This window comes from Frankia nepalensis (assembly GCF_016786325.1).
Classification (GTDB): Bacteria; Actinomycetota; Actinomycetes; order Frankiales; family Frankiaceae; genus Pseudofrankia; species Pseudofrankia nepalensis.
Map to the genome: position 1 here is coordinate 57,208 of NZ_JADWYU010000137.1, position 42,328 is coordinate 99,535.

General features: G+C 73.1%; 25 protein-coding genes (1 of these 25 cut by a window edge). 15 read left to right on the forward strand and 10 right to left on the reverse strand.

Going from position 1 to position 42,328, the window contains the following annotated elements; all coding sequences use genetic code 11:
• From I6A81_RS19500 to I6A81_RS19515, 4 genes are all read left to right on the forward strand, one after another.
• On the forward strand, nucleotides 1–483 hold the 3' portion of the coding sequence (locus I6A81_RS19500) for an NAD-dependent epimerase/dehydratase family protein (RefSeq protein ID WP_307874756.1). Its footprint begins 453 nt before the window's first position; 483 of the gene's 936 nt are visible here — the last part of the coding sequence; its start codon lies beyond the left edge, outside the window; the stop codon is at nucleotides 481–483.
• 700 nt (nucleotides 484–1,183) lie between these two features.
• A complete protein-coding gene (locus tag I6A81_RS19505) occupies nucleotides 1,184–1,987 on the forward strand; it encodes an NAD(P)-dependent oxidoreductase (RefSeq protein WP_238430247.1) in 804 nt (267 codons plus the stop codon).
• A gap of 70 nt (nucleotides 1,988–2,057) precedes the next feature.
• A complete protein-coding gene (locus I6A81_RS19510; RefSeq protein WP_203005837.1) occupies nucleotides 2,058–3,233 on the forward strand; it encodes a hypothetical protein in 1,176 nt (391 codons plus the stop codon).
• Complete coding sequence (locus I6A81_RS19515; protein WP_203005836.1) at nucleotides 3,217–3,819, forward strand: aromatic ring-hydroxylating oxygenase subunit alpha; 603 nt, start codon at nucleotides 3,217–3,219, stop codon at nucleotides 3,817–3,819. The genes I6A81_RS19510 and I6A81_RS19515 overlap by 17 nt, the downstream gene beginning before the upstream one ends.
• On the opposite strand, the gene I6A81_RS19520 is transcribed toward I6A81_RS19515, so the two are convergent.
• The 3 genes from I6A81_RS19520 to I6A81_RS19530 form a co-directional block, all read right to left on the reverse strand.
• Nucleotides 3,773–13,108 (reverse strand): DNRLRE domain-containing protein, encoded by a 9,336-nt coding sequence (locus tag I6A81_RS19520; protein ID WP_307874757.1) that lies wholly within the window; start codon nucleotides 13,106–13,108, stop codon nucleotides 3,773–3,775. The two genes, I6A81_RS19515 and I6A81_RS19520, sit on opposite strands and share 47 nt — an antisense overlap.
• 923 nt (nucleotides 13,109–14,031) lie before the next feature.
• Nucleotides 14,032–14,256: a hypothetical protein gene (locus I6A81_RS19525; RefSeq protein ID WP_203005835.1), complete on the reverse strand. Its 225-nt coding sequence runs from the start codon at nucleotides 14,254–14,256 to the stop codon at nucleotides 14,032–14,034.
• Between the two features lie 118 nt (nucleotides 14,257–14,374).
• Nucleotides 14,375–15,040, reverse strand: coding sequence for a TetR/AcrR family transcriptional regulator (locus I6A81_RS19530; RefSeq protein ID WP_307874758.1), 666 nt, complete (start codon nucleotides 15,038–15,040; stop codon nucleotides 14,375–14,377).
• Nucleotides 15,041–15,209: 169 nt separating this feature from the next.
• Here I6A81_RS19530 and I6A81_RS19535 point away from each other — a divergent pair, with 169 nt between their 5' ends.
• The 3 genes from I6A81_RS19535 to I6A81_RS19545 all read left to right on the forward strand — a co-directional run bounded on the left by I6A81_RS19535 (nucleotide 15,210) and on the right by I6A81_RS19545 (nucleotide 20,754).
• Nucleotides 15,210–17,243 carry a PKD domain-containing protein gene (locus tag I6A81_RS19535; protein WP_307874759.1) on the forward strand — a complete coding sequence of 678 codons (2,034 nt, stop codon included), beginning with the start codon at nucleotides 15,210–15,212 and terminating at the stop codon, nucleotides 17,241–17,243.
• Nucleotides 17,244–17,535: 292 nt separating this feature from the next.
• Nucleotides 17,536–19,707 carry a beta-glucosidase gene (locus I6A81_RS19540; protein WP_203010256.1) on the forward strand — a complete coding sequence of 724 codons (2,172 nt, stop codon included), beginning with the start codon at nucleotides 17,536–17,538 and terminating at the stop codon, nucleotides 19,705–19,707.
• 429 nt (nucleotides 19,708–20,136) lie between these two features.
• A complete protein-coding gene (locus I6A81_RS19545; RefSeq protein ID WP_203007659.1) occupies nucleotides 20,137–20,754 on the forward strand; it encodes a hypothetical protein in 618 nt (205 codons plus the stop codon).
• 116 nt (nucleotides 20,755–20,870) lie between these two features.
• Here the strand turns inward: I6A81_RS19545 and I6A81_RS19550 are convergent, their stop codons facing one another.
• Nucleotides 20,871–21,365: a GNAT family N-acetyltransferase gene (locus I6A81_RS19550; protein WP_307874760.1), complete on the reverse strand. Its 495-nt coding sequence runs from the start codon at nucleotides 21,363–21,365 to the stop codon at nucleotides 20,871–20,873.
• Nucleotides 21,362–22,237, reverse strand: coding sequence for a PIG-L deacetylase family protein (locus I6A81_RS19555; protein WP_203007660.1), 876 nt, complete (start codon nucleotides 22,235–22,237; stop codon nucleotides 21,362–21,364). Before I6A81_RS19555 ends, I6A81_RS19550 begins: the two co-directional genes overlap by 4 nt.
• Before the next feature lie 106 nt (nucleotides 22,238–22,343).
• Between I6A81_RS19555 and I6A81_RS19560 the strand changes: the two genes are divergently transcribed.
• A complete protein-coding gene (locus I6A81_RS19560) occupies nucleotides 22,344–23,558 on the forward strand; it encodes an acyl-CoA dehydrogenase family protein (RefSeq protein WP_203007661.1) in 1,215 nt (404 codons plus the stop codon).
• 124 nt (nucleotides 23,559–23,682) lie between these two features.
• Nucleotides 23,683–25,716 (forward strand): serine/threonine-protein kinase, encoded by a 2,034-nt coding sequence (locus I6A81_RS19565; protein ID WP_307874761.1) that lies wholly within the window; start codon nucleotides 23,683–23,685, stop codon nucleotides 25,714–25,716.
• A 74-nt stretch (nucleotides 25,717–25,790) separates the two neighbouring features.
• On the opposite strand, the gene I6A81_RS19570 is transcribed toward I6A81_RS19565, so the two are convergent.
• The 3 genes from I6A81_RS19570 to I6A81_RS19580 all read right to left on the reverse strand — a co-directional run bounded on the left by I6A81_RS19570 (nucleotide 25,791) and on the right by I6A81_RS19580 (nucleotide 29,429).
• Nucleotides 25,791–26,915: a serine hydrolase domain-containing protein gene (locus I6A81_RS19570; RefSeq protein ID WP_407661334.1), complete on the reverse strand. Its 1,125-nt coding sequence runs from the start codon at nucleotides 26,913–26,915 to the stop codon at nucleotides 25,791–25,793.
• Between the two features lie 206 nt (nucleotides 26,916–27,121).
• Nucleotides 27,122–28,045, reverse strand: coding sequence for a hypothetical protein (locus I6A81_RS19575; protein ID WP_238429313.1), 924 nt, complete (start codon nucleotides 28,043–28,045; stop codon nucleotides 27,122–27,124).
• 358 nt (nucleotides 28,046–28,403) lie between these two features.
• On the reverse strand, nucleotides 28,404–29,429 hold the full coding sequence (locus tag I6A81_RS19580; RefSeq protein ID WP_307874762.1) for a helix-turn-helix domain-containing protein: 1,026 nt from the start codon (nucleotides 29,427–29,429) through the stop codon (nucleotides 28,404–28,406).
• A 687-nt stretch (nucleotides 29,430–30,116) separates the two neighbouring features.
• On the opposite strand from I6A81_RS19580, the gene I6A81_RS19585 reads away from it, so the two are divergent.
• Nucleotides 30,117–31,667 carry a fibronectin type III domain-containing protein gene (locus tag I6A81_RS19585; RefSeq protein WP_203003695.1) on the forward strand — a complete coding sequence of 517 codons (1,551 nt, stop codon included), beginning with the start codon at nucleotides 30,117–30,119 and terminating at the stop codon, nucleotides 31,665–31,667.
• Nucleotides 31,668–31,897: 230 nt separating this feature from the next.
• On the opposite strand, the gene I6A81_RS19590 is transcribed toward I6A81_RS19585, so the two are convergent.
• Nucleotides 31,898–33,562, reverse strand: coding sequence for an MFS transporter (locus I6A81_RS19590; RefSeq protein ID WP_307874763.1), 1,665 nt, complete (start codon nucleotides 33,560–33,562; stop codon nucleotides 31,898–31,900).
• A 308-nt stretch (nucleotides 33,563–33,870) separates the two neighbouring features.
• Between I6A81_RS19590 and thrS the strand changes: the two genes are divergently transcribed.
• The 5 genes from thrS (at nucleotide 33,871) to I6A81_RS19615 (ending at nucleotide 39,834) form a co-directional block, all read left to right on the forward strand.
• Nucleotides 33,871–35,103: a threonine--tRNA ligase gene (thrS, locus tag I6A81_RS19595; protein WP_407661335.1), complete on the forward strand. Its 1,233-nt coding sequence runs from the start codon at nucleotides 33,871–33,873 to the stop codon at nucleotides 35,101–35,103.
• Between the two features lie 230 nt (nucleotides 35,104–35,333).
• Nucleotides 35,334–36,287, forward strand: a complete 954-nt coding sequence (locus tag I6A81_RS19600; RefSeq protein WP_203003692.1) for an SPFH domain-containing protein — start codon at nucleotides 35,334–35,336, stop codon at nucleotides 36,285–36,287.
• A 223-nt stretch (nucleotides 36,288–36,510) separates the two neighbouring features.
• On the forward strand, nucleotides 36,511–37,347 hold the full coding sequence (locus tag I6A81_RS19605; protein WP_203003691.1) for a hypothetical protein: 837 nt from the start codon (nucleotides 36,511–36,513) through the stop codon (nucleotides 37,345–37,347).
• A gap of 322 nt (nucleotides 37,348–37,669) precedes the next feature.
• Nucleotides 37,670–38,896, forward strand: a complete 1,227-nt coding sequence (locus I6A81_RS19610) for an MFS transporter (RefSeq protein WP_307874765.1) — start codon at nucleotides 37,670–37,672, stop codon at nucleotides 38,894–38,896.
• A gap of 614 nt (nucleotides 38,897–39,510) precedes the next feature.
• Nucleotides 39,511–39,834, forward strand: a complete 324-nt coding sequence (locus I6A81_RS19615) for a hypothetical protein (RefSeq protein ID WP_203003689.1) — start codon at nucleotides 39,511–39,513, stop codon at nucleotides 39,832–39,834.
• A gap of 167 nt (nucleotides 39,835–40,001) precedes the next feature.
• Here I6A81_RS19615 and I6A81_RS19620 read toward each other — a convergent pair whose 3' ends face one another.
• On the reverse strand, nucleotides 40,002–41,933 hold the full coding sequence (locus I6A81_RS19620; protein ID WP_407661336.1) for a DNA polymerase: 1,932 nt from the start codon (nucleotides 41,931–41,933) through the stop codon (nucleotides 40,002–40,004).
• Nucleotides 41,934–42,328 lie beyond the last annotated feature (395 nt).

Here is a 42,328-nt window from a genome sequence, read left to right on the forward strand (position 1 = left end):
GCCGTCCGAGCGAGCGACTTCTTCGGTGCCGGCGTCCGGGACTCGGCCTACGGCGAACGTTTCTTCGGCCCACTCGTGTCCGGTGGGAAAGCCCAGGTCCTGGGATCGCCGCGGGCTCGGCACGCGATCACCTACGTGCCCGACCTCGCCGCGGCGGCAGTACGCGTCGCCGAGGATCCCGCGGCCTGGGGGCGGGCCTGGCACGCGCCGACCGCTCCGGGGATCACCCAGCTCGCCCTCGTCGAGGCCGCCGCCCGCGCCGCTGGCGTACCGCCCGCCTTCGTCGCGGTGAAGCCGTGGCAGCTTCGCCTCGTCGGCGCCTTCAACTCCGGCGCCCGGGAAACGGTGGAGATGCTCTACGAGTTCGACCACGACTTCGTCGTCGACTCGTCGGCCTTCGAGACCCGCTTCGGCCAGCCGCCGACGCCGCTGGACCGCGCGCTCGCCGAGACAGTCGCCTGGTACCGCCAGGCGGGGGCCTGACACCAGGACCTGCCTGCCCGGCAGTCCCGTCAGGCCCGTCGACCGCCGCCCCGCGCGACCGACATGGCCGGCGTCTCCCGGCCGGCGCCGCGGTTCTCGTTGATCAGTTCGAGCCGGATCTGATCCACGGCCCCGGCGGTACCGCCCGCGTCGGCGAGGCGCCGCGGAGTCCGGCCATCCGGGATCTCACGGGAGCGGGTCGGCGTCGGCGCCGGCGCCGTCCCGGGCGGTCGGCTGGCCGGGCGAGGCAGGTGTGGCCCCGTCGGCGGGCGTGAACATCTTGAACTCGGGCACGCGCCCCTCCGGCTCGGGCACGGGTTTCTCGGGCACGGCGGCGGCCGCTGAACGCGGCCCCCCGGACCAGACCAGTGGGCCCCGCACCCAACGCCCGCCGCGAACCGTGGTCGATGGCCCAGTCCATGGACATGCCCATCCGCCACACTCCCGCGAGGCGTTGGCAATGTGTGGCTGGCCAGCACGTCCATAGGACTGCTGGTGAGCCACGGTTCGACGCTCGGGTGTCCGTGAGCCGGCGGCGGGTCGTGGTCTGCGACCCGTTCTGCGACCCCGGCGTCGTGCGGGCCGTCCTGGAGCCGCTGGGGGCCGAGGTGCAGGCCGAGGAGCGGCTGCCGCGGGGCCCAGCGTCGTCGGGCTGCTCGTCGGGCCGGAGACCGCGGTCTGTGAGGAGGACCTGGCCGCGCTGCCGGACCTGCGGATCGTCGCGGTCACCTCCACCGGCGTCGACCATGTGCCGCTGGCGGCGGCGCGGTGGCGCGGAATCTGGGTGACCAGCAGCGCCGGGTACTGCACCGAGGAGGTCGCCGACCACACGCTCGCGCTCGCCGTCGGGCTGCTGCGCGCCGTCACCGCGCTGGACCGGCGGGTGCGGGCCGGGCACTGGGACGTCGGGGCGCTGCGCCCCCGCCGGGTCGCGGGGACCCGTTGGGGGCTGGTCGGCTTCGGGCGGATCGCCCGGGCGGTCGCGGCGCGGGCCCACGCGCTCGCCATGGTGACGGCCAGCTGGGATCCGTCGGTCCCCGACGGCCTGTTCGCCGGCGCCGGCACGCGGCGGGCCGCCGACCTGGCCGGGCTGCTCGCCGGCTCGGACGTCGTCAGCGTCCACCTGCCGCTGACCGCGGCGACCCGCGGTCTGCTCGGCGTGGCGGAGCTCGCGACGATGCCGGCCGGGTCGTACCTGGTCAACGTCGCCCGCGGCGAGCTGGTCGACGTCGCGGCCCTCGACGCGGCGCTGCGCTCGGGGCGGCTCGCCGGCGCGGCGCTCGACGTGCTGCCCGTCGAACCGCCACCGCCGGGCGACCCGGCGCTGTCGCTGCCGCGGACCGTCCTCACACCGCACGCCGCGTGGTACTCCGAGCGGGCGCTGGCGCTCGCCTACGAGTGGGCGGCGGCCACCATCGCCGACGTGCTGGCCGGGCGACGGCCCGAGCGGGTCGTCGTCGAGCCCGCCGCCACGGCGGCGGGCCAACTACCGGGGATGACGTGAGCCGGGATGGACATGAGAACTGACACGAACGGGGCCGGCGCGGCTGGCGGTGTTCCAGTCGCTGTGGGCGATGGAGGACCTGCCGCACCGGGCGGCGCGGGCCTGGACGCTCGCCGAGCGGGTCGAACAGGTCGCGGCGGGCGGGTTCGACGGCCTCGCGGTCGACCTGGGCGCGCGGCAGGCGCCGGTGGCCGGCGAGCTCGCGCCGCTGCTCGACGGGCCGGGGCGTGGGCTGCGCCGGGCCGTGTTCGCGTTCGTCGACGGCGACGGGGCGCTGGAGCGGGCGCTGCGGTACGCGACGGCGATCGGGGCGCCGACGATGGTCGTCTGCGCGCGGGTGTTCTCCCGCGACCTGGGCCTGCTCGCCGAGACGGTGGAACGCTGGCACGCGCGGGCGGCGGCGGCCGGGGTGGCGATGCAGCTGGAGACGCACCGCGACACGATGACGAACGACCTGCGCGCGACCGTCGACCTGCTCGACCTGCTCGACCTGCTCGACCTGCTCGACCTGCTCGACCTGCTCGACCTGCTCGACCCGCTCGACGAGCGGGTCGAGCTCGCGATCGACCTGTCGCACCACGTCTGCGGCTGCGAGCTGCCCGACGAGCCGACCGCCGAGGTCGAGGCGCTCGTCGACGCGTTGCTGGCCCGGGCCGGGTCGCTGCAGGGCCGGGTCGCCACCCGCGGGCAGGTGCAGGTACCGCTGGGCTTCCCGGTTCACGAGCGCTGGGTGGCCCGGTTCCGCGACTGGTGGACCAGGGGGTTCGCCCAGATCCTGGCCCGGCCGGCACCGCCGGCGGCGGACGGGCCACGCGAGGTCATGTTCTGCTGCGAGCTGGGGACCCACCCGTACGCGATCACCGGGGCGGACGGGGAGCAGCTGTCCGACCGGTGGGCCGAGGCCCTGCAACTGGCGGACTGGGCCCGCGAGAGCTTCGCCGCCGCCGGTAGCCCCCTGCTCACCTTGTTCACGGGAGGACGTCATGACCGCCGAGCCGACCCTCGCCGCCGCGACGGCCACCGAGGCGACCGCGCCCGGATCGGCGCCCGACGGGCCGCTTCCCGTGGCCGAGGGCGGGGGCGGGCGGATGTCCCCCGGCCCGCTGGACCACTGGCCGGTGGGGCGCAGCATCCTGCCTGCCAGGGCGTACGTCACGCCGGAGGCGTTCCGGCACGAGCAGGAGGCCGTCTTCGCAAGCGGCTGGGTGTGGGGTGGTTTCGAGCACTATGTGCCGGACGCCGGTGACGTCCACCCGATGATGGTCGCGGGCCGGCCGCTGGTGATGGTCCGCGGCGAGGACGGGCAGGTGCGCGTCTTCCACAACGTCTGCCGGCACCGCGGGATGCGGCTAGTTGACGCGCCGGCGCGCGGCCGGCGCCGGGTGCAGTGCGCCTACCACTGCTGGTCCTACGAGCTGGACGGCGCGCTCGCCGTCACGCCCTACCTGGACCGGGGGCGCGGGAACACCCCGCCGGCGGACCTCGCCGCCGAGCTCGGCCTGCTGCCAGTCGCGAGCGCGACCTGGGCCGGCATGGTGCTCGTGCACCTGGGCCCCGACCCCGAACCGGTCGACGACCTGCTCGCACCGCTGCGGGCCCGCTGGGAGCACCTCGACTTCTCCCGGCTGCGTCTCGCCGAGGAGCGCGGCTTCGACGTCGAGGCGAACTGGAAGCTGGTCGTCGAAAACTTCCTCGACTTCTACCACCTGCCGTTCGTCCACCCGCAGGTCGGCGTGGTAAGCGCCGCCCTCGACCCTGGCAGCCGACGAACACGACGGGCCCGCATCACCCGTTCGGCGATTCAAGGTCGAGTTTGGGATTCTTGGCGTTGACCTGACCCGCAATGTACTCAGACAGCATCTCGTCGTTGGCGACGAACAGAATCGGACCGAGCGTGGTTGCCCACAGGTTGTTCTTCAGGTCGGCCTGGCTGTCCCTCGCCACCCCCGGGATGGAGAAGTCATTTTCCATTTCATGGAAGATCCCGAACTCGAACGCCCATCTGGGGCCATAGCGGTCGGCCATCATCGCCATCCAGTACGCATGACGGAAAGCGTTCTTCTCACCATTCTCCCAGTCATTGGCTATCGCCTGCCGGTCCGCCTCAGCGAATGCCTGGTCCATCAGCGGGCGAGCCCTGATGCATTTGTATGCATTCACCGGTCCACTTAGGCAGAAATCCCGCTGGATCGGGCCGAGACTGTCTGGAGTGGCGTTGCGATCGACCGTTGCCTCGTCGACGCTATAGACGCGCTCAGGGGTCTTGATACCGTCTCGCCGGGGCGCGGGAGGGGGGGCAACGGCGTTTGCCTGCTTGGAAGCCCGGACGACGTCCGTGCCGCCGCCTCCGCGAATGGCTGGGGCCACGCTCATGGTGGAACCGGTTGGCTTGGTCGGCGGTCTAGGCTGCGGACTGCTGGACGCGCTCTTGGTCTGAACCACCACAGGTTTGGCCGGAGCGGACCCCGAGGACTTGGCTGGGGCTTTCGCCGCGGGCTTCGGCATCGGCTTCGGCGCGGACGCCTGCTTCACCGGCGCCTTCGCCGCAGGCTTCGGCATCGGCTTCGGCGCGGACGCCTGCTTCACCGGCGCCTTCGCCGCAGGCTTCGGCACCGACTTCGGCGGGGGTGTCGGCTTGGCCTTGGCCGCGGCCTGGAAGGCCAGGGCCGCGTTCACCCCCGCCCAGAAGGCCGCGTCCTGCACTGGGCCCGAAGACGCCTTCTTGGTCGACGCCGGCGTCGGCCTGGACTCCTTCTTGGCAGGCGCTGGTGCCGGCTTGGCCTCCTTCTTGGGCTTGGGTCCAGGGGCTTTGTCAACGTAGAAGCCGGTGGGGTCGTTGTAGGCCAGCGGGTTGCCGGCGGCGTAGGTGTAACGGTTGTTGGCGGCGGTGCCGGTGATGGGGAGGGTGGCGGTGTCGCGGCTGGTGAAGGTGCCGGTGCCGGGGGTGTACCAGCGGGCCTGGGCGTTGACCTTGCTGGTGGCGGGGTCGGTCCAGCTGCCCTGGTAGCCGATGTGGAGGTCGGGGTTGCCTGCAACGACGGGTTCGCCGAAGGGGGTGAACGAGCGGCTGTCGGTGAGGGTGCCGGCGGTGGTGAAGGCGGCGACGAGGTCGCCGTGGGTGTCGGTGAGGGTGGCCCAGTTGCCGGCGGGGCTGCCGATGGCGACGAGGTCGCCGTCGGGGTCGCGGGAGAACGACGAGGAGTAGTCGGTGGCGGGTTCCTTCTCCAGGCCGGGGTAGACGAAGGGGACGCCGTTGCGGGTGGCGAGGCGGTCGAGGCCGTCGTAGGTGTAGGTCTGCAGGGTGCCGCCGGTGTTGTCGCCGAGGAGGCGGTCGAAGGCGTCGAAGCTGGTGGTGGTGACGGTGGCGCCGGCGGTCTTGGTGGCCAGGGTGCCGCGGGCGGTGTAGGTGTAGGTCGCGGTGCCGTCGGACGTGAGCCGGCTGCGGGCGTCGTAGGTGGAGGTGACGCTGTTTTTCGAGGTGCGGTTGCCGGCGGCGTCCCAGCCGTAGGTCGTCGTCACCGACGCCTGGTCGGTCCAGGATGTAAGCCGGTCGGCCCAGTCGTAGGTGTAGGTCTGGGTGCCGGCTCCGGCGACGCCGGCTGGGCCGATGGTGGTGGCGGTGCGGTTGTCGTTGTTGTCGTAGGTATAGGTCTGGGTGCGCAGAACAGTGGAGCTGGGGCCGGTGAGGGTGTCGCTGGTGGTGCGACCGAGGTCGTCGTAGCCGAAGGTCCGCGTCGCGCCGGCGTAGGTCACCGAGGTGATCTGGCCGGCATCGTCGTAACCGAGGGTGCGGGTCCCGCCGGTGACGGTGCCGGTAACGGTGGCCAGTTCACTGCGGGGGGTGTAGGTGAAGGTGGTCGAGCTGCCCGGGTCGGTACGCCCGGTCATCCGGCCGGTGGAGTCGTAGGTGAAGCTGCTCGCCCCACCGGCACCGGACGCGCCGGTGACCAGACCACGGTCGTTGTACGTGAACGACTGCGTCCCACCCGGATGGTCGATGCTCGTGAGCTGGCCGACCAGGTCATGGGTCAGAGTCCGCGACGCCGACGGAGTGCCGACGCCGCTGCCGTTCTCGGTGGTGAGCCGGCCGAGGGCGTCGTAGGTCGCGGTCCGGGTGACCCCGCCGGGCGCGAGGACGGTGACCGGCTGGCCGGCGGCGTCGTAGGTGGTGGTCCAGGTCCGGTCGGCCAGATTCGGGAACGCCGGCGTCGACGGCTCGATGACCTTCTCGACCAGGCCCAGCGAGTTGTAGGTCGTGACGGTCGGGTTGCCGCGACCGTCGGTGACCCGGGTGACGTTCCCCGCCAGGTCGTAACCGACCGACGTCGTGATCGTCGTCGAGCCGTTCACGGGAACTGTGACGGACCGCAGCTGGTTCAGGGCATCGACAGTGGACGTTGTGGTGTGGCCGTTCGGGTCCGTCTCGGAGATGGCGTTGCCCGCCGAGTCGTAGCCAGCCGAGGTGGAGCGGAGCAGGACGTCGGTGGGTGAGTACTCGCCGACGACGGTGGGCCGGCCTGCGCGGTCGTAGGTGGTGCGGGTCTCCCGGCCCAGCGGGTCGGTGACCGACGTGGTCCGGCCCGCGAGGTCGTAGGTGTAGGTGGTCGTCTTGCCGAGCTCGTCGTGCACGGCGATCGGGTCGCCGGCGCCGTTGTAGTCCGTCGTCTTCGCCGCGCCCGCGGCGAAGTTGCCGGGCGTCAGCACCGAGGTCACGTCGCCGGCGTCATTGTGGCTGGTGAAGGTCGTGAAGATCTGGGCCAGCCACTGCTCGGTGACGGTCGTCGCCCATACCCGGTCGAGGTCGTCGTAGGCGTAGAACGTCCACCCGTCTTCCTGGTCGACCTCGGTGACCAGGTTGCCGGCGTCGTCGTAGATCATCCGGGTGACGCCGGCCGCCGGGGCGCCGGTGAGCTGGGGGTCGGTGATGGCGACCGGCCGGTCGAGCTTGTCGTAGACCGTGGTCGTGGTCTTGCCACGAGTGTCGGTGTGACTGATCGGGTCGCCGTCGTCGTTGTAGAGCCACGACTCCGTCGGCACGATCGCGCTGCCGCCACCGGGCGGGGTGTACGACGGGTGGGTCTTCTGCGTGACACGGCCGAGGTGGTCGTAGCTGGTGACCGTGACGTTGTTACGGGCGTCACGCACATGGGTCGGCTCGCCGAACGTGTTGTAGCCGACCTCCTCCGACGGCCGGTCCGTGACCGCCGAAGCACCGTTCTCCTCCACCAGCACCGGCGGGGAAACCTTCTGGACCAGGTTGCCATGCGCGTCGGTGACCTGATCGGTCACATACGCCGGGTTCGGCGCGCCGCCGGAGACGTAGCCACGAGGATCGACCGAACTCGTCACGGCACCACGCTGGTCGTAGGTGACCGCGTCGGTGTACCGCTCCACCCCGTCGCCGAACACGGTGATCGATGTCGGCCGGGAGGCGTCGTCGAAGGTGTACTCGATCCGTTCGGTCGTCGCCGTGCCAGCGGCCGACAGCTGAGTAGCGGTGACGTTGTCGCCATTGTCGTAGGTGACATCGGTCCGGCGGGCCAAACCCTGGGGGTCGACGATTGTGGCAGTGCTGCGGCCGGCGGCGTCGAATTCCGTCGAGGTCTTGCGCAGCCCACCGCCGGTGACCGTGGTGATCTCGTTGCCGGCACCGTCGTAGGAGTGCTCGGCCAGGATGATGTCGTAGGCGCCGGCCTCGGACAGGATCCCATAGGCTGGGAGCGGCGGCCGGTAGCCGTCGAGAACCTCCCGGAACAGCAGGCCGTCGAGCCAGTACTCGTAACGGACCGTGCGCCCCTCCGCATCGGTCACCGAGGCAAGCCGGCCGGCCGGATCGTACGCCCGCGACTCCAGCACGACGTCACGCGGCGACGTGCCGGCGACCGGGTCGTCGACGAAGTCCTCCAGCGTCGTCGTCGCCAGTTGGTTGTGCGCCGTGTAGGTGTAGGACGTGACCGTGTCGACCGGGTCCGTCGTCGTCGCGACGTTGCCGTTTGGGTCATACGTCGTCGCATACGTCGCCCACGGGAACGAACCCGCGCCGTCGGTGCGGTAGATCTCCCGGTCCGCGTCGTCATAGACATAGACCGTCGTGCGAGCCGTATCACCACCGGTCGCGTCCGAGACGGTGACCTCGGTCAGGTTTCCATTGTCGTCGTAGGTGTTCGTCGTCACCGGGGTGTGCACCACCGACGTGACCAGGTTCGTCATGCCGGGCTCGGTGACCTGCGCGACCTGCCCCAGCTTCGTATATGTGTAGCTGGTGGTCAGGCCCGCGGGGAAGGTGTCGGAGATCTCCTTCGACGTCAGCTGACGACCCAGCTCGTCATAGGTGTACTCCTGGACCAGGCCGGATGGGCCCTGGTACCGGCGCAGGTCACCCTTGGCGTCGTAGCCGTAGGTCGTGATCTTGCCCCGCAGGTCGGTGTAGGAGATCGGCAGTTCGCGTGGGATCGTCCCGCCCCCGGCCGCCGCCGCCTCGCTACCGGTGGAGAAGACCCACGACTCGGTGCGGCCATAGGGATGGCCTGGCGTCGCTGGCGTCGTCCGGGATACCAGATCCCCGAACGCGTTGTAGGTGTGCACCGTCGCATAGGTGTTGTCCGACGACGACGCCGACCGGCCATCACGATAGACAGTGATCAGGTCGTTGCGTGGGTCGCCCGGCGGACCGAGGTAGTAGCTGTAGTACTCGGTGTTGACGAACAGGCCGCCGTAGTAGGCGCGGGCCTGCGACCGGGAAAGCACGTTGCCGCGGGTGTCGGTCTCTGTCTGGACGATGTTGCCGTTCTCGTCGATGACCTGCCTCAGGAAGCCGCGGTCGTTGTAGACGAACTGCCGGTTCCCGACACTGTCCCGCTGCGAGATCAGCTGGCCGTCGTGGTATTCGTGCTCGGTCTCGTGGTCACGCGGGTCGGTCACCCGGATGATCGTGTTCGGGCTGGTCGTCAGCACCTCGTACTCGGTGCGGCTACCCGCCCCGTCCTCGCGCCACGCCACAGTGCCATCGAGGTTGTAGCCGATGACCGTGTCTACGTTGCCCTCGGGCAGGGTGATCTTCCCGAGCTTGCCGTTGAATGCGTACGCGTATTCCGTCGGGCTGGTCGACTGCGGGCCGGTGACCGACGTCAGCTTGTCCCCGTCATAGCCATAGGTCCACGTCAACGGGCCGGAATGGGCCGCCACGTTCTGCGTGGACACGCTGGTGACGTGGGTGCCAGTCCAGGTCAGCGACAGCGTCCGCAACGTCGTCAGGTTCACCATGGACGTGAGCTGCGCGTTGCTGTTGTAGTTCAGTTCCTGCTGCAGGCCGACGGGGTCGGTGATCTTCGCCAGCCGGCCGTCGGACCGGAATGTGTGCGCGGTGCCCGTTTTGTCGGTGAGTGTGGTCGCGGCGGTCGCGGTGAAGTCGTCGATCCGCCCCGACCCGGTCGCCTCCGCGAACGGGCCTACCCGGCTCCCGTAGAACACCGCTGGATCGTTCGCCGACAGAATCTGGGAACCATTACGCAGCACCGAGATCGCCGGCCCGTTCGTGACCACCGTCAACGTGTCGGTGGCGGTGCAGCACAGCCCGCCGCTCGAGGTCGCGATCACCGTCTCGACCCCGCCGACGGTCCTGACCAGCTGCCACGTGCCCGACGACGGCTGCGCCACCACCCGCCAGTAGTTGCTGGCATCCGCAAACCGGAACGCCAGCCCCAGACCGGCCTGCGCCACCGGCATCTTGAACGAGAACGTCCCATCCGCCGCCGCCGACACCGTCGCCATGTTCCGGTTCCCCGACGCCGTGGCCAGATACGCCGCGTTACCGGAAATACCCCAAGTGCCGTTACCCAGCCCCGGCAACGTGAGCGCCTGCCACTGCTCACCGGTGTCGCTCGTCCCGAGGGTGGTGGACGAGTTGGCGCGGGTGAAGCTGTCGCGGTGCTGGTCGTCGACGATCGTGACCGACCCGATCCGCCCCGAACCCGTGCTCAGCGCGAACAGACCGGCCTTGGTCGCGGTCGAGAACTGGGAGTCGGTGACCGAGCCGACGACCCGGTCGTTGCGGTAAACCGTCAGCACCGAGCCGGACATCCGCACGGCGTAGGTGTCGGTCGCCGCGCAGCAGGCGCCGCTGAACGTCGCGATCTGGGTGCCGACACCGCCGACCCGCTTCGCCAGGATCAGGGAGTTGCTCGAGGGCTGGACGTGCAGGATCCACATGTTGTTGGCGTCCTGGACCCGGAACGCGACCCCGAGATAGTCCTGCGCCACTGGTGCGGTGAACCGCACCATCCCGTCCGACGGCGCCGGCATCACCGCCGACGCCGATGAGCCCGACACCAGGTAGGCGTTGTTCCCGTTGATCCCCCACGTCCCGGCCAGCACCTGCCACGACTCACCCGTATCCGCGGTGCCGAGCGACGACGTGTGGTTCGCCCCGGTGAACGACGCGACCTGCGGGCTCGGCGCCTGCATCAGCGAGTAGTAACCATCCTGCGGCGTGAACGTCCCAAACCAGTTCCGACCGAACCGACTGTCCCGCCCGTCCGGATACCGCACGACCAGGTTGCCCTCACCGGAATCGTCCACCCGGACGTTCATGTCCCCTTGCGACGACCAGCCGGCCCCAAACATGCCCACAGATGAGTCGCGGCTGTTATAGGTGCGGGTCAGTTCCAACGCCGGACCCACCCCGGCCACCGAGATGTCCGTCGTCGACGACGCGTAGTTCCCGATCAGCGGAGTCACCGACGACACCAACGGCGCATACGGGTCCCCACCGAAATGCCCACTCGTCGGCGGCGACGGGACCTGCGGGTAGAGCGCCAGCGGCGGGGTCCACGCACTCGTCACCCCACCGGCCTGGACCCGCCCTCGCCAGTAGTACGGATACCCCCAGTTCAACGCACCCGCCGGCACCCGCCACGTCGAACTCCCGATGAACCCACCCGACGACGCGCAGAAACCACTCGCCGCATCCGGGTTCGAACAGATCTGGAACTCGTACGTCAACCCCGCCTGGTTCCCCGACAGCGACAGCACCGGACGCAGCGTGTCGACCCGCTGGGCGTCCGCCGGAGTCGACCCGGTCACCTGCACCCCGCCCGCCGGAGGGGCTACCAACGCGACCGGCAGCATCGAGATGCCGTGCGTCGAGAAGAACGCCCCGCCCGCCGCGGTATCCTGCATGTCGAACTTCACGATGTAACTACCCGCCGGCGGCGGCGTCACCGTAGCAACGACGTCGACCGACTGGCCCCGGGCCACCGCCACCGGCAGGTTCGTCTGGTAGCCCTGCGCGACGAGTTCGGTGGTCCCGGTGGCGTCATACACGTGGTACGACAGCTTGTAACTGCCGTTCGCCGGCCAGGTGAACTTCCCCCGGTTCGTCACCCGAACCTTGATCTTCCCCGGCTGCGTCCCGGTCAGCGCCTGGTCCCACACCGGCGAACCCGTCGGCCACGCATAGGCCGCGTCATACGGCGACCACGTGATGTTCATCTTCGGCCGGTAGTCACCCGCCGTCCCCGGCGCCGTACAGGAACAGTTCTGCGACGCGAACTCCTTGTAATGCGTCACATCCCACATCGACGCCCGCACCGACAGACCGTGGTTCGCGGCCGTGCCGTCGTTCCAGTCCTCGACCAGCTCCGTCAACCGCGAATCCGAGAACGTCTCCCACCCGGCCGGGCAGCCCCCGTTCCCGGACTGGTGCGAGAACGTGCTCTGCGCCACCTCACCGCTGATGGAGGCACCGGGCCAGGTCAGCGTGGTGCCGTTCCACTGCTGCGTCACCTGGTACAACGACACCGGATGCGCCACACACGCGTCATGCGACGCCGTGTTGTACAACGACACCTGCGCGGAGAGAACGTTCGCGTTCTGAAGTGCCGAGTTGTTCGGAAAGTGCAGATAGCCCCGGTTCTCGTCCCCGGCCGCCTGCAGCCCAACCCGCAATGACCCATCCGAACCCTGCGCCGTCCCCGGCGTCGCCGACGACACCCACGTGTCATCCGTTCCCGCCGACACCGGCGTCACCGTCGGGTCCACCCGCACCGGAAACACCCGCTCCGGCGCTCCCAGCCAGTCCGCATCCAGGTCCACTCGCAACGCGACCTGACCAGTGCCCTCCGCCTCGACCAGGCTGTAGGTGACCCCCTCCGAGGTCGCCCGCCCGGGCGACGAGTCCTCCATCCACCCCCGCGGAACCACCGCCACCGGCGCACCCGAACCATCCGCGAGCACCACCCGCCCCTGGCCGTCCAGACTCGCCGTCAACCCTTCCAACGCCAGCGGGAACGTCCAGCTCGTCGGCGCCTGCGCCGACTGAAGCACGATCACCTCCTTCAACCCCGACGCCGTCGCCGACAACTCCAGATCCGCCTGCTCGCGTACATCGGCGAACGTCACCGACTCCCCTTCGGCCGCACCCTCAGAGCCCGCCGCACCCTCCAGCGCGAACCCCGCCGACAACCCCTCACCCAGCTCGATCCGCGCCAGCTCCCCGTCGTCCGCCACCTCGGCGATCTCCACCGGCGCCGCCACCGACCGCGCCTCATACCCGCCACCGCCCCGCTCTTCCAGGCCGGTGTCGACCTCGACCCACTCACCCTGGTCGTCCTGGAACCGCACCGGCTCCGTCGACACCTCCGTCGAATACGTGCCGTCCGGGTTCCGGAACACCGAGGCGTTGTCCGTCCGAGCGGACTCCACCTCCACCCGGCCCGACTGCGCCGTACCCGGGTCCTGAATCCCCGCCGCCAGGTCCTCCTCCAACGGCAGTTCGGCACCCGCCGGCACCTCCGGCAGGATCACCTCCCCCTGCGGCGCATCTGGACCCGTCGGGTACACCACCTCCCGCGGCACGACCTCCGGCGTCGCCGGCACAGCACCCTCGACCACCGGAACCCGCGCCAGCACCTCCGCCACCTCGGGCGCCGCGTCCCGCGACGTCACCTCCGCCGACACCAGATGGTCCCGGCCCTCCGCGGTGCCGTCCGACGATTCCGGCAGCTTCATATCCCGGAACGGGTTCTGCTCCGCGATCGGCACCAGGTCCGGGCTCGTCACCCGATCCACCACCAGCGCCGCGACGCCCGACAACAGCAGCACTGGGACCAGCAGCAACGCCACCCGGCGCACCCGGGCATGGCGCCGCCACATCTTCCGGCCAAAGGACAGAGAACGACACACGGGCACAAGCGGGCCAGGCATGACGCAGCTCCGGACAGGTCAAGGGAAAACTCAGGACCGGCACCGACGCCCAAAACGCCGGATCCGTCCCCGCCAGCGCGCGGCAAATGCGGCAGGATCGGAAGTTCACGGGCGCGCGAAAAAGAACGCGCCACCATCTCGGCGAAGCCCGGGAAGCCCGAAGAAGGCCACAACCCCTTTGACCCGCGCAGCGAGGAAGCGCGCGGGAGCCACGCCGAAACAGAAGCGTCTCAAGAAATCGGAAAGTAGCGCCCCGGACACGCCATCGCGCCCGGTGAGACCACCCGTGGACGTCAGCCAGCGAGCCCGGCGACATTCACAGATGTGTGGATCGTACGAGAGCGGAGCTAAATATCGCGTACGGATAACCACCCCGTCAAGCGGTTCCCACCGGTCCGCCAACGCGCGTCGCCGCCGACGCCGAACCATGCGCGTAGCGAACCTGCACTACCGTCCGCCAGCACGACCGTCAAGGTGGTGGCACCGTGGATCTGGCCAAGTTCCAGCCGGTCCTCGGTGTGGCCGGCACCGATGGTCCCTATTGTCACGCTCCGCACGGCAAAGAGGCGCACTCTTAGCATACTTATGAGAGACTTGTCAAGAAGTCACACCGGGACGCCGCGGAGTCCTGACCAATCGCATCGCCCACCGAGGTCGGACGGCAGAGCCGCCGCCTCCAAGGAACTCCTGACCTGCACATTCGAAGGGACGTCAAGATCTTTTCGGTGATTCGCGCGCGACCGGGCGGGAGGTCTGCCATAGTGGCGGTCCTCCACAATCGTCTTCGAGCCCGCTCTCCAGGAAGCTGACCCGACCCCTCCCGGCGAATTCACGTCAGCTTTTTACTTGACGCACAGTGACAGTGAACCGGCCAGGTAGGACCAACACCGAGCCACCGCACGATCGGACTCATGGGAGGCAGTCGCTATTCCGTCGGCGTCGGCGAAGGGCTGCTCGGCGGCCCGGACCAGGTCGCGCAGCGGCACGCCGTTCGCATAGGGGTGAATGGTGGGGACCGCGCCGGTGGGCAGGTTCTCGCCGATCAGCTCGAACCGGGTCTGATCCACGACCTCGACGGTACCGCCCGCGTCGGTGCGGCGACGCGGAGTCCGGCTTTCCGGGAGGCCCGGCCGTCCCGGAGGTCTGGCCATCCCGGGAGTCCGGCTATCCGGCCCGGGAGTCCGGCTATCCGGGATTCGGCGGGCGGCGGGGGGCGTCGGGGCGGGTGAGGTCGTCCAGCAGGGCGCGCAGGTAGGAGCGGAAGACCGTGGGGCGGTCGATCTGGGCCGGGTTGAGCAGCCACTGGGTCTCCAGGCCGATGTTGAAGGCCAGGATCTCGGTCGCCTTCACGTCCGGGTCGATGTCGGCGCGGATCTCGCCGGCGTCCTGGCCTCGGCGCAGTTCGCCGGCGATCAGGTCGCGGGTGGCCCGGTCGCGCTCGTCGAAGTAGTCGTGCAGGGGGGCGTCCGGGTCGAGGCTTTCGGCCCGCATGACCAGTCCCAGCCGAGTGAGGGTCTCCGACTCCGGGATCTCGCGGACGTCCCGCAGGCCGAAGATGCCCTTTCCGCGGAACTCGTGCGCCGCCTTGACCAGTTCGGCGTCGCGGCGGGCCATGACGGCGCGCAGCAGGTCCTGTTTGGTGCCGAAGTGGTGCAGGATGCCGGCGTGCGTCAGGCCGACGCGTTCGGCCAGTTCCAGCAGGCCGGTGCCGCGGTAGCCACGCCGCGCGAACAGGTCGACCGCGGCGTCGAGGATCTGCTCGCGCCGGGCGGCGCCGCGCCGGTTGACCGCGCCCTTCCTGGGAGGCATTCCCCACCGTACCGACAGCGCCCGCATGACAGCGGTTGACACGTCCGTAACCCCCGATAGCCTTACAACCCTGTCAGGAAAACGTGGGGCTGACGCGCCGCTTCGTTTCCCGCGGCCCGGCTCGGACCGTCCCACCAGGCATGGGCGGGAGGCACCGGTGGTGGTGGAAGGGTTACGTCGTCGCGGGTCCGGCTGGGTGATTCCCCTCGCGGTGGCGACCGCGGTCACGGCGGGACTCGTCCCGCTCGCGACGACCACGGCGGCCGGCGCCGGCGGGCTACCGGACTGCGCGCCGGCCTCCCCCGGCGGCCCGGTCTTCGTGACCGACAGGTGCGTGGACCCGGACCTGCGCGAGCCCTACACCGACGTCGACGAGCAGCGCGTCACGACCGACCCGGCGACCGGGACGACGGTGCGCTACCGCTACATCCACGGCGGATTCACCGGCACGAACGCCCGGTTCTCCTTCTACTTCCCCGCCGCCGAGAAGTACCAGGGCCGCTTCTTCGAGTACACCTACCCCACGATCGCCGAGGAGGACGCCACCCCCGCCACCATCGCCTTCGCCCTCTCCCACGGGGCCTACGCCGTCTCGACGAACAACGGCGGCGGCGTCACCGCCGCGCCCGTGCTCGGCGGATACCGGGTCAACGCGGCCGCGGCGAAGTACTCGCGGGTCGTCGCCGACGGCGTGTACCGCAAGCCCGGCCGCCCCCGCGGCTACATCTACGGCGGCAGCGGCGGCGCCTACCAGACCCTCGGCGCGCTGGAGAACACCTCAGGGGTGTGGGACGGCGGCGTCCCGATGGTGCCCGGGGTCCCGAACGCGATCCCCAGCTTCCAGGCCTCCCAGGTGCTGGCGCTGCGCGTGCTGGCCGACAAGCTCCCCCAGATCGCCGACGCCGTCGCGCCCGGCGGCAGCGGCGACCCGTACGCCGGCCTGACCCCCGTGCAGGCCGGTGTCCTGCGGGAGGTGACCCGCCTCGGCTTCCCGCCGCGCGGCTGGTGGCAGTACGGGTCCATGTACGGCGGGTCGTTCGGCGCCGTCCAGGCCGTCGTGCGGGCCACCGACCCCGGCTACGTCAACGACTTCTGGAACGTCCCCGGCTACGAGGGTGCCGACGACCCCGCCGTGGCGGCCGCCCGCGTCCAGTACGACACGACGATCCAGAGCCTCGTCGGCACCCCGGCCACCGGCGTCGTCCTCGCCGGCCTGCCCGCCGGTGACCTCACCGGCGCCGACCTGGTCGTCACCAGCGGCGCCGCCGCCGGGAAGTCCCTCACGTTCGGCGCGATCGACGGCAACACGGTCAGCTTCCCGTGGGGCGCCGACCCGGCCGTCACGAACGCGCTGGCGGCCGGCGACCGGGTGCGCATCGACACCTCCTGGTCGGTCGCGCTGCAGTACTACCAGCGTCATTCCGTCCCCGGCACCGACCAGTACGGCTGGAACCAGTACCGCGGCGCGGGCGGCGCCCCGGTCTACGCGCAGCGCCCCTACCTCGTCGGCCCGCTGCTGGCCGCGAACGCCGGCGGCGCCGCCCCCACCGGCCGCTTCCACGGAAAAATGATCATGCTGGCGTCGACGATGGACATCCAGGCCTACTCCTGGTCGGCCGACTGGTACGCGAAGCGGGCCACGCCGGCGCGGGGCGGCCAGACCAGCGACAGCTTCCGGCTCTGGTACATGGACAACGCCGACCACGTCGCGCCTGAGGCCATCGGCCCTGGCGCCGCGGCGCACGTCGTCGGCTACACCGGCGAGTGGCAGCGCGCCCTGCTCGACCTCGACGCCTGGGTCACGCGCGGCGTCCGGCCGCCGGCGAGCAGCAGGTACACCGTCGACGCCGACTCCCAGGTGACCGTGGCCGCGACCGCCGGCCAGCGCGGGGGCGTCCAGCCCGTCGTCGCCCTCACCGCCCGCGCCGCGCGCGGCAAGCCCGCCGCCGACCGCGTCGAGGTCGTCGCCGGGCAGCCGGTCGCGTTCACCGCCCGGGCGTCCACGCCGCCGGGGGCCGGCAAGATCGTGAAGGTGGAGTGGGACTTCGTCGGCGCCGGCACGTTCCCGGACCCGGCGCGTGGCGTGCGCGTCGGCCCGGAGGCGAACGTGGACGCGACCCACGTCTACGGCGCGCCGGGCACCTACTTCGCCGTCGTCCGCGTCACCGCGCAACGCGACGGCGACCCGCGCACCCCGTTCGCCCTCGTCCAGAACCTGGACACCGTCCGCGTCGTCGTCCGGTAGATCCCCTGCTCGGGCCGCCCGCCGCCCGTCGGCCTCCTCTCGCCCGCTCGACGCCAGCCGGACGCCCGTCGAGCGGGCGAACCAGAGGATCCCGGCGGATGACGGCCCCGGCACGGGCGCCGCCGGGCCGGACCCGGCGTTCCCCCACGCCGACATGCCGACATGCCGACGAGCCACGGCGCCGGCCGAGCCGTGAACGCCGCCGGCCGGTAGATTAAGCCTGGATGACAACGTTCATTCACGGCCGCGCCATTCTCCGGCCGGCGTCGGCGCCATTCTGGAGCCGCGGGCGATGAACCACGCCGTCGACCCGGCTGGATTCGGCTTCACGTTCACCGACGGCGTGGCGCGCGTGCGCGCCGGCGAGCTCACCGCCGCCGACGCCGCCGAGCTGCTCGTCAAGCAGCTGCGCGACGACGAGCTGCTGTGGCTGCTCGACGGCGACACCCCGGTCCGCGCGCTGCGCACCATCCAGGCCCGGATGCGGTCCGGGCCGATCACCGCCGGCGCGCTGCCCCGCCTTGGCATTCCCGGGATCCGGTTCAGCGACGGCCCGCGCGGCGTCGTCATGGGAAACTCGACCGCGTTCCCCGTGACGATGATGCGGGCCGCGACCTGGGACCCCGACCTCGAGGAACGCGTCGGCCACGCCATGGGGCTCGAAGCGCGGGCCCGGGGCGCCAACTACTCGGGCGCGGTCTGCGTCAACCTGCTGCGCCACCCGGCCTGGGGCCGCGCCCAGGAATCCTACGGCGAGGACCCGGTGCTCACCGGCCAGCTGGGCGCCGCGCTGACCCGCGGCCTGCGCCGCAACGTCATGGCCTGCGTCAAGCACTTCGCGCTCAACTCCATGGAGAACGCGCGTTTCAAGGTGGACGTGGCCGTCGACGAGCACGCGCTGCACGAGGTCTACCTGCCGCATTTCAAGGCCACCGTCGACGCCGGCGCCGACTCGTTCATGAGTTCCTACAACGCGGTCAACGGCGCCTTTCTGGACGTCAACAGGACCCTGCTCACCGACGTTCTGCGCGACGAATGGGGCTTTGAGGGCTTCGTTACCAGCGACTGGCTGTGGGGCGTCCACGACGCGGTCGCGAGCCTCGACGCCGGCATGGACGTCGAGATGCCGCTGCGTGCCCTGCGGGCCCGCGAGCTGCCCGGGGCGCTGCGCGCCGGCCGCCTGCCCCGCGAGACCGTGCTCCGCTCGGCGCGCCGCATCCTCGCGACCACCCTGGCGCACGCGGCGACGCGCGACGAGGCCGAACCGGCCGCCGACGTCGTCGCCGCGCCCGCGCACCGCGCGCTCGCCCGCGAGGCCGCCGTGCGCGGCACCGTCCTGCTGCGCAACGAACCGGCCGGCGGCGCGCCCCTGCTGCCGCTGCCGGCGACGACCCGCCGGCTCGCGGTCCTCGGGCACCTCGCGGCCGCGCCCAACCTGGGCGACCACGGCTCGTCCACCGTCCGCCCGCCCACGACGTGCTCCCCGCTCGAAGGCCTGCGCGAAGCCCTGCCCGCCGTCGAGATCGACCACCTCGACGGCGCGGACGCCGCCGCCGCCGCGCGCGCCGCGGCCGCCGCGGACACCGCCGTGGTGGTCGTCGGCCTGACCCACGACGACGAGGGCGAGCGCGTCATGAACGACGACCCCGCGAGCCTGCGCGTCCTCGGCTTCCCGTTCACCGTGCCGGTTCTCGGGCGCCTGCTGGGGCACGTCGCCCGGCTGCTGGTCCGGTACGGCCGCGGCGGCGACCGCGCGTCGCTGACGCTGCGCCCGCGCGACGAGCGGCTCATCGCCGCCGTCGCCGCCGCCAACCCGCGCACCGTGGTCGTGGTCATCGGCGGCAGCGCGATCCTCATGGAGGCCTGGCGCGACCGGGTCCCCGCGATCCTCCTGGCCTTCTACCCGGGCATGGAGGGCGGCCGGGCACTCGGCGACGTCCTCACCGGCCGGGCGGAACCGGGCGGCCGGCTCCCCTTCGCGATCCCCACCGACGCCGCGCACCTGCCGTTCTTCGACGCCGAGGCCCGCCGCGTCACCTACGACGCCTGGTGGGGACAGCGCAAGCTCGACCGGGACGGCCACCCGGCCGCCTACCCCTTCGGCTTCGGGCTCGGCTACACGACCTTCGACCTGGAGCTCACCGGTCACCGCGTGTCGGGCGGCGACGGCGCGGCGACCGTCCGGGTCCGCAACACCGGTACCCGCGCGGGGTCGACGGTCGCGCAGGTCTACGCCGCGGACGCGGACGCGCCACGGCCCGTGCCCCAGCTGATCGGCTTCCGGCGGGTCGAACTCGCCGCCGGCGCCGCCACCGAGGTCACCATCCCCCTCGACCTGACGCCCACCCTCGAACGCGACCCGACCACCCGGGCCTGGGCCCGGCGGCCCGGCACCTGGCGGATCCTGGCCGCCCCGCACAGCCCCGGCCCGGTCGACGGAGCACCGCTCCTCGTGACGGGCTGACCACTGGCGCCGGTCGGCGCGCCGTCCAGTCACGTCCCCTCCGGCCTCGCCGGCAGCCGGACACGCCGCGAGCGGACACGCCGGAGAGCAGGCACGCCGTCAGCCGGCTCGTTCGCCGCCATGAGTTCCGAGGTCCGGCGTTGACCGGCCACGTGGGGCGATGGGACATCGCGGGTGGCTGGCCGGTCCTGGGATCGGTCCATGGGCTGTGGTGCCAGACGAGTAGGTATTCGGCACCATGGCCTCTGGGATCATGGTCGAGCACCCCACAGGTCATGACCGGCCGCTCGTCGGGGCCGGCCCGCTCACCGGGCACGAGGTTGCCCTCTCGGGACGTCCGCGGCGCCTGCCCGCCGTTGACGGCCGGCTGACTGTCGCCCGGCCGTCGTTCGGCGACGTCGGCGCGCCTGCCTGCCCTACAACAGGGACATGCCACGGTTGTTCGCGCTGCTGGTCGCAGAGGTGCTGGTCGTCATCGGCGGGATCTTCACCGCCGCCTTCCTGCTCCCGACCGACAAGATCTTCCTACTCGGGCCGATCATCGCGGTATCGATGATCGTCCTCATGTCCTCGGTCTTCCTCCTGCTGCCACGGCTGATGCGCGCCAGGCTGCAACAGCTGGGGCTGCCGGTCGGTCCGGGGTGGCACCGCTCGTCGGGGTCCGGCTCCTCCAGCCGGGGCAGCCGCCTGGACAGCGACTTCGCCTACTGGTTCGGCCCGGGCACCGACCGCGGCGATGGCCACGACGACTACGACCCCGGCGACCACCACCGACGCCACGCCGAGCACAGCGGCCACTCAGGCCACGGCTGGCACCACGGCCCGCACGGGCACCAGCACGGCGACCACCACCACGGCCATCACGATCACGGCCATCACGGTCATGGCTGGGACTCCCACGCCGGCTCCGACAGCTGGAGCTCCAGCGGCTCGGACAGCTCCTGGTCGAGCGGCAGCTCCGACAGCTCGTCCTCGTCCAGCAGCAGCTCGGACAGCTCGTCCTCCAGCAGCAGCTCCGACAGTTCCTCGTCCAGCAGCAGCTGGTAGCGGGCGCGCCGCCCCGCCGCCACCCGGAAACACCTCCGAGATCCGGCGCGGGACCGCGTCACCCGCCCGCGAAGACGGGACCACCGGTCTCGGACCGCGCCGGGCCCGGCGTTCGGTCACTTGGCCGGGTCTAGGAGCAGGAAGTACTGCTCGCTGGGAAGGCTGGTGAACCCGGCCTTCTCGTAGGTCGCGCGGGCGGGGGCATGGCCGGGGTCGCCACCGGTGTTGACGATCGCGAGCTGGCGGCCGGCGGTACGCATCGACTCCACCGCGTGGTTCGTCAGCCGCGAGCCCACACCCCGGCCCTGGTGGGCCGGGTCCACCGCGATCATGAAGATCTCTCCGTGGGGCTCGCCCTCGGGCAGATCGACGGCGGTGAAGCCGGCCACCTCGCCGCCGTCGGCCTCGGCGACCCACACCTGGTAGGTACCGAACGCGCGACGGACGTCTTTCTCCTGGTAGCGGCGCCAGTCCTCGGTGAACAGCTGGCGGAACAGCGCCGGGCCGACGACGGCGCGCATCGAGGCGAACACCGGCTCCCAGGCCCGCAGCGAAAGCTCGACGACGCGGTCCTCGTCGGCGGCCACGGCCGCCCTGATCAGAATCGTCACGCGGCCACCATCTCTGACCTCTGCGCGGGAATCGAGCCAAATTCCGCGTCGACGGGGACACCCACGGCTCGGGCCGCGCGGCCGGCGCGGCCGGCGCGGCCGGCTCGGGCCGCGCGAGCGGTGCGGCCGGTACGAGCGGTGCCGCGGGTGCGAGCGGTGCGGGCGGCGTCGACGAAGCCCTCCTCGGCCACCCAGGCGGTGAACAGGTCGAGGCCGAACGCGCCGACCGTGGGCTCGACCTGGCTCGCCATCGCCCGCAGCGCCGTCACCTTGCGGTCGAGCGCCGGGCCGGCGAGCGGCAGGTGCTCGGACAGCGCCGCGGCCGGCACGCCGACGGGCCGCTCGTCGGTCATGAACACCCCGATCCGGGCGGACAGCGCGCCGAAACGCTCCAGGCTCTCGGCCGTCCACGCCGTCTCCAGCAGGCGGAAGCCGCGCCCTCGCGCCTCCCACGCGGCGCGCACCCAGCGGTGCACGGCGAGGTGGTCGGGGTGGAAGGTGAACCCGTCCGGCCCGAAGGTCACGACCGTGTCGGGCCTGATCTCGTCGATCAGCTCGCTCACCAGCCGGGCACCGACGTCGTCCCAGAGGTCGAGGCCACCGTCGGGCAGGCCGAGGAAGCGATGTTCCTGGACGCCGAGCACGGCCAGCGCGGCGGCGGCCTCGAGGCGCCGGACGGCGGCGAGGCGTTCTGGCGGCCACGCCACCGGGTCGTCGGTGCCCAGTTCGCCGGCGGTCGCCGACACGCACACGACCCTCTGGCCGGCGGCGACGGCGGCGGCCATGAGGCCGCCTGCGAGGTAGGTCTCGTCATCGGGGTGCGCCCAGATCGTCAGGACGGTCCCAAGGTCAGCAATACGTGAACGGTTCATGGTGCAAGGGTCGTGCACGTCCCTTCCGGGAACCTTCCGTCGCCGCGTCAGCCCGCTGACAGCGGCTGCAAGCGCGCTGTCAGCGGCCGGGCGGAGCGTTCTGGCCATGACCGAGACACTGACGTCCACGACCGACACCGACTCCCCCGTCCGCCGGCGGCCGACCGAGCTGCCCGTCGAGATGCTCGAACGCTTCCGGAGCCGGGCCGGCGAGCTCGACCGCGCGAACGCCTACTTCGACGAGGACCTGCGGGAGCTGCGCGAGATCGGCTACCTGGCCGCCGCCGTGCCGGTGGAGCACGGCGGCTGGGGCCTGAGCCTCGCCGAGCTCGCCCGCTCGCAGCGCCGCCTCGCCCGGTACGCGCCGGCCACCGCGCTGGCGATGACCATGCACTCGTACTGGATCGGCGTCGCCCGCGAGGTGGAGCGCCTCGGGGGCGACGAGTCGCTGCGCTGGATCTACCAGTCGGCCGTCGCCGGCGAGGTGATCGCCGCCGGCCACGCCGAGGCGGGCAACGACATCCCGGTGCTGTTCTCGACCTGCCAGGCCGAGCGGGTCGAGGGCGGCTACCGCCTGACCGGCCGCAAGCAGTTCGGCTCGAACGGCCCGGCCTGGGCCTGGCTCGGCGCCCACGCGATCGACGTGAACGCCGCCGGCGGGCCGCAGATCGTGCACGCGTTCGTCGCCCGTGACAGCGAGGGCGTCACCGTGGTCGAGAACTGGGACACCCTCGGCATGCGGCCCACCCAGAGCCACGACACGATCCTCGACGACGTGTTCGTGCCCGACGACCGGATCGGCTGCGTCGTCCCCGCCGGCGACGGCAACCACCCGTTCCTGGTCGGCATCAGCATGTGGCCGCTGTCGCTGATCGGCGCGGTGTACCTGGGCATCGCCGAGCGGGCCCTCGAGCTCGCCGCCGCGGGTGCCCGCCGCAAGACGTCGATGGTCATCGAGCGCGGCGCCCTCGCCTACAACCCGATGATCCAGCACCAGGTCGCCGAGATGTACCTGGAGCTGGACGCCGCGAACGCCACGCTGGAACGGTTCGTCGACGACTGGACCGCCGGCGTCGACCACGGCGAGGACTGGGTTCCCCGCACCTACGCGATGAAGTGGCGCTGCGTGGAGGCGGCCAAGCACGTCGTCGACACGGCGCTCGACGTCGCCGGCGGCGCCGGGATGTTCCGGGGCAACGAGCTGGAGCGGCTCTACCGCGACGTCCGCTGCGGCGGCTTCCACCCCGGCAACGACGCCCTCACCCACGAGATGGTCGGCAAGGCCGTCCTGGGCATCCTCGCCGACCAGCCCCGCTGGTAGTTCGACGGCCCGTACGCCCGGCGGCGCGCCAAGCGGCCCCACCGGGCGTACGGTAGCCTGCGGATTACGCGGCGAGTCATCCCCTCATCGGCGGCTTGCCCGTCGGTGGTCGGAATGGTGGTCGGTGGCGTCTTCCGTCAGGCACCTGCGCTCGGTGGGATGGTCGGATCCCACGGCCGTCGGCCCGTACAAGGTACGCGCGCTGATCGGCGAGGGCGGCATGGGCCGCGTCTACCTGGCCCGCTCCCCGTCAGGACGGCTGGTGGCCGTCAAGGTGGTGCACCCGGAGCTGGCCGGCGACCCGTTGTTCCGGGAGCGGTTCCGCCGGGAGGTGGCGGCCGCCCGCCGGGTCGCCGGGGCGTTCACCGCGCCGATCGTGGACGCGGACCCGGACGGGCCGCTTCCCTGGCTCGCCACCCAGTACGTCCCGGGCCCCTCGCTGCGCGAAGCCGTCGACCTGGCCGGGCCGCTGCCGCTGGACGCGTGCCTGCGGCTCGGCGCCGGAATGCTCGAGGCGATCATCGCGGTCCACCGGACCGGCCTCACCCACCGCGACCTCAAGCCCAGCAACGTCCTGCTCGCCGCCGACGGGCCGCGGCTGATCGACTTCGGGATCGCCTGGGCCGCCGACCAGTCGACGCTGACCCGGGTCGGCGAGGTGTGCGGCACGGCGGCGTACATGGCGCCCGAGCAGGCCGTGGGCGGGGTTCTCGGCCCGGCCTGCGACATCTTCTCCCTCGCCGCCGTCGTCGTGTTCGCGGCCACCGGCCGTGACCCGTTCGGCGTCGGCGACCCGGCCGCGCTGCTGTTCCGCGTGATGCACGCCGACCCCGACCTGCACGGGGTGCCTCAGCGCCTGCGGGACCTCGTGCTGCCCTGCCTGGCCAAGGATCCGGCGAGGCGCCCTGCCGCGGGCCAGCTGCTGCCCGTGTTCGCGGCCGCCCTCGGCCACGGCCCGCTGGCCTGGCCGCCGGGCGTCGCCCGGCTGATCCGGGAGCGGGAGTCCGAGATCGCCGCCCACCCGCCCACGCCGGGGCCGCCCTCGGCCCTGCCGTCCCCGAACGGGCACCGCTCCCCCGCGAGCCCACCGGGCGCGAACCCGCCAGCGCCAAGCCCACCGGCACCGAACCCACCGGCCGCGAGCCCGCCGATGGCGAACCCGCCGGCGGCGGTCCCACCCGGCGCGGGCCCGCGAGGCGTCGGCGCGCCCGCCGCCGGGCCGGGCGCGGGCACGCCCGCCGCGAAGCGGCCGGCGCCCACGCCGGCGCCCCCCGTCGGCGACGCGCGCGCCGCGGCACACCCCGCGCCCTCCCCGGCGCGGTCCGCGCCGCCACCGGCGAGGTCGGTCCCGCCCGCGCTGCCCGCCGCCCCACCGGTGGCGGCCCCGGCCCGGCCGAGCGCGACGCCGCCGTCGCCGGCCCCGCGCGCCGCGACCTCCGCGCGGCCGGCACCGCCGCCCGCGCCGACACCCCTGCCCGCGCCAACACCGGTGCCGCGGGGCGCCGCGCGCGCGCAGCGCCCGGCGCCCGGGCCGGCGGCGCTACCCCGCACGCGGGTCGCGCTGCCCGAGGACGAGGCCGACGGCATCTTCGCCTTCGTCGGACGCCGGTGGCCCCACCTGGCCACCGGGGTCGCGACACTGCTCGCCGGCCTGTGGGCACTGGTGGTGACGATCCTCTGCTTCGGCACGGTGGGCGACGACCGGCCGAGCCTCACGCCAGGAGACCGGCTGGGCAGCGCGCTCGTCGGCGCCGCCGCTGTGGCGCTGGCCGTCGTGTGCCTGCGGCGCGGGCTGTGGCGGCTGCGGCTGGGAGCCGCCCCGCCACGGCTGGCGGTCACCCCCGGAGGCATCCAGGCCGAGGCCGGCGGCCGCCGCTATGACATTCCGTGGTCGCAGACCCGCGGCGCGCAGGTCGTCTGGTCGAGTGGACGCCAGGTCCTCGCCGTGTGGCCTACTCAGGAGTGGACGCTGCGGACCCCGCACGTCGACCGGCCGACGTGGTGGATCCCCAGAGGCCGCTACCTGTGCATCTGGCGCAACCCGACCCTGGGCTGCGACCTGCTGTTCGACACGCGCCTGCTGCACCCGAACACCCCGCACCGGGTCACCACCGCGATCACCGTCCAGGCCAGCCGCCACGCCCATCGCCGCCGCTGACCGCCGGGCCGGGACGCCGTCGACGAGCGGCGGGTCCACCCCGGCCGGGGGCGGCGGCGCGGGCGGGACGACCGCTACAGGCCGAGGCCGTCGTAGACGGCCAGGATCAGGTCGAGGCCGCGGGTGTCGGCGTCGCGCATCCGGTTCATCGCGAAGGCCATGGCCATCCGGTGGTCCGGGTCGAACAGCGCCACCGAGCCGCCCCAGCCGCCCCACGTGCCGGCGCGCCCTTCCAGCCGAAAACCCATCCCGTAGTGGACGGGGCCGCCGCCCAGGACCCGGTCGACGCCGTGGAACTGCTCCTCCCAGGCGCGGGCGCAGCCGGCCGGCGACAACAGCCGCACGCCCTGGCTGACGCCGCCGCTGGCGAGCACGGCCAGGGCCGCGGCGATCGAGCGCGCGTTGCCGTGGCCGTTCGCCGCCGGGATCTCGGCCCGCCGCCAGGCCGTGGTGTTCGCGGCGGCGGCGTACAGCCGCGGCTGGTCGCCGTCACCCGCCTCGTCCGCCTCGTCCGCCTCGCCGGCGTCGCGGGCCGCGTCACCGGGAGGGCGGGCGAACTCCGACGGCGGCGGGATGACCGGTGAGACGCGCCCGTCGTGCTCGGCCGGCAGGCCGATGTGGAAGTCGAGCCCCAGCGGCCCGGCGACCTCGTCGGCGAAGAAGGCGCCGAGCGTCCGGCCGGTCGCCCGGCGCAGGACCTCGCCGACCAGGTAGCCCTGGCTCAGGCTGTGGTAGCCGGCGGCCGTGCCCGGCTCCCACTCCGGCGCCTGGGCCGCCAGCCCGGCGGTCACGGCCGGCCAGTCGTACAGGTCCTCGATCGTGTGCGGCCCGCGCAGCGACGGCAGTCCGGCGGTGTGCGCGAGCGTGTGCCGGACCAGCACGTTCTCCTTGCCCGCCGCGGCGAACTCGGGCCAGTACCGGGCCACCGGCGCGTCCAGGTCCAGCAGCCCGCGGTCGGCGGCGATCAGCGCGCACAGCGCGGTCATCGTCTTCGTCGTCGACCACACGTTCACGATCGTGTCTCGCGACCACGGCACGGTCCGTGCCTCGTCGACGTACCCGCCCCACAGGTCGACCACCGGCTCGCCGTCCACGAAGACGGCCACCGACGTCCCGACGTCGCCCGCCTCGAGCTGCGCGTCCAACACGAGTCGCACCAGCTCGAACCTGTCCGGGCACACCCCGTGGACCTCGCCCACGCCCATGTTCACACCCATGCTCACGCCCGCACGCTAACGGCATCCCCTCGCCTGATCCACCGAGTTTCCGCGCCGCGGCTGGCAGTCTGACGGGCCGCGGGCACCGGCCAAGGAGCGAAGCTGACGCTGGCCCGAGGTGGCCCCGTCAGCGAGCGGCCCGGTCGCGGGTCGCGTGGTCGCGGGCGGTGTCGTCGCGGGCGGTGTCGTCAGCGGGCACGGGTGGGGCGGCCGGTGAGGACGCGGGTGACCTCGGAACCGGCGCGGCGGACCGGCAGCCAGACCGCGCGATGGAACCACCGGGTCGGCCGGACGATCAGCACCCCCAGCACCGCGCCGATCCCTCGGCCGACGGGAACGACGACCATCCGCCAGGCCCAGGCGATCGGAACGACGACGAGCAGCCGCAGGACGACGCCGACCCCCCGGCCGACAGGGACGACGACCATCCGCCAGGCCCAGGCGACCGGGACGACGACGAGCAGCCGCAGGACGACGCCGACACCTCGGGCGGCGGGGATGACCGCGTTGCGCCAGAGCCAGGCGATCGGCACGACGACGAGCAGCCGGACCGCGGTGACGGCGCCGCGCAGCACCTGGACGACGGCCCACCCGAGGCCGCGCGCGATCGCCCCGAGCGCCCGCCAGAAGGGGCGCAGCAGCACCCGGTTCAGCCAGAGCATTGGACGCACGAGCAGGTACTCGATGACGGCGACGAGCACCCGCCCCACCGGGGCCAGCAGCCATCTCCACAGCGCCCGCAGGGACCAGGCGATCGCCGGCCGGCACACCCGCGTCCACAGCCAGGCCAGCGCCCGGCCGAACGGGCACAGCACCCAGCGCCACAGCGCGCGCAGCACCGGCCGCGCGCACCAGTCCCACAGCAGCACGCGCAGCCCGCGGGCGACGAGGCGAACCAGCTCGTAGACCAGCCGCAGCGGCAGAATCACGACGAACGCGACCGCCCGCGCGGGCCACACCACGAGCATCCGCACCGGCCACGGCGGCTGGTTCGCCTGCCCGCCGTCCGGCCGGGCGGCGGGCCGGGACGCGACGGGCCGCTCGCCCGGCCCGGACCGGCCGGTCGTCGCCTGGCGGGCCGGGACCCGGCCGGGGGCTGCCTGGGGTGTCATGCGGTACTCCGTCGCCATGCGGGGACCAGGCCGCCGGCCACGTGCCCCGTTCCTGATACCGATCTCCGTGGCCGCCGTGGCCCCCGCCGCCAGCCTCCCGCGGAGTGAATCCGAACCGGTCTCGGCGCGCCATGAAATGCCTGGTTCCCGACAGCGACCGCCCTGGCCAGGCCACCAGGCGGCGTCGGGCGCGGACCGGTCCGCCGCGCGGGCCGCCGCCGGTGACGACAGGGCCTATGGCCGGCGATGGCGATGACGGCGGCGGGCAGCGATGACGGTGGCCCAGCGGCAGGCGGCGCCGTGGCCGCGCGCGGCGCGGCGGACGAACCGTCCCACCGTTCGGCGACGGCGCCGGGGGTCAGCGGTCCGCGGCCCCGACGGCCCGTGACGCGGGCTCGTCCCCGTCGGCGGCGCGGGCCAGCCGGCGCAGGGCCGCGGCGGTGTCGTCGTCGGCCGGGAAGAAGGACTCGAGGGCCAGCTCGGCGACGGTGACGTCGACCGGGGTGCCGAAGACCGACGTCGTGCTGAGGAACGCCAGCTCCGCCGCCTCGTGCCGGAAACGCAGCGGAACGACGACGTCGCCGGGGCCCGGCAGGTCGACCGGTGGCTGCGGCTGATCGCAGGGATACTCGGTCAGCTCGGCGAGAAGCTCGGCGAGGTCCGGGTCGGCGCTCGCGCGCACCTGGTGGCGCAGCCGGCCGAGCAGGTGCGCCCGCCACTCGCCCAGGTTCACGATGTGCGGCGCGAGCCCGTCCGGGTGCAGGCTGAGCCGCAGCACGTTGACCGGGGGCTCCAGCAGGCGCGGGTCGGCCTTGCTGACGAACAGGTCGAGGCTGGCGTTCGCCTCGACGAGGTCCCAGCAGCGGTCGACGAGCAGCGCGGGGTAGGGCTCGTGGGCGCGCAGCAGCCGGCGCGCCGCGGCCAGCACGGGCGCGAGCGGCGGCGCGCCCAGCGGGGTCCGGGGATACGCCGGCGCGTGGCCGGCGGCGAGCAGCAGCTCGTTGCGCCGGCGCAGCGGGATGTCGAGGTGCTCGGACAGCCGCAGCAGCATCTCGGCGCTTGGCCGGGACCGCCCCGTCTCGAGGAAGCTCAGGTGCCGCGCGGAGATCTCGGCCCGCAGCGCCAGCTCCAGCTGGCTGAGCCGGCGCAGCTCCCGCCACCGCCGCAGCAGCACCCCGACCGGCTCGCCGCCGGGCCGTCCGCCCAGCCCCGCGTCGGAGCGCGCGACCGTCCTGGCCACCGCCGCCTCGCCGCCCGCCCGCGCCACCCGCGCCGCGCCCTCCGGCCTGCCAGTCGCCGGCGCCTTGCCCCCTGGACCCTTGCCTACTGGACCTTTGCCCACCGGGCCCCTGGCCGCCGCGCCGGTCGTCGCCATCGTCCTCATCGCCTCCGCTGTCGTCCCCCGCTGTCGTCCCCCGCTGTCATCCCCCGTCGTCGTCTCCGCGTCGTTTCGCGGGGACGCCGTCGAGGTCGCGCGTCCGGCCGGGCCGGCCGGCGCATCGCGGCACACCGGCGCCCGGTGCCCGGGTCACGTGACCGTCCGTTCCCGATTCGGACGGTACGGCCCGGACCGGACCCGCCGCCATTACGTCCGAGGTAGTGCCGCGCCGGCAACGTTCGCCCGGCCAGGACGCGCCCGATCAGCGGCATGATCGCCGAACGCTCGCGGAAACGGCGTGGCGGACAGCCGGTCTCCTTGCCATTTCCGCAAGCAACTGATGATCGATCTTCTCGCGAGCCGTTCCATACCGGGGCGAACCATCGTGGCGCTGGCAGTAGGTGCCGGCGGGCCGACCTGCGATTCGGCGGCCCCGCGCTCACGCGGCCATCCGGCCACCGCGGCCGATCGGGTGTCGCCGCCACCACCGTGCCGGTCCGACCGGACGAAGGCCAGCCCTGCCGCCCGTCACCCCCGTCACACCGGAACCACAAAATCGCGAACAGTCATCCGATAGGACACCACGATCTGACGGACACTGATAACGTTCCCCCTCGATTCCCACCTACCTGGAATTGGAGTTCCGTGAGGATAAGGGCGCTTGCCGCACCCGTTTTCGCGCTTCTCTTGCTCGTGCCACTCACCTTCTTTCACGCGCAGAAGGCCAGCGCCGTGGACCCGGTGAAGATCATGATGGTGGGAGCCTCCATCACCCACGGGCATTCCGGGGACTACACGTGGCGGTATCGCCTTTGGCAGCATCTTCAGGCCGACGGTGTCCTGTTTGATTTCGTGGGGCCCAAGACGGACCTGCGCGACGACAACATCACCGCCGGGACCCACGACTACCTCGACCCTGACTTCGACCAGGACCACGACGCGACCTGGGGACGGCCGGTCCTCTACGAGAAGGACACCATCGCGGGCGAGATGCAGGCGGCGGCGCCGGACATCCTCCTGGTCTTCATCGGCACGAACGACCTGCTTTTTTATTCGACTCCCGCCGAGGCGGCCGCGAGCATGGGGACGTTCATCGACAACGCCCGGTCGGTCAACGCGGGCATCAAGATCGTGCTGTCGTACCTGACGCCGCGGACCGTCCCGAGCGGTGACCCCTGGATCGCCAACCTGGCGGCGTACAACAGCCTGCTCGGCTCGCTCGCGGCGCAGAAGACGACCTCACAGTCGCCGGTGGTGATCTCCGACCCGACGCCTGGGTTCGACCCGGCCGTCGACACCTACGACGACACCCACCCGTCACCCAGCGGCGAGTACAAGATCGCCGCGGCGTTCGCGAACGCGCTCGCGGACAACTTCCAGATAGGCAGCCAGTTCGGCGCGATCCCCACCGCGCCTGCCTGGCCACAGGCGCCGACAGGGCTGATCGCGACACCCGCCAGCGGATCGGCGAACCTGAGCTGGAACGCGGTTCCCGGCGCGACGGGCTACTACGTTCGCTACCGCGACGTGACCGCCGGCCAGACCACCTTCACCCGCTGGTCGAGCCCCGTCACGACCACGTCCGCCACCTCCGTCTGGATGACCAACGGCCACACCTACGAATTCGCCATCAGCACCCGGCGCTACAACTTCGACGGGCCGACCTCGAATGTCGCGTCCGTCATTCCCGGCACGCTCGCCGCGCCGACCGGCCTGACCGCGACACCGGGAGGCGCCAGTGCCAGCCTGAGCTGGAACGCCGTCACCGGCGCCACCGGCTACTACGTCCACTACCGCGACGTCACCGCCGGCCAGACCACCCTCACCCGCTGGTCAAACCCCGTCACCACCACCTCCGCCACCTCCGTCTGGATGACCAACGGCCACACCTACGAATTCGCCATCAGCACCCAGAACAGCCACGGAACCGGACCCGTGTCGGCCGCCGTTTCCGTCATCCCCGGAACACTCCTGGCACCGACCGGCCTGACCGCGACGCCGGGGAACGCCAGTGCCAGCCTGAGCTGGAACGCCGTCACCGGCGCCACCGGCTACTACGTCCACTACCGCGACGTCACCGCCGGCCAGACCACCCTCACCCGCTGGTCAAACCCCGTCACCACCACCTCCGCCACCTCCGTCTGGATGACCAACGGCCACACCTACGAATTCGCCATCAGCACCCAGAACAGCCACGGAACCGGACCCGTCTCGGCCCCGGTGTCGGTGGTTCCCCACGCATAGACCTTCTCGTTCTCAACCGTCACTGGCCAATCCGGGAAAGCCTCGGCCGGTCCGCTCCCGTCGCGGCGATCACGCGAACGGGGCGCCGACCGGCCGAGGCCGTCGGCGCCCCAGGCCGCCGGTCCGACGTCGGGCGTCGGCCGGCGGGCCGGCGGGCCGGCGGGCCGGCGGCCAGCATCGCGCCCGCGTCGCGCCGACGGCGGACCAGCGGCCGGCGGTGAGCCGGCGGGTCAGTTCGGCTCGCGCGCGCCAGGGCGCGGGCCCCGCGGGTTCCGACGCTGGCCCCGCACGGGCCCACCCGCACCGGGCGGGCCCGGAGCCGCGGCGACCAGGCCGTCGGCCAGGGTGGCGGGAACGCCCTGGCTCGGTACGGCCCGCGTCGCGGCGGGCTGGCCGGCCGGTCCGGTCTGCCCGGCCGGCCAGGCGCTCGCCCCGCGGGCGGGCAGGAGCATGAGCAGCGCGGCGCTCGCGACCGAGGAGGCGGCGAGGTAGGCGATCGACACGACCAGGGCATGGGGGTAGCCGGCCGCCGCGTCGGGCCCGGCGGGGTCGCCCAGCGCGCGGAAGAAGATGATGCCGACGACGGCCACGCCGAGCGCGTTGCCGACCTGCTGCATGGTCGCGAGCAGCCCGGACGCGGTGCCGGCGTGCCGCGGCGCGATTCCGGCGAGGATCGTCGCGGTCAGCGGCGCCATCACCATTCCCATGCCCGCGCCGATGATCAGCAGCGCCGGGGTGAGCAGGCCGACCGGGCCGTCGACGCCGAGGTGGTCCACGGTGAGCGCGAGCAGCCCGAGGCCGGCGGCCATCTCCAACGCCCCGGCCGCCAGCGCCACCCGTCCCAGCCGGCGGACCAGCGGCGCGCCGAGCAGCGACGTCGCCAGGTAGCCGACGGCGAGCTGGGTGAACACCAGCCCCGCGCGCAGCGCGTCCAGGCCCAACCCATGCTGGAGATAGATCGCGAGGAAGAGGAACAGCGACGCGACGCCGCTGAAGAACACCAGGGTGGCGGCGAGCCCGACGGTGAACGCCCGCTCCCGGAACAGGGCCAGGTCGACGAGCGGCGCCCGCCCACGCCGTGCCCTGCGCCACTGGTGCGCGACGAACACGTCCAGCAGCACGAGGCCGCCGGCGAGGCAGAGCCAGGTCCACGGCGGCCAGCCGGCGTCGCGCCCCTGCACGAGCGGCAGCACCACGGCCACCAGCGCGGCCGTCGCCAGGACGGCGCCCGTCACGTCCAAGCCGTCCCTGCCGCCACGACCACCACGGTCACCGCCGCCGCCCGCGATGGCCGGCTCGTCGACGCGTGACTCGCGGATCGCCCTGGGCGCGACCGCCAGCACCGCGGCACCGATCGGGATGTTGATCAGGAAGCAGGCGCGCCAGCCAAAGCCGGCGACGTCCGCCTGGGTGAGCACGCCGCCGATGAGCTGACCGCAGGCCGCGGCCAGACCCATGGTGATGCCATAGGCCGACACCGCCCGCGTCCGCGCCGGCCCGCTCCGGCCGGCGCTGATGATCGAGAGGATCTGCGGGCTCAACAGGGCGGCGGACAGGCCCTGGGCGACGCGTCCGGCGATCAGCGTCTCGCTGGTGGTGGCCAGCCCGCAGACCGCCGAAGCGACGGTGAACAACATCATCCCGAGCAGGAAGAGCCTGCGCCGGCCGTACCGGTCGCCGAGCCGTCCACCGGTGATCTGCCCGCAGCCCATGGCCAGGCCGAACCCGGCGACGACCCACTGCACCGACGCGGCGCCGGCGTCCAGGTCGGCCTGCAGCGACGGGATCGCCACGTTCACGATGAAGAAATCCAAAATGATCATAAAGATCCCGACCAACAGGATCGGCAGCTCAAGACGCGGCCACCGCCCGGTCTCGGGAAGTCGCGAGGTCAACGGGTGCCTCCGAACGTCGCGCGGTCAGTGGCACTCACCGTCGCCGCGACGCCGGCACTGGTCGATTACCCAGGACGTAAGCGCATCGCCCTACCGGCCGGGCCCGAACCGTCAGGGAGAACGTGGCTCGGAAAAAGGCGTGGCTGCCGGGCGGGTGCCGCTGCTACGGTGCGCGGCATGCGAAGCGCCATGGTGACGACGACGCCGGAGGCTGTCCCGGCGCGCTGACCCATGACGTGGTTCAAAAGCCCCGGGGCGGGTGCCCCGGGGTTTTGCCTTGCGGACACCCGCCCGTTGTCCGCGAGGAGATCACCATGCACGACCACCGCAGGCTCGGCCGCGAGCTCGGCCTGTTCGATTCCGACCCGCTGATCGGCTCCGGCCTGCCCTACTGGCTTCCCGACGGCGCCGCGGTTCGGCACGCGCTCGAGGAGTACATCCGCGACCAGGAACGCCGCGCCGGCTATCAGCACGTCTACTCGCCGGTTCTCGGGAAACGGGAGCTCTACGAGATCTCCGGGCACTGGTCGCACTACCGCGACAACATGTACCCACCGATGGACCTCGGCGGCGAGCAGGTCATGCTGCGGCCGAGCCTGTGCCCGCACCACGCGCTGATCTACCGCTCCCGGGCGCGCAGTCACCGGGAACTGCCGCTGCGGATCGCCGAGCTCGGCGGCATGTACCGGGCCGAGCTGTCCGGGGTGCTCGGCGGGCTGAGTAGGGTCCGCGCGATCCAGCTCAACGACGCGCACATCTTCGCGCCCCTCGACGCGGCGGCCGGCGAGGCGCACGCCGCCCTGTCCATGATTTCCCGGGCGCACGCGGCGATGGGAATCGAGCGGGCTTGGTACCGGCTTTCGCTGCCTGGCCCGGGCGGGAAGTACATCGCCGCGCCCGGCGACTGGCGCCGGTCGACCGCGCTGCTCCGGGAGGTGCTCGACGAGGCCGGCCTGCCCTACGAGGCGGTGGAAGGCGAGGCCGCCTTCTACGGGCCGAAGATAGACGTCCAGGTCGCGGACGCGGCGGGCCGGGAGTTCACCCTGTCGACCGTCCAGATCGACTTCCACCAGCCCGAGCAGTTCGACCTGCGTTACGTCGGCGCGGACGGCGCGAAACACCGCCCCGTCATGGTGCACCGCAGCATCGTGGGCAGCGTGGAGCGGGCGGTGGCCCACCTGATCGAGCTGCACGGTGGCGCGTTTCCGGCCTGGCTGGCGCCGGTTCAGCTCGTCGTCCTACCGGTCGGTGACGGCGAACGGGCCTTCGCCGACGCCCTCGTCGCGCGCGCCGTCGACCTCGGGGTGCGCGCGGCGGTCCGCGGCCCCGAGCACGGCACCCTCGCCGCCCGGGTCCGCGACGCCCGGCTCGCGCCGTACCAGGCCGTCATCGGGCCGAGGGAGGACGCCGCCGGTGACGTCGCCCCGCGGCTGCGCGACGGCCGCCGCCTCGACCCGCGGCCCGCCGCCGAGTTTCTCGCCCGCCTCGCCGGCCAGATAGCCGCGCACAGCCCGGAGTTGTGGCCGGTCCCGGCGCCCTGATTTCCCGCCCGATCCCACCGGACGGTCGCCAACAGGACATCGAAGAACCTTGCGCTCTTTCCGCGCATATGCTGCACGCGCCCGGTCCCGGGCCGCCGGCCCGCCGCGGCCCAGAGGCCCGGCGTCGGTCGTTCGCCAGGTGTTCGCCAGGTGTCGGTTCCAGCCAGGTGTCGGTCCAGCTAGATGCCGGTTCCGGCTAGGTGTCGGTCCCCAGCCAGAAAGGGAATTCCGTGCCCGCCTTGTTCTCCGCGGCGATCTTCTTCGCCGTCGTCGCGATCGGCGCGGCCATCGCCCGGCGCGTGCTGGGCCACGCCCCCGGAATCGTCCGCCGCATACTGTTGGGCGTCGCGATCGGCACGGCCGTGCTGGCCGTCGTGTTCACTTTCTTCTCCTCGCTGGTCACCGTTCCGACCAGGCAGGTCGGCGTCGTCACCGCGTTCAACCGGCCCACCGGGGACGTGCTGTCGAACGGCCTGCACGCGAAGCTGCCGTGGCAGCGGGTCACCGATTTCGACGCGGCGATCCAGACCGACAGCTACGCGCCCGAGAACACCGGCGCCAACCGGGAGGGCGACTGCATCTCGGTCCGGATCGTGAACCAGGCCACCGCCTGCGTGAGCGTCTCGGCCCGCTGGCGGATCAACCCGGACTTCGCCGACGAGCTGTTCCGCGACTACCGCACCTTCGACAACGTGCGCGCGAGCCTGGTCACCCGTGACCTGCGGGCGGCGCTGAACGGCGCGCTGGGCGACTATGACGCACTCGGCACGGTGACCACCGTGTCCGCGGACGGCCGCGAGACCACGCCCACGGCCCCGACCTACGACGAGCTGTCCGCCGAGGTGACCACCGCGCTCGCCGAGCGGGTCGGCGAGCCGATCGAGGTCCTGTCCGTCGTCATCTCCTACATCGCCTACGACCAGACCACGCAGGACCGGATCAACGCGCTGCAGGGCGAGGTCGCGCAGACCCGGATCGCCACCCAGCGGCAGGCCACCGCCGAAGCCGAGGCCGAGGCCAACCGGATCCTGGCCGACTCCGTGTCCAACGACCCCAACGTGCTCGTCGCCCAGTGCCTGACCCTGCTGCGGGCGGCGGTCGACAAGGGCCAGCAGCTGCCCGCCGGCTTCTCCTGCTGGCCGAGCGGCAACGCGCCGTTCGCCGTCACCCAGCCCCAGGGCTAGCAGGCGACGGACAGGCCGCGGGCAGGTGCCGAGCATCGGCCCGCGGCCAGGGGACAGGCTGACCTGGCGATGCGCGCGCTCCGGCCCGATCGCCATCGTCGGCAGGCATTCCCTGGGTCGGCGGACTGACAGCACGGCAGGCGTCGAAGGCCCGATCTGGGACCTACCGTGAACCAGTCGCCCGATCTTCACGCGTCGGGCGGCGGCACGGGGAGGGACCGCCATGACCACGTTCGTGCCGTTGCTGCGCGCCGAACGACGCTCATTACGTGGACGGCGCGCCACGAAGCGGACGCTGGTGGTCACCGTCCTCCTCACGTCCGTCCTGGGCTTCGTCCTGGGCGCGCTCATGATCGAGGGCGCGGAGGCCAGCGAATACTTCACCGCGCAGGACCATGTCCACAGCTCGCTGCTCGTGGTCAGGCTCACGCAGTTCGCGTTGGCGGTGCTCGGCGTGCTGGCCGCCACCGGCCGTCGCCCCGTCACCCCGGGCGACCGGGCGGCGGGACCGGCGGCCCGGTTCGCCGCCCGGGCTCTCGCCTTCGCCCTCAAGGCCTTCGCGATCAGCGCCGCGTCGGTCTTCGGGATGTTCCTGTGGTCGATGATGCTTTTCGACGGCGCGAAGGACTACTACGGCAACGATTTCGGAACCACGCTGACCCAGCCCGGCGTGGCCCGGGCGCTGGCCTTCGCCACGCTGCACGTCACGGCGATGGCACTGCTGGGCTTCGCGCTCGGCACCCTGCTACGCCGGCGCGCGATCGCGATCCCCGTGACGGTCACGCTGATCATCACCTTCGTGGTCTTGATCACCGTGTCCGGTCAGCTCCGCCACGTCCTTCCGGACCCGACCCTCATAGCCGTGGGCACCCTCGACCCCGACGCGGAGCCGCCCGTCGTCGACAGGCCCTACCCTGGCCCGTCCCCGCTCGGCGCCCTGCTGGTTCCCCTCGGATGGACCGCTCTCCTGCTCGCCGGGGCGGCAGTCAGCGCTCTGTTCGGCCGGTCCACCGCCAAGCCCACGGTGCAGGGCTCGGCTGGCACCACAGCCGACGGCTGACAACCTTCCCACGGACAGCCTTCCCACGGATCTTCACCGGGTCCGCGACCACCGATCCGCGCCTCGGTCGCCCCCGAGCCGGCGCCGGCACGCCACGGCCCGTGACGTCGCCAGTGTCACGATGGCGGCCCATTGGCGAGTGATTGACCCGAACTGTCCAAGTCTGGATCCTGGCAGCGAGCCGGGGCCGGGGCCGGTGAGCGAGGAAGACACGGGAGGCATCGTGGGGCTGGGACACCGGCGGGACGCGACCGGCGCGGCCAGCCCCGTCCCCAGCCGGTTTGACGCTCCCGCGCCCGGTTCGGGGCCGGCAGTCGGGACGGTGACGGCGCCCGGGCCGGACAGCGAGGTCCCCGCGGATCCCGCGACCCGCTGGGGGGCGCTGGCCGGGTACGGCGCCGTCGCGGCCTGCACGCAGCTGCTGTGGCTGACCTACGCGCCGATCACCACCGACTCGGCGCGGCACTACGGCGTCTCCGAGGGCGCGATCGGCACGCTGGCCAACGTCTTCCCGCTGTTGTACGTGGTGCTCGCGGTCCCGGCCGGCAAGCTGCTCGACCGGTCACCGCGGACCTGGCTCGGCGTCGGGGCGGTGCTCACCGCGGTGGGCGGCCTGGTCCGGCTGCCCGGCGGGTTCGGCGCCGCCGTCGCGGGCCAGCTCGTCGTCGCCGTCGCCCAGCCGCTCGTGCTCAACGCCGTGATGTCCCTGGCCGGCGGCTACCTGGCGCGCCGGCACCGCGCGACCGGCATCGCGCTCGGCTCGGCGTCGCTGTTCGTCGGCATGATCGGCGCGTTCGTCCTCGGCGCGGCGATCGGCGCGCGGAACATGACCACGCTGCTCATCGTGCAGGCGGCGCTCGCCGTCGCCGCGGCGGCCGCGCTGCTGGTGGCGTTGCGCCGGCCGGGACCTTACGCCGTCGACGTCGGCGCGCCGCGGGCGCGGGCCGTGCGGCGGCTGTGGGCCGACGTCCGGGTCCGCCGGCTGGTCGGCCTGGTCGCCGTCGGCTTCGGCGTGTTCATCGCGCTGACGACCTGGTTGCAGGCGCTGCTGGAACCGGCGGGCGTGTCCGCCGACGCCGCCGGGGTCCTGCTGCTCGGGATGGTCGCCGCCGGGACCGCCGGCTCCGCGCTGCTGCCCGGCTGGGCGGCCCGCCGCGGCCGGCGCACGGCCGTGATCCTGCTGTCGGTCGCCGTCACGATCGCCGGCTGCGGCCTGCTCGCCGCCGCGCCCGGGGTCGCGACGGCCGCCGTCGCGGTGGGCTTCATCGGGCTGCTGCTGCTCGCCGACCTGCCGATCCTGCTGGAGGTCGCCGAGTCCCGGGCCGACGCCGACAGCGCGACGCTGGCGGCGCTGATCTGGCTGGCCGGCAACGGCGGCGGCATCGTCGTCTCGCTCGCCGTCCAGGGCCTGCTCGGCCATCCGGCCGCCGCGTTCGTCCTTCTTTGCGCGGTCATAGCCTCTGGCCTCCCATTGCTGCGCGGCCGTTGGCTCGACACGCTCCGCTGGAGCGACCCCGTCTCCGTCTCGAGGACCGGAGACCCGAGCTGACCGGCGCCCGCCGGAATACCTCGGCGTCGTCGTCCGGCGTTCGAGAATCCACGCCCGGGGGATTTCGATGGTCGTGAGCGCCCCGATGCTCCACGGTCTGACCAGCGCCGGATGGTGGGAACGCCGCCGTCGGGCGAGCGGCCCGCCCGGACTTCCCACCGTGGCCACGAACGGCGCCGAGAAGGTCGGACCTCCACGGACTATCGGTTTGTCGACAACGGTGCCAAGGCCATCACACGGTTACTCACACGGAACATCACCTGAGGCCCTGCCGCGCTTTTCTTCCCGACGTGGTTCCGGCACTCCGTCCGGGGAGAAATGGCCGGCCACGGGTCGGGATGCCCTCCCCCGCGCGTCGCTCGCGGCGGTCGGCCGAGGAGCCCGGCGCCCCCTGGTGTTCGCGAAGCCGCACAGGTGCCCAGATAGCGTCCGGTGGCGCGGCCGGGCAATGTCGGCGGCCTTACCGTGTCGGGAACAGGTCACCTGCCGGCGCGCCGGGTGCCGGTTCGGCTATCACCACAAATGATGACGAGCGGACGACTACGAGCCAGCGACAACCGGCGTCGAGGCGCCGTGACGGGGAAGCCTGATCCACGGATGGGTGACGGAGACAGATGACGCCTCAACTGACAACGACGGTGCCGGCGCAGACCACGGCGCCGGGCCAGGCGACAGGCCGGCCCGCCCTGCCGCTGCCGCTGCAGCGCGGGTCCCATCCCGCCCCGTCGCCCAGGCCGCACCTGCCAGAACCCGCCGCGCCGGCGGGACCCGGGGCCGGCTACCTGCCACCGTGGCCGGTGCGCGCGCTCGTGGCCCTGCTGGGCTGGACGGCCGCCTTCGCGGTCCTCGTGCCGCTGCGGATCGTCTACGAGGTGGTTCGTCTCGTCGCCGTCGTCACCCTCCGGCTGAGGCGAGGCGCCCGGCCGGCCTCCGGCTGAGGCGGGGTGCCCGGCCGGCTCACGCGGGCGCCGGGACGGGCAGTGAGCGGCCCGCGGCGCCGACGGGGAGCGCCTCCGCTTCCTGACCCCGCGGATCCGCCTCCTGACCCCGCGGATCCGCCGGACGAGCGGCGTGACGGGCCGGGCCGTCCCACCGCCGGTGGGCATCACGCCTTGGCGTCGGACCAGCGGCGAACGATCGCGATGTCGACGACGAAACGGGCGCGGCTGCCGGCGGCCCAGTGCCGGGCGGTAGCTGCCAGCGCCGAGCGGGTCGCCCGCGCCGCCTGCTCGGCGTGCTCGGCGGGGACGTGCAGGAGCAACTCGTCGTGCAGGCAGAGCACGATCACGCCGCCCAGCGGCACGAGTTCCTGGCGCACGGTCACCGCCCACGCCTTGAACAGCTCCGCGGCCGCGCCCTGAACGACGGCGTTGCGGGCGAACCGGCCCCAGGCCGCGCTCGCCCGGCCGAGGTCCGCCTCCTCGTCGGCCGCCAGGGCGCGCAGTGGGACGCGTCGCCCGCCGAACGTCCGCAGCGACGGCCCCGCGCCCGGCAGCCCGGGACCGCGTTCCGACGGCGCCGCCGCGCCCGGCGCCTGACCGAGGGCGGCCGCCCGGCCGGCGGCGTCAGCAGCGTCGAGGTAGGCGAGCGCGACCGGGTAGGTCGCCCGCATCTGCCGCAGCGCCTGGCCGGCGGCGCCGGTGGTCTGCCCGTACATCGCGGCGAGCACGGCGATCTTGGCTGTCGGCCGGTCGACGCCGAGGCGGGCCGCGACCGGCGCGTACAGGTCGTCCTGCCGGGTCGCGGCGACCAGCTCGGGATCGCCGGAGACGACGGCCAGCACGCGCGGCTCGATCTGGCCGAGGTCGGCCCGGACGAGGCGGTGCCCCGGCTCGGCGGCGACCGCGACCCGCAGGTCGGCCGGCAGGTTGTGCAGCCCGGCGGCCGCGGTCATCCGGCCGGCGGCGCCGTCGCTGCCGCGCCACTGCCCGCGCAGCCGGCCGTCGGCGCCGACATGGGAGTCGAGCCAGCGGTAGCCGTAGGTCGTGGCGATCCGCTCGGCCTTGCGCCAGGCCAGCAGCGGCTCGATCACCGGATGGGTGCCGCGCAGCGCGGTCAGCCGGCCCTGCCGGGTGTCGGGCAGGTCGATCCCCACGGCGCGCAGCCCTGCCCGCACCGACGCGGGGTTGCGCAGGTCGACCGACTCGCCGAGGTGACGCAGCACCGGCGCGTCGCGCGCCCGCCGGGCCGCCGCCTCGCCGGCCCCGTCGCGCGGGCGCGGCCCGGCCAGCGCGGCGATCGTCGCCTCGGCGGTGGGGCGGTGCACCGGCAGGCCGTCGCGCCACAGCTCCCGGGCGAGCAGTTCGGCCGCCGACTCGGCCCGCGCGGTCAGCACGGCCAGGGGCAGCCTGGTCGGCCGCGCCCGCGGATCCGGCAGCGCCCGCAGCGCCCGCTCCTGCGCGGCCATGACCTCCAGCGCCAACCGGGCGAACCGGCCCGCCCGCGCCAGGCGGAGCTCCACCCCGCCCGCCGCGGCGCCGCGCAGCGTCTCCTCGACCCACCCCGGGCGCAGCTGCCCGTCCGGCCCGAGCGGCTCGTCCGCGTCGCCCGCCCGCCCGCCGTCCGGGTCCTCGTCGACGAAGGCCAGCAGGTCGAGCTGGCCGTCCGTGCGCCGCCGCCGTGGCGGCGGCGGAACCGGCAGCCCGCGCGCCCCCGCCCAGACCGCCGCCGGGTCGTCGCGGTGGCCACCCCACAGGACCCGGTGCACCGCGGCCAGGTCCCAGCACAGCGGGAGGCCCGGGCGGGGCGCCCCCGCGCCGGCCGCCTCGATCCCGGGCGGAGCGCCGAAACCGTGCGCCGACCACCACACCCATCGAGGCCCGACCGCCGCCTCCGCCTCCGCCAGCACCGCCGCCGGCTCGCGCGCGCCCGACCACCCGCCGTCCCCGAACGCCAGCGCCACGCCGACGCCGGGCACGGCGACCACGCTGACCGGGCTCCCTCGCCCCACACCGGCGGCGCGCAGCGCCGCCACGGCCTCAGACGCGTCGGTGGCATCGGACGCACCGGTCGCGCCGGCGCGCCGGGATGCGGAGATCACCGTCCCATGGTGCCGCGCCCCACCGACAACCTGACGGCCCCTGGCCCCTGCCCGCCCACACCTCGCCCGATCACCGGGACGCCGGCGCGGCGCCGCCCGGCGGACGGGCCGGCGCCGGGCCGCGTCGCGCCGTCCGCGGGTGAGCCACGCGTGGCCGACGCGCGCGAGCGATGAGTCGGCCGGCTTCGGGCAGTCCCTCCTATCGAGCCGCGCCGGCGGCGTGGACACGAGGCCTGGATCCGGGCCAGGGAGCGAGGCAGGTATGGCGAGGTTCGCGTTGATTCCGGGGGCCGACGGGCAGGCCTGGCACTGGCACCGGGTCGTGGGGGGGGGGGGGGGGGGGGGGGGCCCCCCCCCCCCGCGGGGCCCCCCCCCCCCCCCCCCCCCCCCCC

What these genes read in the sequence shown, in the direction of transcription:
- I6A81_RS19540 (WP_203010256.1), top strand. Translation starts at nt 17,536, where the DNA reads ATGAACCACGCCGTCGACCCGGCTGGATTCGGCTTCACGTTCACCGAC.
- I6A81_RS19555 (WP_203007660.1), bottom strand. Translation starts at nt 22,237, where the DNA reads ATGAACCGTTCACGTATTGCTGACCTTGGGACCGTCCTGACGATCTGG.
- I6A81_RS19615 (WP_203003689.1), top strand. Translation starts at nt 39,511, where the DNA reads ATGACGCCTCAACTGACAACGACGGTGCCGGCGCAGACCACGGCGCCG.
- I6A81_RS19605 (WP_203003691.1), top strand. Translation starts at nt 36,511, where the DNA reads ATGACCACGTTCGTGCCGTTGCTGCGCGCCGAACGACGCTCATTACGT.
- I6A81_RS19510 (WP_203005837.1), top strand. Translation starts at nt 2,058, where the DNA reads ATGGAGGACCTGCCGCACCGGGCGGCGCGGGCCTGGACGCTCGCCGAG.
- I6A81_RS19560 (WP_203007661.1), top strand. Translation starts at nt 22,344, where the DNA reads ATGACCGAGACACTGACGTCCACGACCGACACCGACTCCCCCGTCCGC.
- I6A81_RS19580 (WP_307874762.1), bottom strand. Translation starts at nt 29,429, where the DNA reads ATGAGGACGATGGCGACGACCGGCGCGGCGGCCAGGGGCCCGGTGGGC.
- I6A81_RS19545 (WP_203007659.1), top strand. Translation starts at nt 20,137, where the DNA reads ATGCCACGGTTGTTCGCGCTGCTGGTCGCAGAGGTGCTGGTCGTCATC.
- I6A81_RS19575 (WP_238429313.1), bottom strand. Translation starts at nt 28,045, where the DNA reads ATGACACCCCAGGCAGCCCCCGGCCGGGTCCCGGCCCGCCAGGCGACG.